The sequence below is a fragment of the Nocardioides sp. Z43_10 genome, from assembly GCF_059766615.1.
Genome location: NZ_JCBAJY010000010.1, coordinates 1 through 54,119, shown reverse-complemented (window position 1 = coordinate 54,119; position 54,119 = coordinate 1). Strand labels below are relative to the sequence as shown.

Here is a 54,119-nt window from a genome sequence, read left to right as displayed (position 1 = left end):
ACCGCGGCGTCCTCGACCGACCCCCGCCCCTTGAGGCGGACCCCGCCGGCGCCGTCGTCGACCAGGGACAGGAACCGGTCCAGGTGCGCGGCCCGCTCCGCACGGTCCAGCGCCTTCTCCAGATCCCGCTCGGTCCGCTCGGGGTCGACGACATGAACCAGGTGGCGCGCGGCCTTGGTCAGCTCGGAGGCATCAAGGCGCTCGGCCTCACCCAGCAACAGCGCCTCGGCCTCCTCGCGCAGGCGCGGGTTGCGGGGCAGTTGCTCGACCGCATCCACGATCACCCCGGCCTGCTCGGGCGAGACCCGGCCCGCGCGCAGTGCCGCCAACGTCGCCTGCCGGTCGCTGCACAGCAACCCGGCGTGGTCGACCGCCCGTTTGCCCTGCGCGCGGCGCAGCCCACCCAGGTGGGTGAGCCAGTCCCCGGTCGAGGCCCACGCACGTTCGGTCTTGGCGGCGGCGCGGGCGTGGATCTCGGCCAGCATCTCGACCTCGACCGCCGCCAGGTGCGCCCGCAAACCCTCCAGGGCACCGACCCCGTCCAACAGCTCCTCGGAGGACCGCGCCGCCCACAGCACCGAGTCCAACCCGGCCAGGGCCTCCTCGGCGCGGGAGACCACCGCGACCGCACCACCGGCACCGTCACCGGTGCCGTCGGGGTCGAGTGTGATCTCCATAACACTCACTCAAGCAGGCGCCACCGACAGTCCCCTCCCCGCTGACCTGCCTCGATCCGAATCTGTGGACAACAATCGAAACGGGACTTCCCAGCCCAGAGACTCTCCACAGCTGTGGCACCGCCAGCACCAGCGGCTTCTTCTGCCCCACCGGTGCCACGCCCCGTCGGGACGTTTGCCCCTGCCCGGGTGGGTACCGTGCGCCGGATACTGGGCAGTAGGACCCCACCTGGAGGCGACATGGCGAACAGGCACAACGGACTCGTGGTCGCCCTCAACGGCCGACCAGCGCTCCTCGAGGCCCGGCACCGACTCGCGATGGTCTACGGCGGGGGTGGCGTCTTCGGGATCGCCTTCACCGCCGGCGTCGCAGCGGGCCTCGCCGCGACCGGCGTACCGGTGCGGACCGCTCCCGCGCTCGGCACCTCCGCAGGGTCGTGGACCGCGTCGGCGATCGCGCTGGGGATGACCTACGAGGAGATGGGCCGTGCCCCGGTCACGCCGGTGCCGAACACTCGCTCGCGGGTCCTGGCGGATGCTGCCCGGATGCTGTTCGGCGAGGCCACCCATCCGCTCGTCTCCGTCTCCGCGGTGGCGCTGCGCAGCGGCCGGCGGCACATCCTGGACGGGGGACGCTATCCGCTCGCCGACCTGGTGGCGGCCTCGTCCGCCGTACCCGGGCTGCTGCCGCCGCACCGGGTCGACGGACGGCTCTACATCGACGGCGGGATGTGGTCGGCGACCTCGGTCGACGCGGCGGCGCAGGCAGACCACGTGATCGTGGTGGCGCCGCTCGCCGGGACCGTGATGGGGCCGATGGGGCGCACCGCCGGGTTCCTGCTCCAGCGTGAGCTGAGCCGGTGGCGGGCGCGGCACCCGGACAGCACGGTCACCCTCATCCGTCCCACCCGCGCGATGGCCGAGATCGCCGGTGTCCGCCCGCTCGCGCTCTTCGACGGTGAGCGGGCCCGCGCGGTCTACCCGCTGGCAGTGAAGCTGGGGCGCCGGCGCGGCGAGCAGCTGCGGGCGCAGCTCGAGGCCGGCCCGGCGGCCTGACGCACGGGGTTTGACGCGCCCCCTTCGTGGCAACCTGCACCGGCATGGTGCGGTTGCGCAGAACCTCGCCCGACCAGCCGGGCTGGACCCGGCGACGGGCGGGGCGCGGGTTCGTCTATCTCGACCAGTCCGGGGACCGGCTTCCGGACGAGGCCGTCGAGCGCATCCGGGGCCTGGTCATCCCGCCGGCGTGGCGCGAGGTGTGGATCACTCCGTACGCCAACGGGCACCTCCAGGCCGTCGGCACCGACGACGCCGGAAGGCGTCAGTACCTCTATCACGACGACTGGCGAACCCGGCGCGACGCGGAGAAGTTCGAGCGCGTGCAGGCCTTCGGCGAGGCCCTCAGCAAGGCGCGAGAGCTGGTCGTGACCGACCTCGGCCGCCAGGGGATGCCCCTCGAGCGCGCCTGCGCGGCCGCGGTCCGGCTGCTCGACCTCGGCTACTTCCGGATCGGCAACGACGTCTACGCCGACACCAACGGCAGCTTCGGGCTGACCACGCTCGAGCGACGCCACGTGCGCCGCCGCGACGGGAGGCTGGTCTTCATGTTCACCGGCAAGTCCGGTGTCGAGCACCGCATCGAGATCGACGACGAGGTGGTGGCCGAGGCGATCCAGGTGATGCGGCGCCGGCGCCACGAGGACCCGCGGCTGCTCGCCTACAAGAACGGCCGCTCCTGGCGTGGGGTGCTGCCGGTGCTGGTCAACGACTACGTGCGCGAGACCACCGGCCTGGACGGGTCGGCCAAGGACTTCCGCACCTGGCACGCGACCGTGCTGGCGGCCGCGGCCCTGGCCGAGACCCAGGAGCACGGCGAGAACGCGGCCTCGCGCAAGCGGGCGGTCTCGGGGGCGATGAAGGAGGTGTCGTCGTTCCTCGGCAACACCCCGACGCTGGCCCGCTCCTCGTACGTCGATCCGCGGGTGATCGAGGCCTACGAGCACGGGCGGACCATCGACCTGAGCACGGCGCACGTCGCCGAGGGCGCCGACGCGCGGCAGGTCGCAATGGAGCGAGCGGTTCTCGACCTACTGAGTGAGGAGTGAGCCGGTGCGGATCAGCGTGGTGGAGGGCGACATCACCCGCCAGGACGTCGACGCGGTGGTGAACGCCGCCAGCCGGGCGGTGCGCGGGGGCGGGGGAGTCGACGGCGCGATCCACGCCGCGGGCGGCCCGGCGATCCTCGAGGACTGCCGGCGTCGGCTGCCGGACGGGCTGGCGACCGGCCGGGCCGGCTGGACCACGGCCGGGGAGCTGCCCGCGCGCTGGGTCATCCACGTCGTCGGACCGAACTACCGCGCGGGGGAGACCGACCGCTCGCTGCTCACCTCCTGCTACGCCGAGGCGCTGCGGGTCGCCGACGAGCTCGGGGCGCGCACGGTGGCGTTCCCGCTGGTCAGCGCCGGGATCTACGGCTGGCCCCGGGACGACGCGATCGCCGCCGCGCTGGAGACGCTGCGCGACACACCCACCCAGGTCGAAGAGGCCCGCATCGTCGCCTTCGGGCGGGCGGCGTACGACGAGCTGGTGGCGGCCCTGCGCGCCGCGGGTCTCGGCTAGGAGATCAGCCCAGCCGCTCCACCACGTAGTCGATCGACGCGGTGAGCGCCTCGACGTCGGCGGGGTCGACGGCGGGGTACATCGCGATCCGCAGCTGGTTGCGCCCCAGCTTGCGGTACGGCTCGGTGTCGACGATGCCGTTGGCGCGCAGCACCGCGGCCAGGGCGGCGGCGTCGACGGAGTCGTCGAAGTCGATGGTGGCGATCACCAGCGAGCGGTGCGCGGGGTCGGTGACGTACGGCGTCGCGACGGCGCTGCGCTCGGCCCAGCCGTAGAGCGCGCTGGAGGAGGCCGTGGTCCGCTCGACCATCCCGGCCAGCCCGCCGCGAGCGTTCATCCAGTCCAGCTGCTCGGCCATCAGGAACAGGGTGGCGACCGACGGGGTGTTGTAGGTCTGGTTCTTGGCGGAGTTGTCGATCGCGGTGGGCAGGTCGAAGAAGGCCGGGATGAACCGGTCCGACGCGGCGATCTCGGCGGCCCGGTCCAGGGCGCGCGGAGACATCGTCGCCAGCCACAGGCCGCCGTCGGAGGCGAAGCACTTCTGCGGGGCGAAGTAGTAGACGTCGGTCTCGGCGAGGTCGACGGGCAGCCCGCCCGCCCCCGAGGTGGCGTCGATCAGCACCAGCGCGTCGTCGTCGGCGCCCGCGGGACGTGCCACCGGCGCCATCACCGCGGTGGACGTCTCGTTCTGCGCCCAGGCGTAGGCGTCCACGCCCGGCTCGCCGACCGGGTCGGGCCGGGAGCCCGGGGCGGCGGCGATCACCGACGGCTCGTCGAGCCACGGCGCCCGCCGGGCGGCCTGGGCGAACTTCGAGGTGAACTCGCCGAACGTGAGGTGCTGGCTGCGGCGCCGGATCAGGCCGTAGGTCGCGATGTCCCAGAACGCCGTGGCCCCGCCGTTGCCGAGCACGACCTGGTAGCCCTCGGGCAGCGAGAACAGCTCGGCGAGCCCTTCGCGGACCCGGCCGACGACCTCGCGCACCGGGGCCTGCCGGTGCGACGTCCCCATCAGCGCGGTGCCGGTGGCGGCGAGCGCGTCGAGCGCGGCGGTGCTGACCTTCGACGGGCCGGCGCCGAAGCGCCCGTCCACCGGCCTCAGCTCGGCGGGAATCGTGATCGCGTCCGTCACCTTGTCGCTCACGGGCAACCTTTCGGGGGTCGAGGTGGTCGTGGGTGACGACGCTGTCAGCCACCCCTATTGTGACAGCCGGCGCGAGCGCGGGCACAGCCGACGCCGCGCCGGCGCAGGCACAGGCGCACGCATGGACGCACGCACGGGAACACACGCGGGAAAGAGAAGGGACCAGGATGGCGGACAGGCTCGCCGGGGAGCTGGAGATCCGACGGGTGGGCTTCGGCCACCCCGACGCGCTGCGGCTCGTGGACGAGGTCCAGGCCGAGTACGTCACCCGCTACGGCGGCCCGGACGACACCCCGCTGGAGCCGGCCATGTTCGAGCCGCCGACCGGGTCCTTCTTCGTCGGCTACCTCGACGGTCGGGCCGTCGCCACCGGCGCCTGGCGCCGCCGCAGCGACCTCGAGGTCCTCGGAGCCCGCGAGAGCGCCGAGATCAAGCGGATGTACGTCGCGCCCGAGGCGCGCGGGCGCGGCCACGCACGGCGGATGCTCGCCCACCTCGAGCAGACGGCCGCCGAGGCCGGGGCGGGCGTGCTGGTGCTGGAGACCGGGATCCGCCAGCCGGAGGCGATCGCGCTCTACGTCAGCTCCGGCTACGTCGAGGTGGAGAAGTTCGGCTACTACGCGGACTCGCCGATCTCGCGGTGCTTCGGCAAGGCCCTGGCCGCAGATGCCGGCTCCGCACATGCCGGCTCCGCGCAGGAAGCGCGGACGGGGCGCGACTGAACCTCCTAGCGTCGGCGGGGTGATCTCCTCTGCGCCCTCCCGGCCCCGCTCCGCGCTGTCCGCCGCCCCGTCGCCCGCCGCCCTCGGTCGGGCGCTGGTGAGCGTGCTGGCGCTGGTCCTGCTGGTCCCGGCGCTCGCGGCCGGGCCCGCGCACGCGGCGATCGAGGACTACGCGTCGTACCAGCCTCAGCAGCGCTGTGCGCCGCACGCCAAGCCCGGCACCCGGGTGCTCGCCGGCTGGCTGGTGCGCAGCTTCGGCGGAGCCAGCGGCCCGCTGTCGCGCAGCTGCGCGGGCGGGGGCGTCTCGGAGCACAAGGAGGGGCGGGCCGTGGACTGGACCCTGGACGCCACCGACCCCGCCGACGCGGCCCGGGCCCAGCGCTTCCTGGCCCGTGCCTTCGCCACCAACGCCTGGGGCAAGGAGCACGCACTGGCCCGGCGGATGGGGATCATGTACGTCATCTTCGACGACCGGATCTACTCCAGCTACGACCGGTTCGCCGGGCGGCCCTACCTCAACTCCTCGTGCAAGCGCCGGGCCCGCTGCTCGGTGACGCTGCGCCACCGCGACCACATGCACATCTCGCTGAGCCGGGCCGGGGCGCGCGGGACGACCAGCTGGTACCGCAACCGGCTGCCCCGCTGACACGCTGAGACGCTGCCCCGCTGACACGCCTCAAACGCATCGGGCCGGCACGGACGAGGTCCGTGCCGGCCCGATGCCGGGGGCGTGAGCGGGCTACTCGCTCCAGGCCTCGTTCCAGCCGTCGATCGAGTCGGCCGGTCGCGAGGAGGGGCCGGTGTAGATCGCGGAGGGCCGGATCAGCCGTCCGGTGCGCTTCTGCTCCAGGATGTGCGCCGACCAGCCGGCCGTGCGCGCGCAGGTGAACATCGAGGTGAACATGTGCGGGGGCACCTCGGCGAAGTCGAGCACGATCGCGGCCCAGAATTCGACGTTGGTCTCCAGCACGCGGTCGGGACGACGCTCGCGCAGCTCGGCGAGGGCCGCCTTCTCGAGCGCCTCGGCGACCTCGTAGCGGGGCGCGTCGAGCTCCTTGGCCGTGCGGCGCAGCACGCGGGCACGGGGGTCTTCGGCGCGGTAGACGCGGTGGCCGAAGCCCATCAGCCGCTCGCCGTTGTCGAGCAGCTGCTTGACGTAGGCCTCCGCGTCGCCGCTCTCCTCCACGTCGCGGATCATCCCGAGCACCCGGGACGGGGCGCCCCCGTGCAGCGGACCGCTCATCGCGCCGATCGCGCCGGAGAACGCCGCGGCCACGTCGGCCCCGGTGGAGGTGATCACCCGGGCGGTGAACGTCGAGGCGTTCATCCCGTGCTCGGCGGCCGAGCTCCAGTAGGCGTCGATCGCCTTGACGTGCTTGGGGTCGGCCTCACCCTTCCAGCGGATCATGAACCGCTCGGCGAGCGTGGCGCCCTTGTCGACCTCGCGCTGGGAGACGACCGGCTGGTCGAGCCCGCGGGCGGCCTGAGCGGCGTACGAGAGCACCATCACGGCGACCCGGCTGAGGTCCTCGCGGGCCTGCTCGTCGGAGATGTCGTAGGTCTGGCGCATCCCGAAGGCGGGGGCCAGCATCGCCACGGCGGCCTGGACGTCGACGCGGATGTCACCGGTGTGCACCGGGATGTTGTACGGCTCGGCGGGGGGCAGCCCGGGCTCGTAGGCCCCGTCGATGAGCAGGCCCCAGACCTTCTCGAACGGGACGCGGCCGACGATCTCTTCGATGTCGACGCCGCGATAGCGCAGCGCGGAGCCCTCCTTGTCGGGCTCGGCGATCTCGGTCTCGAAGGCGACGACGCCCTCCAACCCGTGGTGCACCTCGGTCATGAGGCTCCTCTGCTGTGAATTGCTGCCTGAATGCTGTGGGGGTGGTGCCGATCGGCGAGGGCCGGGCGCGTGTGCGCGCCGCGGTCGCCCCACGCATTCTGCACCCCGGTGGCCTGTGGTGAAACACGCGAGCGCCCCGGGGCCCGGCTGGCTAGGCTCGGGACATGACCGACGGCGCCCGTTCCCCGAGGCCGGCGCCCGGCCTCACCCCCGCTCTGGCCGCGCTGCGCGAGGAGTACACGCGCGGCGGTCTCGAGGAGGGCGACCTCGCCGAGGGCCCGGTCACGATGTTCGCGCGGTGGTTCGCCGACGCCCGATCCGCAGGGCTCTACGAGCCCAACGCGATGGTGCTCTCCACGGTCTCCGCGCAGAGCAGAGCCTCCTCGCGGATGGTGCTGCTCAAGGGCGTCGACGCCGAGGGGTTCGTCTTCTTCTCCCATCGCGGCTCGCACAAGGGGCGGGACCTCGTCGCGAACCCCTCCTGCGCGCTGCTCTTCCCCTGGCACCCGCTCGAGCGCCAGATCCGCGTCGAGGGGACCGCGAGCGAGCTGTCGCGCGACGCGGTGCAGGACTACTTCGCCCAGCGCCCGCGCGGCTCCCAGTTGGGTGCCTGGGCCTCGCCGCAGTCGCGCGAGGTGGCCGGCCGCGCCGCCCTCGCCGCGTCGTACGACGAGGTCGCGGCGCGCTTCCCCGACGACGAGCCGGTGCCGGCGCCCCCCGAGTGGGGCGGCTGGCGGGTCTCCCCGGAGTCCGTCGAGTTCTGGCAGGGCCGGCCCGGCCGGATGCACGACCGGCTCGTCTACGAGCGGGCCGGCGCGGGCTGGCGCACGTTCAGGCTGGCGCCGTGAGTCTCCTGTCGGTTTCCCCGGTCGACCGGGGAAGCCTGAACTTGTCGGCCGAAATTTCGCCGGACAACATCAGCGATACCCGGCCGGCCGGGGAAACCACCACCCCCAGGAGTGCCCCCTGATGCTGCTGAGACTCCTGCGCCTGCACCTGGCGCCGTACCGCTCCTGGCTGGGCGCGGTCCTGGTACTGCAGTTCGTCGGGGTGGTGGCGATGCTCTACCTGCCGAGCCTGAACGCCGACATCATCGACGACGGCATCGCCCAGGGGGACACCGGCTACATCCTGCGCGCCGGTGGGCTGATGCTCGCCGTCTCGCTGGTGCAGATCGCCTGCTCGGTGGGGGCGGTGTGGTTCGGCGCGCGCAGCGCGATGGCCTTCGGTCGCGACGTGCGCGCCGCGCTGTTCCACCGGGTCACCACGTTCTCGGCGCGTGAGGTGGCCGAGTTCGGCTCCGCGTCGCTGATCACCCGCGGGACCAACGACGTCCAGCAGGTGCAGATGCTGGTGCTGATGACCTGCACGGTGGCGATCTCCGCGCCGATCATGATGGTCGGCGGCGTGGTGATGGCGCTGCGCGAGGACGTCGGTCTCGGCTGGATCCTGGCCGTGGTGGTGCCCGCGCTGTTCCTCGCGGTCGGGCTGGTGGTGAGCCGGATGGTGCCCAGCTTCCGGCTGATGCAGGAGCGCATCGACGCGGTCAACCGGGTGCTGCGCGAGCAGATCACCGGGATCCGGGTGGTGCGAGCCTTCGTGCGCGAGCCGGAGGAGGTACGGCGCTTCGCGGATGCCAACGCCGAGCTGACCGAGGTCGCCGTCCGCGCGGGGCGGTGGATGGCGACGCTCTTCCCGCTGGTGATGCTGGTCGTCAACGTCTCCAGCGTCGCGGTGATCTGGTTCGGCGGGCATCGCGTCGACTCCGGCGAGATGGAGGTGGGGGCGCTGACCGCGTTCCTGTCCTACCTGATGCAGATCCTGATGTCGGTGATGATGGGCACCTTCATGCTGATGATGCTGCCGCGCTCCGCGGTCTGCGGCGAGCGGGTGCTGGAGGTGCTGCAGACGCCCTCGTCGGTGGTGAGCGCCGCCGACCCGGTCACCCCGGACCCGGGCAGGCGCGGCTGGCTCGACCTGGACGGCGTCGCCTTCGCCTACCCCCGCGCGGAGGCGCCGGTGCTCTGCGACGTCACGTTCTCGGCGCGGCCGGGCCAGACGCTGGCCGTGGTGGGCTCGACCGGTGCCGGCAAGACCACGCTGGTCAACCTGGTGCCGCGGCTCTTCGACGCCACCGCGGGCGTGGTGCGTGTGGCGGGCGTCGACGTGCGCGACCTCGACCCCGAGGCGCTGTGGAGCCAGATCGGGCTGGTGCCGCAGAAGGCGTACCTGTTCAGCGGCACCGTCGCCAGCAACCTGCGCCACGGCCGACCCGAGGCCACCGACGAGGAGCTCTGGGCCGCGCTCGAGGTGGCGCAGGCGGCCGACTTCGTCCGGGCGCTGCCCGACGGGCTCGACGGTCCCGTCAGCCAGGGCGGCACGAACTTCTCCGGCGGCCAGCGCCAACGGCTGGCGATCGCCCGGGCGGTGGTGCGCCGACCGGGGATCTACCTGTTCGACGACTCCTTCTCCGCGCTCGACCTGGCGACCGACGCCCGGCTGCGCGCCGCGCTGCGACCGGTCACCCGCGACGCCACCGTGGTGATCGTGGCCCAGCGGATCGCGACGATCCGCGACGCCGACCTGGTGCTGGTCCTGGAGGGCGGGCGCATCGTGGGACGGGGCACCCACGACGAGCTGCTGCGCGACTGCGCGACGTACCAGGAGATCGTCAGCTCCCAGCTCGCCACCGAGGACGTCGCATGAGCACCCGCGACGCCCAAGCCCCCGGCAGCCAGCCCGCCGGCGACCAGCCCGCCAACGGAGGCAGCCAGCCCGCCAAGGGCAAGGCGTTCCAGGCCACCGAGCGCATCGACGCCGGCCCCGGCGGCCCCGGCGGCCCGGGCCGCGGACCGCACGGCGCGATGGTCGCGCAGAAGGCGATGACCTTCGGCCCCTCGGCCAAGCGCCTGGCAGCGCGGATGCGCCCCGAGCGGCTCAAGGTCGCCGCGGTGGTGCTCCTCGGCGTGCTCAGCGTCGCGCTGATGTCGATCGCGCCGCGCATCCTGGGCCACGCCACCGACCTGGTCTTCGCCGGGTTCATCGGCCGCAGCCTGCCCGCCGGCACCACCCGCGAGGAGGTCGTCGACGGGCTGCGCGCGCGTGGTGACGACACCCGCGCCGACATGATCGCCGCGATGTCCGACCTGGTCCCCGGGCAGGGGGTCGACTTCGACGCGGTGGGCCGGGTGCTGATGCTCGTGCTGGCCGTCTACGTCGTCGCGTCGCTGCTGGCCTGGCTGCAGGGCTACATCCTCAACGAGGTCGTGCAGCGCACCGTCTACCGGATGCGCGAGGACGTCGAGACGAAGATCAACCGGCTGCCGCTGGGTTACTTCGACCGCTCGCCGCGCGGAGAGCTGCTCAGCCGCGTCACCAACGACATCGACAACGTCAGCCAGACCCTGCAGCAGACGATGAGCCAGCTGCTGACGTCGCTGATGACGGTGCTGGCGGTGCTGGGGATGATGTTCTGGATCTCCCCGCTGCTGGCGCTCGTCGCGCTGGTCTCGGTGCCGGTGTCGCTGCTGGTGACCCGCGCGATCATGCGGCGCTCCCAGGGGCTGTTCGTCGCCCAGTGGCGCGGCACCGGCCGGCTCAACGGCCACGTCGAGGAGGCCTTCTCCGGGCACGCGCTGGTCAAGGTGTTCAACCGCCGCGAAGAGGTCGAGCGGACCTTCGCCGAGCACAACGACGAGCTGTTCGAGGCCAGCTTCGGAGCCCAGTTCGTCTCCGGGCTGATCATGCCGGCGATGATGTTCATCGGGAACGTCAACTACGTCCTGATCGCGGTCATCGGCGGTCTGCGGGTGGCCAGCGGCTCGCTGTCGCTGGGCGAGGTGCAGGCGTTCGTGCAGTACACCCGCCAGTTCACCCAGCCGCTGACCACGCTCGCCTCGATGATGAACCTGCTGCAGTCCGGCGTCGCCTCGGCGGAGCGGGTCTTCGAGCTGCTCGACGCTGATGAGGAGCCGGCCGACCCGCCACCCCTTCCCACGCCCGCCGTACGGCGCGGCGAGGTGGCCTTCGAGCACGTCTCGTTCCGCTACGAGCCGGACACCCCGCTGATCGAGGACCTGTCGCTGGTGGCGCGGCCCGGCCAGACGGTGGCGATCGTCGGACCGACCGGGGCGGGCAAGACGACGCTGGTCAACCTGGTGATGCGCTTCTACGACATCGACGCCGGGCGGATCACCCTGGACGGCGTGGACATCACCACGATGCCGCGCGGGGAGCTGCGCGGCCAGGTGGGGATGGTGCTGCAGGACACCTGGCTGTTCGCCGGCACGATCCGCGACAACATCGCCTACGGGCGTCCCGGCGCCAGCGAGGAGGAGATCCTGGCCGCGGCGCGCGCGACGTACGTCGACCGCTTCGTGCACGCGCTGCCCGACGGTTACGACACGCTCCTCGACGAGGAGTCCGGCAGCCTCAGCGCGGGCGAGCGGCAGCTGGTCACCATCGCGCGCGCGTTCCTGGCCGATCCGGCGCTGCTGATCCTCGACGAGGCGACCAGCTCGGTGGACACCCGCACCGAGCTGCTGGTCCAGCACGCGATGGCCGCGCTGCGCCGCGACCGCACCTCGTTCGTGATCGCCCACCGGCTCTCGACCATCCGCGACGCCGACCTGATCCTGGTGATGGAGGACGGCGCGATCGTCGAGCAGGGCACCCACGAGGAGCTCCTGGTGCGCGACGGCGCGTACGCCGCGCTGCACCGCTGGCAGTTCGCCGCCGCGGTCGACTAATCGCTTGTCGGCTCCCGGCGCCGGGCGTAATTTGGAAGGACACGGGAAAGGAGGTGGTCCGAAAGATGAAGTCTTCGAGGACGCGTGAGGTGGCTGCTCGCTAGCAGCTCCACCGCCGACGGCAGTGTCGATGCCGCTGGCAATTCCAGGGCAGTCACCCGGCCCGCAGGCGAACCGGTCAGTCCTCCGGTTCGGGCGATACGTCGCCGAGCCTGCGGGCCGTTCCCGTCTCCGGTGCCGTCCTGGGCGCCCACCGCGACATCCGGGCGGCCAGGCTGAGCACCGCCCAGAGCGCCAGCAGGCACAGCAGCCAGCGCTGCACCGCCACGTCGGCCGACAGCGTCCGGTCCACGTGCACCGCCCACCAGGCCGGGGCGGTGAGCAGGGACCCGGTGACGACGGCGACCGCGAAGGGGTTCACGCCAGCACCGCCAGCCGGTCCTCAGCGCTGACGACGCCCTCGGAGTGGATCTGCTCGGCGCCGGTGAGCTCCTGGTAGGAGAGCACCGGCAGCTTGGGCAGCATCGTCTCCACCAGCCGGCGCACCGCCGGACGGACCTGCGGCGCGCAGACCAGCACCGGCGGCAGGTTGCGGTTCTCGGCCTCGGTGACGAGCTGCGCCAGGTGGGTCAGCATGGCCTGACCGATGTCGGGGGAGATGGCGATGGTCGCCCCGGTGTCGGTGACGCGCAGCGACTCCAGGAGCTGCTGCTCGAGGCGCGGCTCGAAGGTGATCACGTGCAGCGACTTCTCGACCAGGTACGGCGCGACGATGCCGGGCCCGAGCGCGGCGCGCGCGGCCTCGACCAGGGCGTCGGCGTCCTTGGTGCGCGCGGCCCGCAGGGAGAGGGCCTCGAAGATCCGGACCAGGTCGCGGATCGCGACACCCTCGCTCAGCAGGGCCTGCAGCACCCGCTGGACCTCGCCGAGGCTGAGTTGCGCCGGGGTGAGCTCCTCGACCACCACCGGGTGCGAGCGCTTGACCACCTCGGTGAGCATCTTGACGTCCTCGCGGCCCAGCATGCTCGCCGCGTGCTGGGTGATCACCTCGGCCAGGTGGGTGGTGATCACCGAGGCGCGGTCCACGACGGTGGCGCCGCTGAGCTCGGCCTGGCTGCGCAGCTCGGCGGGGATCCACTTCGCCTCCAGCCCGAAGACCGGCTCACGGGTGGGCTTGCCGGGCAGCGAGCCCAGGAAGTCGCCGATCGCGAGCACGGTGCCCGAGGGTGCCTCGCCGCGGGCCACCTCGGTGCCGAAGAGCATGATCGCGTAGGTGTGTGGTGGCAGGTCCAGGCTGTCGCGGGTGCGCACCGGGGGAGCGACCACCCCGAGCTCGCCGGCGATCTTGCGGCGCAGCGCCTTGACCCGGTCCAGCAGGTCGCCGCCGACGCTGGGATCGACCAGGTCGATCAGGTCGACGGCCAGCTCGAGACCGAGCGGGTCCACCTGGATCTCGGCCACCAGCTGCTCGGGCGACTCCGCGGTGGGCAGCGCCTCGGGGGCGGTCTTCGCCATCTCGACCGGGACGCTCTCGCGGGGGATCCGCGAGGAGGCCAGCAGCATGATCCCGCCGGCGAAGAGGAAGGGGATCTTGGGCAGCCCGGGGATCAGGCACAGCCCGAACGCCGCGAAGCCGGCCACCCGCAGCGGCGTCCGGTTGGCGGTGATCTGCCGGACGATGTCGGAGCCCATGTCCTCGTCGGCGGTGGAGCGGGTCACGATCAGGCCGGTGGCCACTGACAGCAGCAGGGCGGGGATCTGCGAGACCAGCCCGTCGCCGACGGTGAGCAGGCTGTAGGTCTGCACCGCCTCGCCGAAGGGCATGCCCAGCTGGGCCACCCCGACGGCGAAGCCGCCGAGCAGGTTCACGATCGTGATGATGATGGCGGCGATCGCGTCGCCCTTGACGAACTTGGACGCGCCGTCCATGGCGCCGTAGAAGTCGGCCTCGCCGTGCACCTCGGCGCGCCGGCGGCGCGCCTCCTCCTCGTCGATGAGCCCGGAGTTGAGGTCGGCGTCGATGGCCATCTGCTTGCCGGGCATCGCGTCGAGGGTGAACCGGGCGCCGACCTCGGCGACCCGGCCGGCGCCGTTGGTGATGACCACGAACTGGATGACGAGCAGGATCACGAAGACGATCAGACCGACGATCAGCGAGCCGCCGACGACGAAGTGGCCGAAGGTGTCGATCACCTTGCCGGCGTAGCCGTCGAGCAGCACCAGGCGGGTGGCGCTCACGTTGAGCGCCAGCCGGAACAGCGTCATCACCAGGATCACCGCGGGGAAGGCGGCGAAGTCCAGCGGCTTGTGGACGAACATCGCGACCATCAGCACCAGCAGCGCGCCGGTGATGTTCAGCGCGATCAGCATGTCCAGCACCACCGCGGGCAGCGGGACGACCAGCATGACCACGATCATCACGATGCCGACGGGCACGCCGAGCTGGGTCAGACGCTTCATGGGGACCTTTCGGAGGGTCGCTGCAGCCAGTGCCCTCCGTGGCACCTCACCGGCGCCATCCTGGCGTCCGCCTGCTCATCGGCTCGCCCGCGCGACAACTGAAGGGCTCGCCGTCGCGGCGGTCGGCCGGCGGCGCCGGATCGGGCTGGTCTCGGGCAGCGTCTCGAGGCCGCGGGGGGTGTCGTGGCTGCCCCCGCGCTGACCGCGGGTGCGCCGGCTGATCACGAAGGCCAGCACCTGGGCCACGGCGCCGAAGAGCTCGGTGGGGATCTCCTGGCCGACCCGGGTGGAGGTGTAGAGGGCGCGGGCCAGCGGCACGTCGCGCACCAGCGGCACCTCGGCCTCGCCGGCGGCCTCGCGGATCCGGGCGGCCACCACCCCGGCGCCCCGGGCCACGACCCGCGGCGCGCCGTTCTCCGGGTCGTAGCGCAGCGCCACGGCGACGTGGGTGGGGTTGACCAGCACCACGTCCGCCGTCGGCACGTCGGTCATCATCCGGTTGCGGGCAGCGGCCAGCTGACGCGAGCGGATCGCGCTCTTCACCAGCGGATCGCCCTCGCTCTGCTTGTGCTCGCGCTTGACCTCGTCCTTGGTCATCCGCGCCGACTTGCCGACCTTGCGGCGCTGGAAGGCGTAGTCGGCCACCGCCAGCACCACGCCGGCCACCGACACGTTGATGACCAGCGACCTGGCGTCGTCGGCGACCGTCTCCAGCACCATCGGCACCGGCGCCAGCGTGCCGACCATGGGCATCAGGCCCTTGATCGAGAGGTAGCCGAGGTAGGTGACCACGCTGGCCTTGAGCAGCATCTTGGCGCCCTCCCAGAGCGCCTGGAGACCGAAGACGCGCTTGGCGCCCTTGATCGGGTCGAGCTTGGACAGCTTGGGCTTCAGGGACTTGGTGGCGAGGTAGAAGCCGCCCTGGGAGAGCGCGCCGGCGACCCCGACGACCATCACCGCGACGCCGAGCAGCAGCAGCGCCAGCGCGATGTGCTTGGCGCCGCCGGCGGCGAGCTGCAGGGCGAGCGCGGGGCTGGCGCTCTCACCCGCCCGGAGGCTGGCGATCATCAGCTCGCGCAGGCTCTCCAGCTCCAGGCCCAGGAGCTTGGGCAGGAACGCCCCGACCAGCAGCATCGAGGCCCAGGCGCCGAGCTCCTGGGTGCGGGGGACCTGGCCCTCCTTGCGGTTCTCCTTGTTCTTCTTCGGTGTCGGCTTCTCGGTCTTCTCCTCGCTCATGACACCCCCGCCAGCGTGGCCATCGCCTCGTTGGCCAGATCGACCAGCCGGGAGAGCACCTCGGGCAGCACCGGGAAGGAGAGGCCGAGCAGGAGCAGGGTGAGCGCGATCTTGACCGGGAACATCACGTTGATCGCGTTGAGCTGGGGCGCCACCTTGGTCAGCAGGGCGAGGGCCAGGTCGGAGACGAACAGCACCGCGATCAGCGGCAGCGCGATCTGGACCGCGGTCACGAAGAACATGCTGAACGCGGTGGTGACCACGACGTGGATCCGGTCGAAGTCCGGGCTCGCGCCGAGGGGGAGGAAGTCGAAGGTCTTCAGCAGCCCGCCGATCACCAGCAGGTGGCCGCCGGTCACGAAGAGCAGCGTGGTGGCCAGCAGCTGGTGGACCTTGCCCATCACGGTGCTCGAGTTCATCGACAGCGGGTCGAAGCCCTGGGCCAGCGAGAAGCCGCCGAAGACGTCGATCAGGGCGCCGGCGGCCGCGATCGCCGCGAAGAGCAGGTGGGTGACGAAGCCCATCGAGAGCCCGATCATCACCTGGGTGGCGATGCCGACGGTCAGGTCCACCGCCCCGGTGGAGATCCCGGCGGCCGACGGCGTCGCCGCCAGCCCCAGGCCCAGCGCGATCACCATCTTGGCCATGCCGGGCACCGAGCGGCCCGCGAACGGCGGGACCACGGCCAGCCAGGCGAGGATCCGCACGGAGGCCAGCAGGTAGGCGATGAGCGGCTCGCCGGCGATCGTCAGCGTCATGGCGGGCGCCTAGCCGAGCAGAGCCGGGAGGCGCTCGAAGAGATCGACGGTGAAGTTGATCATCGTGGCCAGCATCCAGTTGCCGCAGACCAGCAGCGCGACGCCGACGGCGAGCAGCTTGGGCACGAAGGCCAGGGTGAACTCCTGGATCTGCGTCATCGACTGGAACAGCGAGATGACGAAGCCGACCACCAGCGAGGTCAGCAGGATCGGCGCGGAGAGCTTGAGCGCGACCATCATGGTCTGCATGGCGATCTCGATGATCGCGGTGTCGGTCATCTTCGCGCGCCCTATCCGTAGCTCGCGACGAGGGACTTGATGACCAGCGCCCAGCCGTCCACCAGGACGAAGAGCAGCAGCTTGAACGGCAGCGAGACCATCACCGGCGGCATCATCATCATGCCCAGCGCCATCAGCGCTCCGGCCACGACGATGTCGATGACCAGGAACGGGATGAAGATGATGAAGCCGATGATGAAGGCCTGCTTGATCTCGCTGAGCACGAAGGCCGGGGCCAGGGTGGTGAGGCCGACCTCGTCGCGGTTGGCCGGGAGCTCGCGGTCGGCGACGTTGGTGAGCAGCCGCAGCTCCTCGTCGCCGGTGTTGTCGAGCATGAACTCGCGCAGCGGCTCCACGCCCTCGGTGAACGCCTGGCTCGAGGTCTTGTCGCCGTCGAGGTAGGGCTGCACACCGAGGTCGTTGATGTCGGAGAGCACCGGTCCCATGATGAAGAGGCTGAGGAACAGCGCGAGCCCGGCGAGCACCTGGTTGGGCGGCGTCTGCTGCAGCCCCAGCGCGTTGCGGGTCAGGCCGAGCACGATCAGGATCTTGGTGAAGCTGGTGCAGGTCAGCACGATCGCCGGGAGCAGCGAGAGCAGCGTGAGGCCGATCAGCGCGGTCACCGACGTGCCGGGGTCGTCGGTCAGCCCGTCGAGCTCGATCGTGACGCTGGAGCCCCCGCTGGGACCGCCCGGTCCGCTCGGCCCGTCGGGAGCGGCGTACGCCGTGCCGACGGCCGTGAGCAACCAGAGTGAGACGACGAGCAGGACCAGGGCCAGAGCCCGGCGCCCGGTGCCAGACAGGGTCACGGGGTCCGCCTGCTGGCGGCGGTGAAGGCCTGGCGCCAGGTCTGCGGGCTGAGCACCGACCCGACCAGCGGGCCGGTGCCCGCGGAGGTGGGCACGGACGCCCGGGCGCGATCGGAGCCGGCGCGGTCGGAGCCCGCGCGGTCGGATCCGGGACCGCCGAGCAGCGCCAGCGCGGCCACGTCGGCCTCGGTGTCGACGTCCTCGATCTCCTCGGGCTCGAGCTCGGCGAGCACCCGGACCTGCTGCTCGGTCACGCCCAGCACCAGCACCCGGGACCCGACCGTGACCACCGACACCGAGGACGAGCGGCTCAGCGCCTGGCGCTGGACGACCCGGATCAATGCGTCCCGGTTGCCCCGGAAGCGCCGCGAGGTGAAGCGCGCCAGCAGCATCAGCAGGCCGATGACCGCCGCCAGTGAGAAGGCCAGGCGGAGGCTGAGCTCAAGCAAGCCTCAGCCCGCCGAGGAGTCGGTGACGATCTCGGTGACGCGCAGGCCGAAGTCCTCGTCGACGACGACGACCTCGCCCCGGGCGATCAGCCGGCCGTTGACCAGCAGATCCGCCGGGCTGCCGGCCGCGCGGTCGAGCTCGAGCACGGCGCCGGGGGAGAGCGCGAGCAGGTCGCGCACGGTCATCCGGGTGCGGCCCAGCTCGACGGTGACCTCCATGTCGACGCCGTGCAGCATCTCGATGCCGCGACGCGGGACCGAGGCGCTGCCGCTCTGGGGGGTGCTGCCGGTCATCGGGAGCGCGTCGTAGGCGGCCGGGCTCACCTGCTGCGTCTGCGCGGAGGCAGGCGAGGCGGTGGCGGTGGGCTCCGCGCCGGTCCGCTCGGCGGCGGCCAGCGCGTCCTGCAGGGTGGCGTCCTGGAGCAGGACGGCGGCCGCGAAGCCGCTGCCGAGCAGCGGCACGACCGTGAAGTGGGGCCCGAGATCGCCGATCACCAGGGTCAGGTCGACCGCCCGAGCCGGGCCCACCTGGGTGCCCAGTGCTCCGGCGACCACGTCGAGCGTCGGCTGCACCGCGGCGGCCAGGTCGAGCCCGCCCAGCGGGCTGGACTCCAGCGCGGACACCAGGTCCTGGGCCACCAGGAGTCCCAGGCGACCGGTAACCGGTCCCTGCAGATCGGCCGTCACCGCGGCGGCGAAGGCGGCGGTGACGTGCGCGGTGCCGGGCTGGGCGCCCATGGCGACCAGCGGGTCGGCGGACGGCAGCACCTCGGCCGCGGCGGTGGCCGCGGCGGTCGCCAGCTCGGTCAGCCGGTCGGCGAGGGGGGCGGTGGTCATTGGTTCTCCTTCGGGGTGCCCACGATGAGGGCGGCGAGGCGGGGGCCACGGGCCCCGGCGGTGGCGTGGGCGAAGGTGGTGCCGTCGACCACGACGTCGAGGGGGGCGGAGGCGGGATGTCCCAGGCGCAGCACATCGCCCTGGCGGAGGTCGCCGAAGTCGTCGGGGGACAGCCGGGTGGGACGGAAGCGGACCGCGATGTCGACCGGGACGCTCTGGAACTGGGTGGCGAGCTCCTCGGCGGCACGGGCGCGGTGCTGACGCTCGCGCTCGGAGACCGGCGAGGGAGCCGCCGCCCGCACCAGGTGGGGGAGCAGCTCCTGAAACGGCAGGCACACCGTGAGGGGGTGGCTCTGCTCATTGATCTTCAGCTCGAGCGAGGCCACCACCATCACGTCGGAGGCGCCGGCGACCTGGGCGAACTGCGGGCTGTACTCCACCCGGCTGACGCTGGGCTCCAGGGTGAGGATGCCGGCCAGCGAGTAGCGCATCTCTCCGAGCAGCCGCTCGACGAGCCCGGCGACGACGCTGGCCTCGATCTCGCTGAGCGGGCGCCGCGGCTGCTGGGGGCCGCCGTGCCCGCCGAGCATGTGGTCGACGCACGACATGGTGGCCAGCAGCGGCAGGTTGAACACGCACTGGGAGCTCAGCGGGTCCGCGCTGAAGATCGTCAGGTACGACGAGGCGTCCAGCGAGTCGATGTACTCGGCGTAGCTGCGCTGGTCGATCGAGGTGAGGTAGACCGACGAGACCATCCGCAGCGACGAGGTGAACACCGTCGTGGCCTGGCGCGCGAAGCCGTCGAAGGCCAGCTGCAGCATCCGCGAGTGCTCGCGCGAGAGCTGGATGGGGCGGCGGAAGTCGTAGGGCACCGGCTCGCTGCGGGTACGCCGACGCGCACGACCGGACTGCGGGGCCGATCGGGGTGGCAGATTCGTTGCCGCGGAGGGGAGCACGATCCATGCATCGGCCCTACCCCAGGGGATCTGAAGGGGTCGCCGAAGATCGTTCCCGCTCGGGGCGAGCGCTGCGCTATGTCACCGCCTGCGGAGGCTCACGTCACTGCGTGACGAAGTCGGTGAAGTACACCCCCATCACGTCGCCGTGGTAGCTCTCGTGCAGCTTCTGGACCAGCTTCTCCTTCAGCTGCGCACGCTGTGCCGGGTCGCCCAGCCGCTCGACGTCCTGACCGCTGAACAGGGCGATCGTGGCGTCCAGGGCCTTGCTCCCGTCGGCCTCGTGCGCGTCGGCGGTGAGCTGCAGCGCGATCCCGACCTTGAGGTAGTGCCCGCCGGTCAGGTTGACCTGGATCGGCTCCATCGAGATCACCTCGCCCGGCTCGGGCGGTGCGTCGGCGGCGTTGCTGGGGCGCAGCAGGACCCACCAGGCCGCGGCGGCGACGAGCACCACGACGACCAGGGCCAGCAGCAGCTTCCTCCTCCTGCCGCCGGCGGCGGGCTCCTCGCCCGCGGAGCCGGGGGAGGACCCCTTCCGGTTGGCACCGGCGGAGCTCGGGGCCCCGGGGTTGATGGCTGACACGATCATCCCTCTTCTCCCTGGTGGGCGCGTTGCTGGGCGACGACGTCGTCCAGCAGGTTCCGGCTCTCGGCGGGGATGCCGGAGAGCACCACGATGTCGACGCGCTTGTTGATCGCCTGGGACCCGGGCGTGGCGGGGTCCCGCAGCGGCTTGGTGTTGCCGAAGGCCGAGGCCGAGAGACGGTCCATCGAGACCCGCCCGACCTCGCTGAGCCGGCGCAGCACGGTGATGGAGCGGGCGGCCGAGAGGTCCCAGTCGGTGGCGTAGTACTTGGGACGCACCGGCACCTGGTTGGTGTGCCCGTCGACCCGCAGCGGGTCGGAGATCTCGCGCAGCACCGGTGCCAGCACGTCCACGACCCGCGTGCCGCGCGGGCTGAGCGTGGCCAGGTCGGCGTTGAACACGACGTGCTGGGAGACCAGGCTGACGACGAGACCGCGGTCGTCGATGGAGGTGAGCACGTCGTCGGCCAGGCCGGCGCGGGCCAGCGCGGCGCGGACCCGGCGGGCCACGGCCTGCAGCCGGCGCACCTCGGCGGCGGCGGCGTCGTACTGCGCCTGCACCCGGGCCCGGTCGTGCTGGGTGATCGCGTCCTTGACCTGCTGGCGCTCCTCGGCCGGGAGCCCCTCCACCGACTGCGCGGTGACCAGCTCAGGCGTCAGGTTGCTGCCGGCCTGCTCGAGCACCGTGTCGGCGCCCTCCATGAAGGAGTTCGTCTGGCCGCCGAACCCGACGGCGAGGCCGGACCTGAGCGCGTTGTACTTCTCCTGGTCGACCTGGCTCATCGCGAACATGACGATGAACAGCACCATCAGCAGGGTGACCATGTCGGCGTAGGTCACCATCCAGCGCTCGTGGTTGTCGTGCTCCTCCTCGGGCTGCCGCTTGCTCCGGCCTCGCCCGGGGCCCCCGCCGGACATCAGGCAGCCTCGTCCTGGTGCTGCGAGGCGGGCAGCAGCGACTTCAGCTTCTGGGCGATGATCCGGGGGTTGGCGCCGGCCTGCAGGGCGGCGATGCCCTCGATGGCGAGCTCCATGCGCGCCACCTCGAGATCGCTGAGCCGCCGCAGCCGGCTGGCGATGGGCAGGAAGACGACGTTGGCCGACATCACGCCCCACAGCGTCGCGACGAACGCGCCGGCGATGAGGTGACCGAGCTCCTCGGGGGCGCCGAGGTTCTCGAGGACGTGGACGAGCCCCATCACGGTGCCGACGATGCCGATGGTCGGCGCGTAGGCGCCCGCGTCGGCGAAGAACTTGGCCGCCTGCTTGTCGGCGAGCTTCTTGGCGTACACCTCCGACTCCAGGATGTCGCGCAGCTCCTCGGGGTCGGTGCCGTCGATGGCCATCGTCACGCCCCGGACCAGGAACGGGTCGTCGATCTCGGCGAGCGAGTCCTCCAGCGACAGCAGCCCCTCGCGGCGCGCCTTGTCGGCCAGGGTGACGATGGACGGGACGAGGTCGCCGGCCGTCTGGGCCTTGCCCAGGAAGGCACGCTTGAGCGCCTTCATCGAGGACTTGAAGTCCTCGATGGTGCCGCCCGCGATGCTGATGCAGATCGTGCCGCCGAGGACGAGCAGCATCGGCGGGAAGAGCAGCAGGCTCATCGGGCTGCCGCCCTCGAGGATGTTCGCGATGATGATGACGACGAAGGCCAGGCCGATGCCGAGCAGGGTTGCCGGATCCATCAGGACTCCCGGAGGTCCGCGTTGAGCGCCGGGTGCGCGCTGACGGTGCCCAGCGGCCGGGGCCACTCGGGCGGGGAGGGGGCGAGGTCGAGGCGGGTGCTGATCGCGATCACCTCGCCGCGGTGCTCGCGGATGCTGTCGACCACGTCCTGGAGGGGCTCGGTCACGACGTACTTCTTGCCGTCGACCAGCGTGACGACCGTGTCCGGGGTCGCGTCGATCCGCTCGATCAGGTCGGAGTTCAGCGCGAACACCGAGCCCGAGAGGCGTGTCAGATAGATCATCGCGCACCGTCCTTGTGCTCACTGAGAGCGGCCGTCCGTGGCCGCTCCATGGATAGGTTCGGCAGCGCCGAGTCGGACCTGAGTGGTTGCCGCGGCGAAGTGCCGCGCAGCCGGCCCGGCGCCGGGTGGCGGGCCCGGGGTCGCCGGCACCGGAGGCCGGCGACCCGCGAGCTCAGCGCTTGATGTTGACGAGCTCCTCGAGCACCTGGTCGGAGGTGGTGATCACCCGCGAGCTGGCCTGGAACCCGCGCTGGGCCAGGATCAGGTTGGTGAACTCGGCGGCCAGGTCGACGTTGGACATCTCCAGGGCGCCGCTGACCAGGGTGCCGAGACGGCCCTCGCCGGAGACGCCGAGGATCGCCTCGCCGGAGTTGGCCGAGACGCGGTAGCTGGTGCCGCCCACCTTCTCCAGGCCCAGCACGTTGTTGAAGTCGGCCATCGCCACCTGGGCGATGTCACGCTGCACCCCGTCGGAGAAGAGGCCCCGGATCTTGCCGTCGGAGCCGATGTTGTACGACGTGAGCTTGCCGTCCGCGGGGACCGGCGGGGTGAGCCCGGTGGTGGTCAGGGTGATGTCGACCAGGCCGCCGGTGCGGACTCCGGCGGCGTCGACGGCGTAGCCCTGGACGCGGTTGCCCTCGGGGTTCACCAGCGTGCCGCTCTCGTCGAAGTTGAACGCGCCGGCGCGGGTGTACAGCGCCTCATTGCCCTTGCGCACGACGAACATGCCGTCGCCCTGGATCATCAGGTCGGTGACCTTGCCGGTGGTCTGGTTGGCGCCCTGGCCGAAGTTGGTGCTGGTGGCCCCCACCTGCACGCCCAGGCCGACCTGGATCGCGTTGGTGCCGCCTCGGGCCGCGTTCTGGCCGGAGGAGGCGGTGAGCATCTGGCTCAGGGTGTCGGAGAAGACGGTGGTGCTGGACTTGAAGCCGGTGGTGTTGGCGTTGGCGATGTTGTTGCCGGTGACGTCGAGCATGGTCTGGTTGACACGAAGGCCGCTGATGCCGGCGAAGAGTGAGCGAAGCATGGTGGGTTCCTCTCGGGAGGGTCAGGCAGTGGGGTCGGGAGTGGGGGTCGCGGGCGGGGTGGTCCCGACCGGCGGGGTGGCGGGGAGGGTGGCGAGCACGGCCTGGACCTGGCCCAGGCCGACCCGCACGCCGCCGACGTCGAGCATCGGGCCGTCGGCGCCGAAGGAGACCGAGCCGACCAGGCCGGAGACGGCCACCCCCTTCTCGTCGAGGTAGGTGACGTTCTTGCCGACCAGGCCGCTGGCCCCGAAGGTGACCTGCGCGTTGACGAGCGCGGCGGTCTGGTCGGCCACCTCCTGCATCTTCTCCAGCGCCGTGAACTGCGCCGACTGGGCCAGGAACTCCCCGGAGTCGGCCGGGTTGAGCGGGTCCTGGTAGCGCAGCTGCGCGACCAGGAGCTCGAGGAACATCTGCTTGTCCTCGCCGTTGGCCGCGGTGGACGCCGACGAGCCGGCGACGTACATGCCCGGGGTGACGGCCTCGGTTGGGGTGACTGACACTTCTTCTCCTCAGACGGTCACGTCGAGGCCCGCGCCGCGGGCTCCGGTGACCGTGTCGACTCGATGGGGCGAGATCGCCGCACCGCGGGTGCCGTCCGTGGCCGTGCTGCTCCCACGCGTCCCTGCGTGCTCGCTGGTGTCCGGGTCCCGCTCGGGGTGGCCGCTGCCCGAGGCCGACGCGTCGGCCCCGAGATCGCTGGTCGGGAGGGCCGAGCCGGGTTGCTGGCTGCTGGCCGGCTGTCCGACCTGCGTGCCGGTGCCGGCCAGGTCGCGGACCACGATCCGGGCGTCGCCGTTGCCGACGACCTCGAGCAGGCGGCGCAGCTCGGAGCTGCCGTGCAGCAGCGACTCCTGCGCCTGCGCGCCGGCGGCCAGGCTGATCACCAGCTGTTCGCCGGGCCGCGAGATCAGCACCACCCGCACCTCGCCGAGGTTCTCCGGCTGCAGGCGCAGCGTCAGCCGCTGCAGGCCGTGGCCGTTGCCGGCCAGCCGGACCACCTCGGGGAAGACCTGCTCGACCACCCGGACCGGGACGGGCTGTCCGGTGTCGCCGACCGGGGCGCCGGCGCCGGGAGCGCCGGGGCCGGTGAGCCCGGTGAGCCCGGCGAGGCCGGCGGGACCTGCCAGGCCGCTGGGGGCGGGACTGGTCCCGGACGGCGCGGCGGGAGCGTTCGCGCCGGTGGCGGCCGCGTCCGGCCCAGCAGCCGGGGTCGCGTCGAGCGCCTCGCCCGTCCCGGTCGCGGGCAGCGCGACCGGCGCGGGTACTGCCGCCCGGGACTCGCTACTCGCGCCTGCCGGCGGGGCGCTCGGGTCCCCGGCGCCGGGGGCAGTCGCCGTGTCGGCCCCGCTCGGCTCGGTGTGGTCGACCGCGGCAGCGGCGGGCGGCGTGGGCAGAGCGAGGGCCAGGGTGAGTGGCGCCGGGGCCCAGGGGGAGGCGGAGCCGGTCTGCGCCGACGGGTCGGCGTGCTGCTGCTCGTCCCCGAGCACCTGCGCCTCCTCGCCGGTGCCGGGGAGCACCGCTCCGTCGAGCAGTTGCTGGACCAGCGCGAGGAACTCCTCGCCGGCCGGCGGCGAGGACGCGGTGGACTCGCTGCTCGCGCCGGCTCCCGGTGCCGGCGCCACCGGCGTCGGGCCGACGGGCAGTGCGGTCGAGGTCATGACTGTCTCACCATCGCTAGCACGGAACGGACGTAGTTCTGGGTCTCGGCGTAGGGCGGGATGCCGTCGTAGCGGATGACCGCGCCGGGCCCTGCGTTGTACGCCGCGAGGGCCAGGTCGGTGCGCCCGAAGCGGTCGAGCAGCGTGTCGAGGAGCCGGGCCGCGCCGTCGACGGCCTGGGCGGGGTCGAAGGAGTTGCGTACCCCCAGGCCCGCGGCCGTCGCCGGCATCAGCTGCATCAGGCCGCGGGCACCGGCCGGGCTGACCGCGCTCGGGTCGTAGCCGGACTCCTGCTTGGCGACCGCGGCGAGCAGCGTGGCGTCCACGCCGTAGGTGGCCGAGGCGCGGTTGAAGAGGTCGGCGTACGGCGTGGAGGCCGGGACCCGGGACCCGCCGGCCGGTGCTCCGGCGGTGCCCGCGACCGGCGCGGAGGGGTCGCTGACGATGCGGCGGATCGCGGTCGGGGTCTCGTAGACCGGGGAGATCTGGACGTTCTTGCCCGGGCGCGGCGCCTCGATCATCTGGTTGTCGCCGAGGTAGATCGCCACATGGTTGACCGGGGACTTGAAGGCCAGGATGTCGCCGGGCTGGGCCTGGGCCAGGCTCGGCACGGCGGTGCCCGCGGTCGCCTGCTGGTAGGAGACCCGGGGCAGCTCGTGGCCGAGGTTGCGGTAGACCAGTTGGACCAGCCCCGAGCAGTCGAGCCCCTTGTCGGGGTCGGTGCCACCCCAGACGTAAGGGACGCCGAGGTACTTCTTCGCCTCGGCGACCACCTGCTCGCCCTTCGTGGTCCCGCCCGTCGCGCCGCCCCCGGAGAGGGCGTCGGTGCTGGCCTGCAGAGCGGTGGCGAACTGGGCCCCGCCCGTGGCCGTCGTCGCCGGCGCCAGCGCCGCGAGCTGCGCCTGGATCTGACCGATCCGGGACGTCACGTCCACCACGCTCATCGCAGCGCCTCCATCCGGGCCAGCCGCTGGGCGCGACCGCGGCGCCAGACGTCGATGGCCGTCTCGTCGAGGGCGTGGTCCTCACGCCGCTGGCGCTCGGCACGGCGCTCGGCGGCCCGGCGCTCGAGCAGGGTCTCCACGGCGGCGAGCCGGGTCTTGTCGCCGGTCCACCGCTCCCGCGCCGAGAGCGTGAGCAGCTCGGCGGACTCCAGGGCCGCCCGCGTCTGCAGGGCAGTCTGCGACCAGGCGACGACGTCGCGCTGGCGCTGCTGGAACCCAGCCCGGTCTCCGGTGGTGTACGGCGCGAGCGAGGTGAGGTGGTCGTGGATCGCGCAGAGCCGGTCGGCCAGGACCCGCTCCTCGGCGAGGGCCTGGACCAGGCCGATCCGGCTGTCCCGCTCACGCACCGAGCGAACCCGGCCGACCGCGTGCAGGCCGGCGTCGTGGACGGCGCTCATCGGGCCACCAGCTCGGCCAGGCGCCGCCAGGTCTCCTGGGTGGGCGTCGCGTCGTCCATGTCCTGGCGCAGGAAGGCGTTGATCTGCGGCAGCAGCGCCAGCGCGGTGTCGGCGTCGGCGTCGGCACCGGCCACGTAGGCGCCGATCTCGACGAGCTCGCGCACGTTGCGGTGGGCGGCCATCAGCTGACGCAGGCGAATCGCAGCGGCCTTCTGCTCGGGGGAGCAGATCGCCGAGGCGACGCGGGAGATGGACTCCAGCACGTCGATGCTCGGGAAGTGGCCCGAGGTCGCCAGCGACCGGGACAGCACGACGTGGCCGTCGAGGATCGAGCGGGCCGCGTCGCCGATCGGGTCCTGCATGTCGTCGCCCTCGACCAGCACCGTGTAGAGGCCGGTGATGCTGCCGGACGGCGAGGTGCCGGCGCGCTCGAGGATCTGGGGCAGCAGCGTGAAGACGCTCGGCGGGTAGCCGCGGGTCGCGGGAGGCTCCCCGGCGGAGAGGCCGATCTCGCGCTGGGCCATCGCCACCCGGGTGAGGCTGTCCATCATCAGCACGACCTCACGGCCGCTGTCGCGGAACCACTCGGCGATGCGGGTGGCCACCAGCGCGGCGCGCAGCCGGACCACCGGCGGCTCGTCGGAGGTGGCGACCACGACCACGGAGCGGGCCAGGCCCTCGGGGCCGAGGTCGTTGTCGAGGAACTCGCGGACCTCGCGGCCGCGCTCGCCGACCAGGGCGATCACCGAGACCTCGGCGTCGGTGCCGCGCGCGATCATCGACAGCAGGCTCGACTTGCCGACGCCGGAGCCGGCCATGATGCCCAGGCGCTGGCCGCGCCCGCAGGCGGTCAGGGCGTCCATGGCCCGGACCCCGAGCCCGAGCTGGGTGTCGATGCGCGGACGGCTCATCGCCGCCGGCGGGGTGTTGTCGACGCACACGCTGGCCAGGCCCAGCAGCGGCGGACCGCCGTCGAGGGGGCGGCCCAGGCCGTCGAGCACCCGGCCGCGCAGCGCGTCGCCGACGGCGATGCGCAAGGGGCCGCCAGTGGGCCGGACGTGGTCGCCGATGCGCAGCCCCGTGGTCGAGGCGAGCGGGAGGCAGACCAGGCCGGTGGGGCCGCTGGCAACCACCTCGACCGGCACGGTGGTGGGACCGACGACCTCGAGCAGGTCGCCGACGGCGGCCGGCACCCCGGTGATCCGCACGGAGAGACCCAGCAGCTCCGCGACCCGGCCGAGGGTGCGCGGACGCACCGCCTCCAGGGCGCGCCGCCGCAGGTCGCGCGGGTCGGGGCCGGCGGACCGGCGGCGCACGGACAGTGGGGAGGCCGTCATCGCAGCACCTCCGCGAGCCGCTCCAGCGCGGTGCTGATCCGCAGGTCGATCACGGACTCGTCGGTCTCGACCAGCGCCTCGCCGGCCGACAGCGCGTGGTCGGCGACGACCTCGACGCCGCGAGCGGCCAGGTCCGCGACGGTGGTCGAGCCCAGCGCCTCGGCGGGCAGACGGACCCGCACCGGGCAGCCGGTCGGCAGCACGCCCAGCGCTCGCCGTACGGCGTCGGCGCCGGGGTCGGCGGCCAGCACCAGCTCGCGTCCGAGCACCTCGTGGGTGACGCTGAGCGCCAGGTCGGTGGCGTCGTCGGCCAGCTGGGCGCAGACCTCGGCGGCCGCGTCGCGCAGCTGCTCGGCGGCGAGCGCCAGTGCCGCCAGCGCGGTGCGGTGCTCGGTCTCGCGGCGCTCGGCGTCCTGGCGGTGTCGCAGGGCGGTCTGCTCGGCCTGGAGGGTCGCCTCCTCCTGTGCCTCGCGTCGTCCCTGCGCCCAGCCCACCGCGTAGCCCTGAGCGCGCGCGGCGGTGCGGGTCTGCTCGGCCAGGCCGTTGAGGAAGTGCTCGGTCACGTCGTCCCCGAGGACGGTGGACTGGCCGAGCCGGGTCCAGGTGCCGGTGCGCAGGTCCGGGCTGGGCGTCGGCGTCACCACCCGAGCGGCCTGGTCACCGCGCAGCACGGCGTCAGAGGACGAGCTCATCGTCGTTGCCCCTTCGAACCATGATCTGGCCCTGCTCCTCGAGCAGGCGGATCGTGCGGATGATGGCCTGCTGGGCCTCCTCGACCTGGGCCAGGCGGACCGGGCCGAGCAGGTCGATCTCCTCGAGCAGCGTCTCGGAGGCGCGCTCGGAGATGTTGCTGGTGATCTTGTTGCGCACGATCTCGGTGACGCCCTTGAGCGCCAGCGCCAGCGAGGCGCCGTCCACCTGACGCAGCACCAGCTGCACGGAACGGTCGTCGAGGTTGACGATGTCCTCGAACATGAACATCTTGTTGCGGACCTCTTCGGCCAGCGTCGCGTCGAGTGCCTCGAGACCTTCCACGATCTGCCGCTCGGTGGAGCGGTCGGAGCGGTTGATGATGTCCACCAGCGGGTCGACGCCTCCCACCCGCGACAGCTCGGCCGGCTGGAGCACCGAGGACAGCTTGCGCTCGAGCACCGTCTCGACCGAGCGGATGACCTCGGGGGAGGTCCGCTCCATCACCGCGATCCGGTGCGCCACCGCGGCCTGCTGGCCGGCGGGCAGCCCGGAGAGCACCAGCGAGGCCTTGTCGGGCGGCATGTGCGCCAGCACCAGCGCGATCACCTGTGGGTGCTCGTCGACGATGAAGGAGCGCAGCTGCGCCGGGTCGGCGCGGTGCAGGAACTGGAACGGCATCTTCACCGCGGCGGCTTGGAGCCGGGCCATGATCTCGGCGGCCTTCTCGGCGCCGAGGGACTGCTCGAGCATGTTGCGCGCGAAGGTCAGACCGCCCTGGGTCATGTTGACCCGGGCCTTGGCCATCTCGGTGAACTCGGTCAGCACGGCGTCGGTCTCGATGGCGCTGACGGCGTCGAGCTGGGCGATCTCCGCGGAGATCGCCTCGACCTCGGCGTCGGAGAGGTGGCTGAGGACGGCGGCGGCCCGGTCCTTGCCGAGCTGGATCAGCACGATGGCGGCCTTGCGGACGCCGAGGGTGGCGAGGGAGCCCATCATGGCCGCTCCACCAGCCATCCGCGCAGCAGCGCCGCGACGTCCTCGGGCTGACGCTCGACCAGTGCGGCGAGCTCGTCGCGCACGTCGTTGCCGGCCTTGTCCTCGGCCTGCTCCAGGGCGGCCAGGGCCGGGATCGGCTCGGCCAGCTCGGCACGCGCGGCCGACTCCTGGCGCAGCTGCTCCACGACGTACGACGTCGCCTCGGCGCGGGCCTTGGCCCGCTTGCGGGACTTGAGCCAGGCGAGCAGCAGGGCGAGCAGGACGACGACCACGATGGCGAGGTTGCGCAGCATCTCGCGCTGCTCGGCCTTGGCCTTGGCGGCGGCGGCGGCCGCGAGCTCCTCGGCGGCAGCCTCGTCGGCGGTGCGGTCGAAGGGCATCGCCGCGACTCGGATGGTGTCACCGCGGGTGGCGTCGATGCCGATTCCGGCGGCGAGCAGGTTGCGGATCTCGGCCGGGTCCACGGCCACCGCGGACTCGGAGTCGAGGGTGACGGCCACGTGCTGGGAGTTGACGCTGCCCGGTGCCGCCTCGCGGGTCTCCTTGACGGTGTCGAAGGGGTTGTCCTCGGTCACCGACTCCTTGTCGTACTGGGAGTCGCCGCCGGTGACGCCGAGGTCGTCCATCTGGCCGTCCGGGCCGACGACGCCCTGGGCGGCGCCGGCACCGGCCGGGCCGGTGTAGGTCTCGGTGGTGCGCGAGGACGACAGCGGCGGGTCGTCGGGGTCGGCCTCGAAGGTGGTGGACTCCGAGACGGACTTGTCGAAGTCGAGGTCCGCGGTCACCTGGACGGTGGAGTTGCCGGGGCCGACGACCTTGTCGAGGGTCGCCTGGATCCGGGCGCTCATGTCCTTCTGGTACTCCTCGACCTGCTGGGCGCGGGTGCTGGCCGCCGCTCCGCTGGTCCCGTCGTTGCTGGAGAGCACCCGGCCCTCGGCGTCGGCGACGGTCACCTTGTCGGGGTCGAGGCCGTCGATGCTGGAGGCGATCAGGTGGACGACGGCCTGGACCTGCTCGGGGCCGAGGTCGGTGCCGGGGGCGGTCTCGAGGAGGACCGAGGCGGTGGCCGGCTCCTGCTCGTCGGCGAAGACCTGCTTGGCCGGCAGCGCCAGGTGCACGATGGCGGTGTTCACGCCGGAGATGGCCTCGACGGTGTTGGCCAGCTCGGCCTCCATGGCGCGCTTGAAGTCGGTCTGCTCCTTGAACTGCGAGGTGCCCAGTCCCTGGTCGTCGAGGATCGAGTAGCCCTCGTCGCTGCTGCCCGGCAGGCCCTCGCCGCTGAGCGCGATGCGGGTCTCGTAGACCTGCTCGCGCGGCACCATGATCGTGGCGCCGCCGTTGGTGAGCTTGTGCGGCACACCCTGGGCGTCGAGCTCCTCGATGACCGCCGAGGCGTCCTCGGAGGCGAGGTCGCTGAAGAGCGGGGTGTAGTTGGGCGTCGAGACCCAGCGCACCACCAGGAAGCCGCCCAGCAGCACGGCCACGACGCCGATGACCGCGATCGTGCGCTGGCCGACTGTGAACGACGCGACGCTGTTGCGCAGGCGGTCCAGCGTGCGCGTGAGGTTGTCCTTCATCCGATCGGGATCCGCATGATCTCGTTGAACGCCTCGAGCGCGCGGTTGCGCACGGCGACGGTCAGCTGGGTGGTCACGGCGGCCTCGGTGGCGGCGGTCGTGTAGTCGTGGATGTTGTCGAGATCGCCGGTGGCGGCCTGGACCGCGAGCTTGTCACTGCGGTCCTGCACCGACTCCAGGCGCTCGATGCCGTCGAGCAGCAGCTCCCCGAACTCGCCGTTCACCTTCGAGGCGCCGCTCGCCCCGGCGACGCCGCCGCCGGCGGTGAGCCCGTCGAGGCGGTCGGTGGCGCCGACCTGCGGGGGGACGTACGGCGTGAAGCCGACGGCCTCGATGCCGGAGACGCTCATCAGGCACGCCCGATCTGCAGGGCGCTGCCGTAGATCTCTTGGGCGTTCTTGGTGACCTGGACCGAGGCCTGGTAGCCGCGCTGGGCCATCACCAGCTGGGTCATCTGGCTCGACATGTCCATCTCGGGGAGCCGGATGTAGCCCTCCTCGTCGGCGAGCGGGTGGTCCGGGCTGTGCACCATCCGGCCCTCGGGGTCGCTCAGCGCCATCCCGCTGACGGCGACGCCGCCGCCGTCGGCCTCGGCCCGCACCATCAGCATCTGGGCCTGGAAGGCGTCCTGGTCGGTGCTGGTGGCGGTGTTGGCGTTGGCGATGTTGTGGGCCAGCGCGTCGAGCCAGGTCTGGTGCACGCCCAGCGAGGAGCCGGCGATGTTGAGCAGGTTGAAGGCACTCATCACTGGCCCCCGGCCACGGTCTTGAGGAGCGCGAAGCGATCGGAGACCGCGCGGCTGATCACCTGGTACTGGTACTGCGACTGCACGGCCGCGAGCGTCTCCTTGCGGAGGTCGACGTTGTTGCCGTTGGCGCCGACGGGGGTCTGCGTGGCGGTCGTCGCGACGCCGGGCTCGGAGCCGAGGCTGTCGTTGTCGATCGCGCTGCGCAGGGAGCTCTCGAAGTCGACGCTGGTCGCGCGGAAGCCGGGGGTGTCGACGTTGGCGATGTTGTCCGCGATCACCTGCTGACGGGTGGAGAGCCCGTCCAGGGCGTAGTTGAGGACGGCACCGACGGAGTCGGGGATGGCAAGAGACACGCTTTGCTCGCCCTTCCAGGAGGAATGCGAAGTCGATGCCAGTCCGTGGCGAGATGCGAGCGATCCGTGCTCGCCTCTTCCTTCGGCCCTGCCGGGAGGCTTCTTGAGGGCTGGCCCGAAAGACACGAAGAACCCGCCCCGTGTGGGGCGGGTCCTTGGCTGGTGCCCAGCGTGGAGGTGGGGCTCGCAGATCCTTCAGCTGAGGATCACCGAGAGCCGGCCCGTGCCGTAGCCGGGGATGTCGAGCACCGCGTCCTCGCGGCGTCCCAGCGTGAGGGCGCGCACGAGGAGGTCCTGGGGGAGGGGGGCCCCGGCCGGGTGCATGCCGTAGAGGCGGACGTGGACGGCGCCGTCGACGTTGAAGATGGAGGCCGCGATGTTGAGCGCCTCGGAGAGGTTCTCGGCGAGAACCTCGTCGAGGGCGCCACCGGCGATCACCTCCTCGGCCTCGCGTGCCGGCGCCAGACCGAGCGCCGCGCCCAGGTAGGCCGAGAGGGGCAGGTCGCAGACGAGGACGCCGGTGACGCGGAGCATGTCGTCGACGTACGTCGCGATGCTGGCCGGGGTCGCCGGGCCGGGGACGAGCGGCGCTCCGGGGCTGAGGGTGACCGGCTTGTCCAGGAGATCGGTGAGCAGCTCGCGGATCTGCTTGGGGGTGGGCAGGTGCGTGGTCGCGGTCACTGGTGAGCCCCCACGGCGGTGCTCAGCACCTCGTCGAGCGCCTCGGGGGTGAACGGCTTGGCGATCAGGAACGAGGCGCCGGTGGCGGTGGCCCGGGCGCGCATCTCCGCGGAGCCCTCCGAGGTGACGAAGCCGAACGGCACGGTGGAGCCGGCCGCGCGCAGCGCCGCGAGGCAGTCGATGCCGGTCATCTCCGGCATGTTCCAGTCCGAGAGGATCAGGTCGGGCGCTGCGGCCAGCGCCTGCTCGAGGCACTCCCTGCCGTTGGTGGCCTCGACGATCTCGTGTCCGCCCCATCCGGCCTGGCGCAGGGTGCGGACGACGATCTGGCGCATCACGCGGCTGTCGTCGGCGACGATGATCTTCACAGGGGTGTTCCTTCGGTTGTGGTCGTCCGGCTGCCCTGCGGGGGCGGGCAGCGCCCGGGTCAGGCCTGGACGTCGAGGTAGAGCGCGGGTCCCGTGCCGCGTCCGGTGGCGCGGTCGACCCGGTCGGCGAAGGCATGCTGCTGGCGCGCGGCGTCCAGCCGGTGGCGCAGCGCGTCCTCGGCGCGGCGCTGGCGATCGAGCAGGGCCAGCGCACGGTCGACGAGGTCGTCGGGGATGGGGCCGTCGAGCTCGGGCTCGTCCCAGGGCGCCGGGGCGACGACGGGCGACTCGTCGAGCAGCATCCGCTCGGCGCGCAGCGCGTCGAGCTCGAGACGGTCCAGCGCCGTCTCCCAGACCAGGTGACGCCGCGTCTCGGGGGAGAGTCGGCGGTTCATGCGCTTGCGGAGACCGTGGCCATCGCCGCGTCCCGCCAGGCGTCGCGCAGCTGGCTGACCAGGTGCAGGCAGAACGTGGCGATCTCGAGGTCCTTGGTCATGTTGGCGCGGACCAGCTCGGTGTGCAGGTAGTCGTAGAGCGCGCCGAGCGCCGGGCCGCCGGACCACTGTTCGGGCTTCAGGCTCGCGCGCAGCTCGAGGACGATGTCCTGGGCGTGCAGGAGCTGCTCGTGGGCCACCGACACGGAGCCGTCCTCCAGCGCCTTGCCGGCGCGCTGGAGGTCCAGGACCAGGCGCTCGTAGAGCATCACGAGCAGTGAGGCGGAGCTGGCGGTGGACACCGACGCGTTGAGGTAGGTGCTGCGTGCGTTCGGGATCATCATGGGCCTTCCGTGATCTGACTCTGGGGGCGGCGTGGCGGTCAGGAGTTGTTGTAGTTCGGCAGGGAGGCGATCTGGCCGCTGAGCCAGGAGCTCTGGCTGTTCATGTCGTTCAGGGCGACCTCGAGGGCGTTGAACTGGCGCGACAGCGTGGAACGGCGAAGCTCCAGGCGCATGTTCCAGGCCTCGATGCTGTCGTCGAGGCGGTCGATCTGGTCCTTGCGCCCGGTGATGGCGGCCGTGATGCGTCCGTCGCGGGTGTGGCTCGCGTCCTCGGCCGCGCTCTGCAGCCGCGCCGCCCACCCGTTGCCCTCACCGGAGGTGAAGCGGGTGGCGACAGCGGCCGGGTCGGCGGCGTACGCCTTCTCGAACGTCGGCTGGTCGAAGACGACCTTGCCGTAGCGGTCGGTCTGGATGCCGAGGTCGGCCATCGTGGTGTTGCCGCTGCCGAAGACGGACTCGAGCAGTGAGGCGCGCACCCCGCGGATGGCGCTGTCGCCGACCAGCGCGCCGCCCTTGCCGTCGGCTCCGACCGCGGTCTGGGCGTCGAAGGCGCTGAGTGCGGTGTTGAGCTGGTCGACCAGGGACTTCACCTTGCCGGCGATGTCGACGGAGTCCTGCCGCACGGTGACGTCGCTGACCGTGGCGGAGGTGCCGGCCGGAGCGGTGAGCGAGCCCACCGCCGCGGGGGAGAGGGTGAGCGAGACACCGGGCACGAGGTCGGTGAACGTGTTGCTCGCCGAGGTCGCGGTGATGCCGAGGCCCAGGCTGATCTGGGCGTCGGCGCCGGTCCGGGCGACCGCGCCGCCGAGCAGATCGGTGCCGTCGGTGTTGGTGAGGGTGAAGTCGGAGGCCGCCCCGGTCGCGTCCGAGGTCACCAGGAGGCGGTAGGCGCCGTCGCTCGTGCGGACCGCGGTGGCTGTCAGGCCGGTCTTCGCGGCCGGGTCGTTGATCGCGTCGATCAGGCCCTCGAGGGTGCCGTCGCCGGTGTCCAGGTCGACCGTGGTGCCGTCCAACCTGTCGAGTCGGACCACATGGGAGGCGGAGGTGACCGTGTCGGTCAGGGCGGCCGGGCTCGCGAAACCGAGCTGGTGCGCCACCGCGACCCGGTCCACGGTGACGGAGAAGCTGGAGGGACCCGCCGCGGCGCCGGTGCTCACGGTGACCAGCGGGCTGCTGGAGGAGCCCTTGAGGGTCTGCCAGGTGGCCGGGTCGGCGAGGCTCTTGGCGGCGGTCGCCAGCGAGGCGACCTGGGTGTTCAGCTTCTGCAGCGCGGTGACCACCGACTCGTGCGTGGTGCGCTGGGTCTTGAGGCGGTTCTGCGAGAAGGCCTCGACCTGCATCAGCTGGTCGACGATCGAGGCGCCGTCGAAGCCGGTGAGCCCGCTGATGCTGGCCATCTGAGGTTCTCCTGGTTCGGGACGGCAGAGTCGGAGCCCCGGGGCCCGGTGGGATGCGGGTGGCGCATCCCACCGGGGCCGGGACTGCTGGTGGCTCAGCCGTCAGCCGGCGGAGCCAGGCGGATCAGCGCAGCAGGGACAGGACGCCCTGGGGGGCCTGGTTGGCCTGCGCGAGCATGGCGGTACCGGCCTGGGAGAGGATCTGCGAACGGGTGAAGTTCATCATCTCGGAGGCCATGTCGGTGTCGCGGATGCGGCTCTCGGCGGCGGTGAGGTTCTCGGAGGCCACGTTGAGGTTGTTGATCTTGTGCTCGAGGCGGTTCTGGGTGGCACCGAGGGCGGAGCGCTGCTCGGAGACCGTCGCGATGGCCGAGTCGACGTTGGTCAGCGCGGTCTGCGCGTTGGCCCTCGACGTCAGGTCGCCGACACCGCCGGTGATGGTGGCGGCAGACATGTCATCGATGGTCACCGTGAGGACTTCGGCGGTGTTGGCGCCGACCTGGAAGTTCTTGTTGGCGTAGCTGCCGTCGAGCAGGTTGGTGCCGTTGAAGGTGGTCTTGCCGGCGATGTCGTCGAGCTCCTTGGCGAGCTCCTGGTACTCGGCGTCGGCCTTGGCCTGGTCGGTGCCCTTCATCGCGCCCTCGTTGGAGGACTGGACGGCGAGGTCACGCATCCGCTGGAGGATGGAGTGGGTCTCGGTCAGGGCGCCTTCGGCGGTCTGGACGACGGAGATGCCGTCCTGGGCGTTGCGGACGGCGACCTTGAGGCCCCCGGTCTGTGCGCGCAGGCCCTCGGAGATGGCCAGGCCGGCGGCGTCGTCGGCGGCGCGGTTGATGCGGAAGCCGCTGGAGAGCTTCTCCAGGGACTTCGACATCTGGCCCTGGGTCACCGACAGGTTGCGGTAGGAGTTGATCGCGTCGATGTTCTGGTTGATGCGCAGGCTCATGATGGGTTCCTTCCCAAGGTGGCTGATCGTTCGTCGGGAGTCCGTCCGTGGGCTCCGTCGAGAGACCTATCGGCCCTCGTCCGCGCGACCTGAAGAGAAAAGCCAGAAAAAGTCGGACACGGGTGGAGTGGCCGGAAATGCCGACGGCACCGGCGTCGCCGACGCCGGTGCCGTGGCTTGCCCGTCCACGCGAGGTGGCCGAGCGGGGTGGATCAGCGCAGCAGGGACAGGACGCCCTGGGGGGCCTGGTTGGCCTGCGCGAGCATGGCGGTACCGGCCTGGGAGAGGATCTGCGAACGGGTGAAGTTCATCATCTCGGAGGCCATGTCGGTGTCGCGGATGCGGCTCTCGGCGGCGGTGAGGTTCTCGGAGGCCACGTTGAGGTTGTTGATCTTGTGCTCGAGGCGGTTCTGGGTGGCACCGAGGGCGGAGCGCTGCTCGGAGACCGTCGCGATGGCCGAGTCGACGTTGGTCAGCGCGGTCTGCGCGTTGGCCCTCGACGTCAGGTCGCCGACACCGCCGGTGATGGTGGCGGCAGACATGTCATCGATGGTCACCGTGAGGACTTCGGCGGTGTTGGCGCCGACCTGGAAGTTCTTGTTGGCGTAGCTGCCGTCGAGCAGGTTGGTGCCGTTGAAGGTGGTCTTGCCGGCGATGTCGTCGAGCTCCTTGGCGAGCTCCTGGTACTCGGCGTCGGCCTTGGCCTGGTCGGTGCCCTTCATCGCGCCCTCGTTGGAGGACTGGACGGCGAGGTCACGCATCCGCTGGAGGATGGAGTGGGTCTCGGTCAGGGCGCCTTCGGCGGTCTGGACGACGGAGATGCCGTCCTGGGCGTTGCGGACGGCGACCTTGAGGCCCCCGGTCTGTGCGCGCAGGCCCTCGGAGATGGCCAGGCCGGCGGCGTCGTCGGCGGCGCGGTTGATGCGGAAGCCGCTGGAGAGCTTCTCCAGGGACTTCGACATCTGGCCCTGGGTCACCGACAGGTTGCGGTAGGAGTTGATCGCGTCGATGTTCTGGTTGATGCGCAGGCTCATGATGGGTTCCTTCCCAAAGTGACTGATCGTTCGTCGGGAGTCCGTCCGTGGGCTCCGTCGAGTTGCCTATCGGCGCCGAGCACCCGGGCTGAAGGAAAGCCTGGGTAAAATCCTGGCGGCTGGCTGTGGCGCTCAGGCGCTCGCGTCCAGCGCGTCCCGCAGCGGGCGGCGCAGACCGGCCGCGTGCCGGGCGGCGACGGCGGCGAAGTAGGACTCGCGGCGCTTGGTGGCGCACCCCGCGGGACGTGCGGCCTCGGCGACCAGGTCGGGGTCCAACTCACGGTTGAGGGCGTCGCGCAGCAGCACCAGCGCCTCGGCGCGCATCTGCGAGATCCGCGACTCCGAGACACCCAGGGTGGCGGCGATCTCGGCCATCGGCCGCTCGGCGAGGAAGTACTGCTCCACCACGAGCCGCAGCCGCTCGGGTAGCTCGGCGACCGCCTCGGTGAGGTAGATCAGGCGCTCGCGGTGCTCGGCCGCCTCCTCCGGGCTCGGTGCGGAGCTCACCAGCAGCTCGGCCATCGGCGTGTCCTGCGAGGCCTGCAGTGAGAGGACCTGGGCGCGGGTGACGTCCTCGTCGTTGCCGGCGATCTCCGCCAGGCTCAACCCGGTCGCCGTGGCCACCTCCTGCTCCGTCGCCGGCCGGCCGTACGTCGTGGCCAGGGCGGTGCGGGTGTCGGAGAGGTCGCGGGCCCGGCGCCGTACCGAGCGGGAGGCCCAGTCGATGCTGCGCAGCTCGTCGACGATCGCCCCCCGCACGCGGGTGGCGGCGTACCGGGCGAAGGGGACCCCGCGGGCGGCGTCGTAGGCGTGACCGGCCTGGACAAGCGCTGCGAGACCGGCCGAGGTCAGGTCGTCGCGGTTGACGTGGGCGGGCACCCGGCTCATCGTCTCGCGGACGATGTGTCCCACGAGCGCCACGTGGGAGCAGATGAGGTCGTCGGCGGAGCTGCTGGCCAGGTGCTGGTCGGTCACGTGGAGGATCTTGGTCAACGGTCGCCGGCTTGTCCGAAGTTCAGGCGGAAGTGCCCGCGTCCCCGCGGCCGACCAGCGGTGAACCTGGAGCGCGCAGCCCATTTCCGACACGCCGCCGGGGCCGGCGGCCTCGCCGGATTCGGTCAAGAAAACACTCAGGTCTCCCATGCCCCCCGCCGATGCTCTCTCTCGACAGGCTTCGCAGCGGAGCCTGCGCACCAACGTGAGGAGCCGAGCGGATGGAGAAGCTGTCGCTCATCCTGTGGCGCGAGCGGGAGCTGCTCGAGACCCTGCACTACAAGCTCGAGGTCGAGCAGCTCGTGATGTCCGCAGGAGAGACGCGCTGGCTGGCCAGGGCTGCCCGCGAGGTGGAGGAGCTGCTGGAGGTGATCCGCGAGACCGAGATGCTGCGTGCCATCGAGGCCGACGCCGTCGCCGCCGCGATCGGGCTCGAGCCCAACCCCAGCCTGAGCGAGCTGATCGCCGCCGCCACCGAGCCGTGGTCGGGCATCCTCACCGAGCACCGGGAGGCATTCGCCCGTGTCACCGAGAGCATCATCCGCGCCGCTGAGCTCAACCGCACCCTGATCGCCGCGGGCTTCCGCTCCGCGCGAGAGACCCTGCTCAACCTCGGCGGCGGCATCGCGACGTACACCCCCGACGGGGCCGCGGTCACCGAGCCGCTGCGCGCCGCCCGCCTGGACCGGAGCCTGTGAGATGAGCGGATCCTTCTCCTCCATCAACACCGCGCTGAGCGCGATGCGCTTCCAGCAGATCGCGCTGGACGTGGCCGGCAGCAACACCGCCAACGTCAACACCGACGGCTACGTGCGCCGCCGGGTCGTCGGCGAGACGATGGGCGCCGCCGCCCAGCCGGCGATGTGGTCGCGTGCGGGGGAGACCGGCACCGGCGTCCGCTCCACCGGCGTCGAGCGGATGGTCGACCCGTTCCTCGACGCGCGCTCCCGCGTCGAGCACGGCAACCAGTCCTACCTCGACCTGCGCGCCAGTACCCTGGCCCGCGTCGAGACCGGGCTCGCCGAGCCCGGCGACAAGGGCGTCGCGGCCGCCCTGGCGGACTTCAAGAAGACCCTCGGCGACCTGGCCAACGCTCCGGGTAGCGACGCCGCGCGCGTCCAGATGCTGGCCGGGGCGGACACCGTGGCCGACGCCATCCGGTTGCAGGCCCGCAACATCACCACCGAGCAGAGCGACCAGCGCCAGCAGCTGCTCACGGTCCGCGACGAGGTCAACACGCTCGCCGCCGACCTCGCCGACACCAACCGGGCCATCGTCGCCGCCTCGAACGCCGGGCTGGACGCCAACGTCCTCCTCGACTCCCGCGACGCGATGTCGCTGCGATTGGCCGAGCTCACCGGCGCCACCGGCGCCATCCAGGGCGACGGGACCATGAAGGTCACCGTGAACGGCGTCGACCTGGTCAACGGCAGCTCCGCCGGCCGCCTGCAGGTCAGCGGCGGGGTGGACGCCGACGGGGGCCCGCTGGCCGGCGACATCACGTTCGCCGTCCAGAGCAGCGGCGGCGCCACCACCGCGGTGAGCGGGGGCCTGACCGGTTCGGCGGGCGCCATCCAGAGTCTGCTCAACGACACGCTCCCGGACTACCTGGCCGAGCTGAACGAGGTCGCCACGACGTTCGCGAACGCCGTCAACGCCCAGCACGCGCTGGGCTTCGACGCCGACGGCAACGCCGGCGGCAGGCTGTTCGACATCGGCGACGGCACCCGGGTGGCCGAGGTGCTCAAGGTGCACGCGGACATGTCCGGGCCCGGCAAGGTGGCGGCCTCGAGCACCGCGGGCACCCGCGACTCCGGCAACACCGAGGCGATGATCGAGGCGATCGGCACCGCCCGCGTCGAGGACAGCTACCAGCGGCTGGTCAACGGGTTCGGCAGCGAGGTGGCCTCGATCAAGCGGCTGGCCGCCAACCAGAGCACGCTGACCCGCCAGGTCGACAACTCGCGCGAGCAGATGGCCGGGGTCAGCCTCGACGAGGAGATGGTCAACATGCTCACCGCGCAACGCGCCTACGAGGCGGCCGCGCGGGTGATGACCACGATGGACTCGGTCCTGGACACGCTGATCAACCGGACGGGGCTGCGCTGATGAGCATGGGACGCATCACCCAGCGGATGATGTCGGAGGGGTCGATGTCCGGGCTGCAGGCGAGCCTCGCCCGCTCGGCCAAGATCCAGGAGCAGCTCTCCACCGGCCGCACCATCAACCGGCCCTCGGACTCCCCGACCGACACCACCTCGTCGATGCGGATCCGCTCCGCCCTGGCCGAGCAGAGCCAGTACGTCCGCAACGCCGACGACGGAATCGCCTGGCTCAACCAGGCCGACGGGACGCTGGCCTCGATCGGCGACCGGGTGCGGCGCGCGCGCGAGCTGGCCCTGCAGGGCGCCAGCACCGGCTCCGTGGGGCCGCAGGCACGCCAGGCGCTGGCCACCGAGGTGGACCAGATCCGCGAGGGCCTGGTCTCGCTGGGCAACGCCACCTACCTCGACCGCCCGATCTTCGGGGGCGTCACCGCGGGAGCGAAGGCCTACGGCCCCGACGGTGTCCTGCTGGATCCCGCCTCGGCGAGCGGCAAGGTCGAGCGGACCGTGGCCGACGGGGTGCGGGTGCAGGTGAACATCAGCGGCGCCGCCGTGTTCCGCGAGGGCGCCACCTCGCTGTTCCAGCAGCTGAGCGACCTCGCCGCGGACCTGCGCGCCGGTGACGGGGACGGCATCCAGGCCGGGATCCAGGCGCTCAAGGACGCCGGGGACCGGATCGCCACCGCCCAGGCGGAGATCGGCACGCGTACGACGCGCGTCGAGGCCGCCCGTCAGGCAGCCGACGACACCACGATCACGATGACGTCGTCGATCTCGGAGCTGGAGAACGCCGACCTGGCCGAGACCGTGATGGCGATGCAGATGCAGGAGGTGGCCTACCAGGCCGCCCTGGCCTCCACGGCGCGGGTCATGCAGCCCAGCCTGCTGGACTTCCTGCGATGAGCGCCACCTTGCTGGCCTGCGATGATGACGTCGTGTCCCGACCCACAGGAGAAGCCGTGAGCCCCCAGCCGGTGACCGACCAGGCGGTGGAGCTCCCGGTGATCGAGCTGGTGCGCCCGATGCCGGGCTTCCCCGAGCACCGCCAGTTCGCGCTGGTGCGGATGGACGAGCAGAGCATGCTGGCCAGCCTGCGCTCGCTGGAGGACCCCGCGCTGCGGTTCCTGGTGGTCCCGCCGGGACGGTTCTTCCCCGACTACGCCCCCGAGGTCGGCCTCGACGTGGCCGCCGAGCTGGGCGTCACGTCGGCCGACGACGTGCTGCTGCTGGTCGTGCTCACCGCCGGGGCGTCGCTGGCCGAGACCACCGCGAATCTCGCGGCCCCGATCCTGGTCAACACCGTCACCCGGCGCGCCGCGCAGGTCATCCTGGACGCCGCCCAGCTGCCGGTCGCCGCGCCGCTGCTCGGCTGACCCGACCCCGCCGCATCCCAGGACAGGTAGCCTTCCCCCATGCTGGTACTGAGTCGTCGCGCTGGCGAGAGCATCGTCATCGGTGACGACGTCACCCTCACCATCCTCGACGTCCGCGGCGACGTGGTCCGGGTGGGCATCGAGGCCCCGCGCTCGGTCAAGGTGCACCGCGCGGAGCTGCTGCGCGCGCTGGAGGCGAGCAACCGTCAGGCCGCCTCGCCCAGCGAGGACGCCGTCGCCTCGCTGAGCCGCGCGCTGCGTGAGCGCACGGACTGAGCGGGTTCTTGGCGTAGCGGCGGCGGCCCGGACGGCGCCGTTTGGTCCCCAACGGCGTCCGGGGACGCCATTTCGTCGCCGTTAGTGACCAAACGGCGGCCCTTGTCGCTGTCCTGATCGCGGCGGCGCTGGTGAGCGCGCCGATTGGGCGGAGACGGCATGCGCTGAGGTGATTTCGCGCCCGTTGGGGACCAAACGGCGACGCCTCCGGACGCGGGGCACGTCACACCGACACTTAGTTGTTTAAAGCAACCAATCGAGCGTATCGTGGGGGAGAACCCCGACTCCACGAACCGAAGGTCATCCCTTGGCAGACTCCACCCGCTCCGACAGCGTGACCCGCGCTGAGGCGACGCCGCCCACTGACAGCGCGCCGGTCGACACCGCCGCTGCTCCCGCGATGACCCACCGCGAGGTGCTCGAGGCGCTCTCCGGCCTCCTGCTCGCGATGTTCGTCGCGATGCTCTCCTCGACGGTCGTCTCCAACGCGCTGCCACGCATCGTCACCGAGCTCGAGGGCACGGAGTCGGGCTACACGTGGGTCGTCGTAGCCACGCTGCTGACGATGACCGCCTCGACCCCGGTGTGGGGCAAGCTCGCGGACCTCTTCAACAAGAAGATGCTGGTGCAGGCCGGCCTGGTCATCTTCACCGCCGGATCGCTGTGGGCCGGACTCGCCGGCAGCATGAGCGAGCTGATCGCGGCCCGCGCGGTCCAGGGTCTCGGCGTGGGCGGTCTGACCGCCCTCGTCCAGGTGGTCATCGCCTCGATCGTCTCGCCGCGCGAGCGCGGTCGCTACTCCGGCTACATCGGCGCGGTCTTCGCCGTGGCCACGGTCTCCGGGCCGCTGATCGGCGGCGTCATCGTCGACACGTCCTTCCTGGGCTGGCGCTGGTGCTTCTTCGTCGGCATTCCCGTCGCGGTGGTGGCCTTCCTGGTGCTGCAGAAGACGCTGCGCCTGCCCACGATCAAGCGTGAGGTCAAGGTCGACTACCTCGGCGCACTGCTGATCGCCGGCGGTGTCTCCCTGCTGCTGGCCTGGGTCTCCCTGGCCGGCCACGAGTTCGAGTGGGTCTCGAAGGAGACCGCGGCACTGGTCGGCGGCGGCCTGCTGTTGATCGCGCTCGCCGGTCTGGTGGAGGCCAAGGTCGCGGAGCCGATCATCCCGCTGCGACTCTTCCGTGACCGCACGGTCGCGCTCGCCACCCTCGCCTCGGTGATGATCGGCATCGCGATGTTCGGCTCCACGGTCTACCTCTCGCAGTACTTCCAGACCGCGCGGGGGATGACCCCGACCGAGGCCGGCCTGATGACGATCGCGATGGTCGGGGGTCTGCTCCTCTCGAGCATCGCCACCGGCCGGCTCATCTCGAGCTCCGGGCTGTGGAAGCGCTACCTGATCGGCGGGATGGTCTTCGTCATCGGCGGTCTCTCCCTGCTCGCGACCATCGACGCGACGACCTCGCTCGTCGCGGTGGGCATCTACATGGCCCTGCTGGGGGTCGGCATCGGTGCCACCCAGCAGAACCTCGTCCTCGCCGTGCAGAACACCGCCGCGCAGAGCGAGATGGGCGCGGTCAGCTCCCTGGTCGCGTTCTTCCGCTCGCTGGGCGGCTCCGCGGGTGTCGCCGCGCTGGGTGCCGCACTGAGCCACCAGGTGGTCGACGGCGTGCAGAGTGGCCTGGCCGAGCTGGCTCGGCGCACCGGCAAGCCGATCGAGTTGGAGGGAAGCGCGAACACGGTCCCGGACATGGACACGCTGCCGCCCGCCGTACGGGCGGTCTTCGAGGCGGCGTACGCCGACGGTACGGCGCACCTGTTCCTCATCGCGGTGCCCTTCGCCGTGGCCGGCCTGGTGTGCGTGCTCTTCCTCAAGGAGGTTCCGTTGCGCACCACCATCCACCGCGAGGACGAGCTGAAGAAGAGCCCGTGAGCGGCCTCGAGGCGGAGCCGATCGAGGAGGAGTCGGTGACGCCCACCGACGCGCAGACACGCGATCGGCGCAACGAGGAGCTCCGCGCCGTCGAGACGCAGATGTGGCTGCTCGGGCGGCGACTGCGTCGCAAGGTCGCCCAGCAGGCCCATGACATCTCGCCCGGACTGGGAGTGGTCAGCTACGCCGTGCTGGAGGCGCTGGGGTACGGCGGCGAGCTTAGGCAGGGTGAGATCGGCCAGCGGATCGGCTGTGAGAAGGGGGCGCTGAGCCGGGCGGTCAACGAGGTCATCGAGCTCGGCCTGGTGTCCCGGCACCCCGACCCCGACGACGGTCGGGCCTACCTCGTCGGCCTCACCCCGGAGGGCCGGGAGCGGATGAACGAGCTGCGCCACGCGCGTCACGACCGGTTCCGCGACCGGATGGACGAGTGGTCGCTGGAGGAGCTGCGGGACCTCTCCTCGGCGCTGGCCCGCTACAACGCCACCTGGGGCGTCTGACCCTCGCCCCGGCGCCGTACTCACCCTCGCCGTTTGGTCCCCAACGGAGGGAAATCGGCGCCGGGGCTTGCCGTCTGTGACCAATCGACGTCCCTGACGCCCCCCGACGCCAGCCCCCCGCTCAGCGCTGAGCGGTGCGCAACCAGACGGCCGTGTCCGGGGCGCCGGGGGTCTCGCCGCTGCACAGCAGGAGCTCGCCGGGGGGCAGATCGAGGGGCTCGGTGCCGCAGTTGACCACGCAGAGCAGGTCGCCTCGCGCGAAGGCCAGCACGTCCTCACCCAGGTCGAGGAGGGCGACGTCGTCGCCCGCGCTGGTGGCGAAGGTCCGGCGTACGGCGAGGGCGCGACGGTAGAACTCCAGCGTGGAGGTCTCGTCGCCGCGCTGGGCCTCCACGCTCAGCGCGGACCAGTCGTCGGGCTGGGGGATCCACGGCTGCTCGGTGCCGGGGGAGAAGCCGTACGGCGGGCGCTCGCCCGACCACGGGATCGGCACCCGGCAGCCGTCGCGGCCGACCTCTCCGGTGCGCAGCCAGCTGGGGTCCTGGCGGTGATCGGGCGCGACGTCGACCTGCTCCAGGCCGAGCTCCTCACCCTGGTAGACGTAGGCAGAGCCGGGCAGCGCCAGCATCGCCATCGTCGCGGCCCGGGCGCGGGCCCGCCCGGCCCGGCCCCCGCCGTACCGGGTGGCGTGCCGGACCACGTCGTGGTTGCTCAGCACCCAGGTGGGCGAGGCGCCCACGGCGGCGGTCTCGGCGAGCGTGGCGCGGATGACGTCGGCGAACGCGGCGGCCGACCACGGCGCCAGCAGCCAGTGGAAGTTGAACGTCTGGTGCAGCTCGTCGGGCCGCACGAACCGGGCCATCGACTCCGAGGTGGCCGTCCACGCCTCGCCGACCGCCATCCGGTCCCCGTCGTACTCCTCGAGCACGCGCCGCCAGCGCCGGTACACCTCGTGCACCTCCGGCTGGTCCCACATCGGCTCGTCGCTCACCACGCGCTCGACCATCGACTCCGGCAGCGCGGTGCCGGGGACCTCGACGTCGGCGGGCACGACCTGGTCGCGCAGGCTCTCCTCCTTGAACAATCCGTGCGCCACGTCGATGCGGAAGCCGTCGACGCCCCGGTCGAGCCAGAAGCGCAGTACCTGCTCGAACATGTCGCCGACCTCGGGGTTGCGCCAGTCGAGGTCGGGCTGGCTGGAGTCGAAGAGGTGCAGGTACCACTGCCCGTCCGCGGCCCGGGTCCACGCGGAGCCGCCGAAGACCGACTGCCAGTTGTTGGGCGGCTCGTCGCCGTCGGGGCCCCGGCCCTCGCGGAAGACGTAGCGCGCACGTTCGGGGCTGCCGGGCTCCGCGGCCAGCGCCGCGCGGAACCACGGGTGCTCGGCCGAGGTGTGGTTGGGGACCAGGTCGATGATCGCGCGCAGGCCCAGCTCGTGGGCGCGCTCGACCAGGGCGTCGAGGTCGGCCAGCGTCCCGAAGCGCGGGTCGACATCGGTGTAGTCGGCGACGTCGTAGCCGTGGTCGAGCTGCGGCGAGGGGTAGAACGGCGTGATCCACAGCGCGTCGACACCCAGGTCGGCCAGGTGGGGCAACCGCGCCGTGATCCCCGGCAGGTCGCCCAGGCCGTCGCCGTCGGAGTCGGCGAAGCTGCGCACGTAGATCTGGTAGCAGACCGCGTGCTTCCACCACGGAGCGGTTGGATCGTTCAAATCAGCCATGCCGCCCAGTCTCCCAAACCGCGTCAACCCCACCGCACCCGGTCAGCGTGCGGCGAACACTGCCGCGTCCACCTCGATCCACACCTGCTCGGCCCGCGCCACCACCCGCCCATCGGGGTCGTAGAGGGTGCTCGCCGTCGCGGTACGGCGCCCCTCGGTGCCCCGGGCCTCGCCGACCACGACGTGCGGCTCGCCCAGCACCGGCAGCGCGTCCACCTCGGCGGTCATCCGGCCGAGCACCATCACCCGTTCGGCGATGCCCCCGGCCCAGCCGCTCACGCAGTCCAGCGCGGCCCAGGTGACGGCCAGCGAGGAACGGGGATGCTCGTCGGGGTGGGCGTGCTGGTCCTGGGCCGCGCCACCCAACGGGCGCCAGAGCGCCGCCCACCGGATGCCGCCCTCGACCTGCCGGGCACCGGCGTGACTCGCCACCGGGCCGGGGAAGATCCGCAGCCCATCGCCCTCGGCCCGCTCCGGACCGCACGAGAAGCAGCCCGGGAAGGGGTGCCGGGTGAACCCGGGGAAGCCGGCCTGCGCGGCCCGCGCCTCCTCGGGCGTGACCGGCTCCACCGGGAGCGGGTCGTGACCGGCGAGCCGGGCCTCCGCGACCAGCTGTCCGCCGTCGGAGGCGAGCGTGGGCTCGTCCTCAGCGCCTGCCGGCCCGCCGCCTGCCGCCCCGCCGCGCGTCGTCACCGTCATCGCCACGTCCAGCGGCGGCGGCCGGCGCAGCGTCACCTCGACCGCCGGCCAGGCGTCGCCCCGGCGCCGTGCCCGGGCCGCGGCCGGCACCAGCGCGGCCAGCGCGCCCGACGTCCAGCCACCGTTGCCCGAGCCGGGCGGGCCGCAGAAGCGGCCGGGGACGACCAGGGTGCTCTCCTGGGGTGGGTGCTCACTCACGTGCGGATCCTCTCCCATCGCCTCAGCGCCTCGCGCCGCTCCTCGGCATGGTCCACCAGCGGAGCCGGATATCCCGGCACCCCGGCCGGGGCGTGCGGGTCGGCGGCCTCGCGCAGCTCGGGCACCCACCGCCGCACGTAGCGGGCGTCGGGGTCGAACGCCCGCGCCTGGGTCGTCGGGTTGAACACCCGGAAGAACGGCGACGCGTCGGTCCCGGAGCCGGCCACCCACTGCCAGTTGTGCTGGTTCGAGGCGAGGTCGGCATCCACGAGCCACTGCATGAAGTGGCGCGCTCCGTGACGCCAGTGCAGGTGCAGGTCCTTGACCAGGAAGCTCGCCACGATCATCCGGACCCGGTTGTGCATCCAGCCCGTGGCCCGCAGCTGACGCATCCCGGCGTCGACGATCGGGAAGCCCGTACGCCCCTCGCGCCACGCGTCCAGGTCACCGGCCGGCTCGTCCCACTGCATCCGGGCGAACTCCGCGCGCAACGGCTCGCGGGCGGTCTCGGGGCGGGCGTGCAGGACGTCGGCGTAGAACTCGCGCCAGGCCAGCTCCCGGCGGTACGTCGCCGCCGCCGCCCCACCGCCGCCGGGCAGCCCGGCCAGATCGGCGAGCATGGTCCGGGGGTGGATCTCGCCCCACTTCAGGTGCACCGACATCCGTGAGCTGCCGTCGTGGCCGGGGACGTCGCGCGCGGTGTCGTAGCCGGTGACCGCCTCGTCGAGGAAGTCGCGCCAGCGCTGCTGGGCGGCCGCCTCCCCGGCGCGGGGGAGCGTCAGGCCCGCCGGCACCGGCGGATCGGGGATCGGCTCGCCCTCCAACGACAGCCAGCCGACGTCGGCGGGTGCCTGGACGGGGGCCCGCCAGCCGTGCGCGGCCCACGCCCTGGCGAACGGCGTGTAGACCCGGAACGGCGTCCCCGCGCCCGAGCGCAGCCGCCCGGGCGCCACCGCGTACGGCGAGCCGGTGCGGACCAGCTCGACGTCGTCGGCCGCCAGCGCCCGCGCGACCGCGGCGTCGCGCGCCGCGCCGTACGGACCGAAGTCGGCGGCGACGTGGACCCGCCCCGCGCCTACCGCACGCGCCGCCGCGGGCACCTCGCGCACCGGGTCGCCGCGCCGCACGCACAGGGCCCCGCCTCGGGCGCGCAGGTCGGCGTCCAGGGCCCGCAGCGAGGCCGCCAGATAGGCGCGCCGGGGAGCTCCGGCGGCCTCCCAGAGCACCGGGTCCAGCACGAACAGCGCCAGCGCGCCCTCGCCGACCAGGGCGTCGAGCAGGGCCGGATTGTCGGCGAGACGAAGGTCTCGTCGAAACCATGCCACCCCCCGCGCAGCCGCGCCGTGACCACGCTCCTCAGGCGGGGACGGGGCGTTCTCGGGGGCCTCAGCGGAGGGTGTCATCGACTTCCACGATGCCAGCCTGCACGCGAAGTGCGTAAGAATGGAGGAGTGAGCGACCTGATCGACACCACAGAGATGTACCTCCGGACCGTCTACGAGCTGGTCGAGGAGGGGATCGTTCCGCTGCGAGCGCGGATCGCCGAGCGGCTGCACCAGTCCGGTCCCACCGTCTCCCAGACCGTGGCGCGGATGGAGCGCGACGGCCTGCTGACGGTCGAGGGCGACCGTCACATCGAGCTCACCGACGAGGGCCTGCGGCTCGCCACGCGGGTGATGCGCAAGCACCGGCTCGCCGAGCGCCTGCTCACCGACGTGATCGGCCTGGACTGGGAGCTGGTCCACGCCGAGGCCTGCCGCTGGGAGCACGTGATGTCCGAGACCGTCGAGCGCCGGCTGATCGAGCTGCTCGACCACCCCACGTCCTCGCCCTACGGGAACCCGATCCCGGGCCTGGACGAGCTCGGCCAGTCCGGCGTGGGCGAGGACTTCATGACCGGCGTCGAGCCGCTCTCGAAGGCCGCCACCGGCGAGGACTCCCGGGTGCTGATCCGCCGCATCTCCGAGGAGATGCAGAAGGACGAGGTGCTGATGGCTGCGCTTCGCCGCGTCGGTGCGGTGCCCGACCAGACCGTGTCGATCGTCGCCACCCCGGACGGGGTGCTGCTCGGCTCCGGCGGCGAGAGCGCCGAGATCGTGCTCGAGGCGGCCGACCACATCTTCGTGCGTCGCCTCTGAGGCACACCCCATGGAGCTCATCGACGTGCCGCACCGGCTCACGCGCGGCCGAGGCGAGGTCATCGTCAGCCACGTCGCCACGACCCTGACCCGCGGGCTGGAGCTCGGCGAGGTCGTCGTCCTGCGCGACGAGGACGGCCGGTGCCGTGCGGCCGAGGTGGCTGAGCTGGAGTTCACCGCGACCGACACCCGCTACCGGATGGTGCTCGGCGCGCCGCTGGCAGAGCCCGGCGCCGAGCAGGAGGCCGACGACCGCCCGGCCGGCCGGGTCGAGGTGGACGACGTAGTCGACCTGCTCGAGGAGCTGCGCCGGCTGCGCCGTACCGACGAGGGGCGGCTCGACCCGCTCGCCCGCATCCTGATGGGCGCCTGAGCCCGACCGTGCGCTAGCCGCGCCGGGCCATCAGCTCGGCGAGGAACTCGCTGCACCCCGTCTCCACGGCGTACGTCGCGAGCTCGTCGCCGCGGGTGGCGCCACGGTTGGCGATCACCACCGGCACATCCGCCTTGGCCGCGCGCCGGACGAACCGCAGGCCGCTCATCACGCTCAGCGACGTGCCCACGCAGACCAGCGCCCCGCCGGCGACGGTGAGCGCGTCGACGGCGTCGAAGCAGCGTTGCACGCGGGGTGCCGGGACGTTCTCGCCGAAGAAGACCACATCGGGCTTGAGCAACCCTCCGCAGGCGCAGTCCGGCACCACGAAGCCGGCGGTGTCGTCGAGGTCGACGTCCCCGTCGGGGCGCACCTCGACCGCCGCGTGCTGCTCGGCGTAGCCCGGGTTGAGCACGGCGAGCCGCTCCTGCAGCGCCGCGCGGGCGGTGACCGCCCGGCAGCTCAGGCAGACGACGTCGCCGATGCGCCCGTGCAGCGCCACCAGCCGCGGCGTGCCGGCGCGCTCGTGCAGGCCGTCGACGTTCTGGGTGATCAGCAGCTCGGGCGCCAGCCGGGCGGCCGCGTGGTGTCCGGGGTTGGGCTCGGCGCGGCGCATCCGGGTCCAGCCGACGTGGCTGCGGGCCCAGTAGCGTCGCCGCGCGTCGGGACCCGAGACGAACTCCTGGTAGGTCATCGGGCGCCGGGCCGGGGCCTGGGGCCCGCGGTAGTCGGGGATCCCGGAGTCGGTGCTGAGCCCGGCTCCGGTGAGCAGCACCAGGGGCCGCTCGGCGAGCAGGTCCAGGGCGGGCTCGAGGACGTCGGCGCGCCGTTCGGTGGGGGTGAGGGTCATCGTCCGTAGCGCAGGGCGGCCCGAGCCCGGGCCTTCTCGGCCTCGACGGCCCGGTCCTTGGGGGGCGCGGCGCTGACCAGCTGCTCCAGCATCCGGTGGGTGGCCGCGGTGACGTCGGCGACGGCGGCGTCGAACGCCGCCTGGTTGGCCTGGGACGGCTTGGTCGTGCCGCTCACCTTGCGCACGTACTGCAGGGCGGCGGCCGCGACCTCGTCGTGGGTCGCGGGCGGCTCGAAGTTGTGGAGCGTGCGGATGTTTCGGCACATGCGCTCGAGCGTACGCCGCGCTCAGGCCTCGAAGAAGCGTGCGTCGTCGCCGGTGACCAGCAGCACCCGCCCGTCGGGCAGCGGCAGCAGCCGGACCCGCGCGACGTCGTGGCCGTGCTCCACCTCGACCATCCGGTGGCCCAGCGACCCCTGGCGCGGGCGCAGCACCGAGACCCACCCGGTCGGGTTGGCCCAGCCCCGGGCCACCACGGTCAGCGCGGTGCGGCTCTCGGGGAGCCAGACGAACTGGCGCGGGTCCTCGCCGGCCAGGGCTCGCGACCGCGCGCCGTACTCCACCTGCGAGACGCGGCGCGGGCTGCTCAGGTCGGTGAGGTTGAACAGCGCCGCCTGGGCGCCCCGGGTCCGGCCGGTGGCGTCCCCGGCGACGCCCATCCCGATCATCCGGTGCGGGCCGAGCGGGTGCAGGTAGTCGGAGAAGCCGGGCATCTTCAGCTCGCCCAGCGTGCGCGGCTGCGCGACGTCGCTCAGGTCGACCGCGTAGAGCGGGTCGATCTGGCGGTAGGTGACCAGCACGGCCAGGTCGGCGAACCAGCGCACGGACTGGATGTCCTCGTCCACGCCGAGCCGGTCCAGCCGGCCGGCCTCGACCAGCTCGCCGTCGCGCTCGGTGAGCGTGACGACGGAGTTGAAGTTCCCGGTCGCGGCGCTGCGTCCCAGCGCCAGGCGCAGGGTGCCGTCGTGGAAGTCCATCGCCCACCGGTCGGCGACGGCCCCGTCCACCTCGCCGGAGGCGACGTACGACGTGCGGACGCCGTCGAGGGTGAACGCGTGCACGTGGGTCACGCCCTCGTCCTCGTCGCGGTGGCGGCGCACGACGCTGTCCCAGCCGAACCACGGCCACTGCCCGGTGGCCACGAAGATCCGGTCCGCGGCCACGTAGGCCACCGAGCTGTCGGTGGCGAGCGCGGTGGCCGAGCCCGGCGCGTCGGGGGACTCGGCGAGGTCGACCGCGACCACCGCCAGCGTGCCCAGCCCGCCGTCGGTGGGCAGCCCGATGTCCGGGCACTGCGCCAACAGCTCGGTGCGGGCCGCGCCCTGGCCCTCCTCGACGGTCACCGTGGGCAGCCAGTCGTCGATCGTGGTGGAGCGCACCACCTGCTGGTTGCGGCGCAGGGCCTGCAGCCGGGTGCGCGCGCGCCCGGGCCCGACGAAGTCGAGCTGCGGCAGGCCGCTCTGCAGCACCAGCCGGACCACCTCGCCGTGCTGACGGGCCTCGACCAGGGCGCTGGCGTAGAGCCGCTCGTCGACGATCGCCGGCGCGGCCGGGTCCGAGAGGTCCACCCGCAGGGTGCGGGTCCGCGGCACGTCCCAGGGGCTGCCCTCGTCGGCGCCGACGACCAGCGCCTCGTCGCCGACCAGCAGCACCTCGGCGCCCTGCACGTCGCGCAGCGCCAGCCGGGCGAGCGGACGGACGCTTTCGCCGGAGACGTCGTAGGTCACCAACCGGTCGTCCTCGACACGGACCAGCAGCTCGCCGTCGGTCTTGGCCAGGTCGGGCTCGTCGACGCCCTGCTCCTGGACGTTGGTGCCGGTGGCGCTGGAGGTGCTCTTCTGCATCGTCGGGGCGGGCGCGGCGGCGCGGGAGCTGAGCGCGGTGTCGGCGGCCCAGCCCTGCTCGAGGTAGCCGCTGGACTGCTCCCAGCCCCACGGGCCGACCAGGTCCACCGCACGCTCCACGTACGCCGTCAGCACGTCGTCGCACGAGCGCGCCGCGGTGAGCGCGCCGCTCGGCTGCGCGCGCCAGCCGGCGCCCGCGTCGTAGGCGGCCGGCGACGGGTCGCCCGCGCCCGCCGCGCCCGGGTCGCGGCCGGCCGGGCCGTCGGCTCCGCCGGTGGGACCGACGATCGCCCCGGCGGCGAAGGCGCCGCCGAGGCCCAGCGCGACGAGGCCGACGAGGCGCACGCGTCCACGTCCGCGTCCGCGGGGACGCCGGGGGAGGGGGTCGCGCTCGTGGTCCATGGGGCGCTCCTGGTCGCAGGGGTCTCGGGTCGTGGGGTGGGACGCGCGCCGAGACACCTCGGTTCCGCTGGTGGTGGCCTGTCACGATGGGGCGCATGGCTGACGAGCGCGACTTCGACATCGTCCTTCTCGGGGCGACCGGCTTCACCGGTGCCCTGACCGCCGCCTACCTGGCCCGCCACGCCCCGGACGGGCTGCGCTGGGCGCTGGCCGGACGCAACCCGGACAAGCTGGAGGGGGTCCGGCGTGACCTGGCCGAGCTCGACCCCCGGCTCGCCGAGCTGCCGCTGCTGCCCGCCGACGTGACCGACGCGGCGTCGCTGGCCGACCTGGCGCGGCGTACCCGGGTGGTGGCCACGACCGTGGGGCCCTACCTGACCCACGGCGAGCCGCTGGTCGCCGCCTGCGCGGAGGCCGGCACCGACTACGTCGACCTGACCGGCGAGCCGGAGTTCGTGGACCGGATGTGGCTGGCCCACCACGCGACCGCCGAGCGCAGCGGCGCGCGGATCGTGCACGCCTGCGGCTTCGACTCCATCCCGCACGACCTGGGCGCTTACTTCACCGTGCAGCAGCTGCCCGAGGACGTGCCGATCACGGTGCGCGGCGTGGTCCGTGCCGGCGCGACGTTCTCGGGTGGGACCTTCCACTCGGCGATGACGGCGATGTCGCGGCCGCGGGAGATGAAGGCGGCCGCCTCGGCCCGGCGCCGGGCCGAGCAGGGTCCTGCCGGGCGCTCCTCGCGGGCCGTGGCCGGCAAGCCCCAGCGTGACCGGGAGCTGGGCTTCTGGCTGCTGCCGCTGCCCACCATCGACCCGCTCGTGGTGGCCCGCAGCGGCGCCGCGCTTGCGGCGTACGGCCCGCGGTTCCGCTACTCCCACTACGTCGGCACCAAGACGCTGCCGTTCGCGGCGGGTGGGGCGCTGGGGGTGGGCGCGCTCGGGCTCGCGGCGCAGGTCAAGCCGCTGCGCAACCTGCTGCTGGACCGGATGAAGCAGGGCGAGGGCCCCGACGCCGAGCGCCGCGCGAAGTCGTGGTTCAGCGTCGACTTCGTCGGCGAGGGCGGCGGCAAGACCGTGCACACCCGGGTCAGTGGCGGCGACCCCGGCTACGACGAGACCGCGAAGATGCTGGCCGAGTCGGCGCTGTGCCTGGCCCTGGACGACAACCCGCCGAGCGCGGGCCAGGTGACGCCCGCGCAGGCGATGGGCGACAACCTCACCGCGCGCCTGGAGCGCGCGGGGATGCGCTTCGAGATCCTCTGAGGTCGAGGTGTCCGGGTGGTGCCCCAGGCCAGAGTCGAACTGGCGACCTTTCGCTTAGGAGGCGGCTGCTCTATCCACTGAGCTACTGGGGCGAGCCAGGTGGACATTCGTGCGGTCGACCGTCCGCTGGCGGTGCACATTCTGTCAGCGGATGGCGGACGTGACGAATGCGGCCCCGCCCTTCCGGACACCCCACCCGTCCGGACGCCTCCCCGCGGTCGCCGCACCGCGGTCGCCGCCCCGCCCCCGCCCCCGGCTGTAACGCGGGGTTATGCCCACTACCTCAGCGCGCGGACTCCATCGGTCGTAGCAACGCTGACTGATGGTGGTGTTGTGGATGGCGAAGCGGTACGTGCCTTACGAGGA

The 54,119-nt window shown here is 72.4% G+C and carries 60 protein-coding genes and 1 tRNA gene (1 of these 61 running past the window's edge); 18 read left to right on the top strand and 43 right to left on the bottom strand.

Features of this window, described 5'->3' with window-relative positions; translation table 11 throughout:
- A protein-coding gene (locus AC6EI4_RS17125; protein ID WP_498452204.1) for an HNH endonuclease signature motif containing protein crosses the window boundary here: on the bottom strand, positions 1-677 show its start. The gene continues 820 nt to the left of window position 1, outside the view; 677 of the gene's 1,497 nt are visible here — the first part of the coding sequence; its start codon is at positions 675-677; its stop codon lies beyond the left edge, outside the window.
- Positions 678-917: 240 nt separating this feature from the next.
- Between AC6EI4_RS17125 and AC6EI4_RS17120 the strand changes: the two genes are divergently transcribed.
- Genes AC6EI4_RS17120 through AC6EI4_RS17110 form a run of 3 tightly spaced genes read left to right on the top strand, consistent with a single transcriptional unit; the run spans position 918 to position 3,296 of the window.
- Complete coding sequence (locus AC6EI4_RS17120; protein WP_498452203.1) at positions 918-1,733, top strand: patatin-like phospholipase family protein; 816 nt, start codon at positions 918-920, stop codon at positions 1,731-1,733.
- 26 nt (positions 1,734-1,759) lie between these two features.
- Positions 1,760-2,782: a DNA topoisomerase IB gene (locus AC6EI4_RS17115; protein ID WP_498452202.1), complete on the top strand. Its 1,023-nt coding sequence runs from the start codon at positions 1,760-1,762 to the stop codon at positions 2,780-2,782.
- A 4-nt stretch (positions 2,783-2,786) separates the two neighbouring features.
- A complete protein-coding gene (locus tag AC6EI4_RS17110; protein WP_498452201.1) occupies positions 2,787-3,296 on the top strand; it encodes an O-acetyl-ADP-ribose deacetylase in 510 nt (169 codons plus the stop codon).
- A gap of 4 nt (positions 3,297-3,300) precedes the next feature.
- Here AC6EI4_RS17110 and serC read toward each other — a convergent pair whose 3' ends face one another.
- Positions 3,301-4,437, bottom strand: coding sequence for a phosphoserine transaminase (gene serC / locus AC6EI4_RS17105; RefSeq protein ID WP_498452200.1), 1,137 nt, complete (start codon positions 4,435-4,437; stop codon positions 3,301-3,303).
- A 167-nt stretch (positions 4,438-4,604) separates the two neighbouring features.
- Between serC and AC6EI4_RS17100 the strand changes: the two genes are divergently transcribed.
- A complete protein-coding gene (locus tag AC6EI4_RS17100) occupies positions 4,605-5,159 on the top strand; it encodes a GNAT family N-acetyltransferase (protein ID WP_498420807.1) in 555 nt (184 codons plus the stop codon).
- 19 nt (positions 5,160-5,178) lie between these two features.
- Positions 5,179-5,805, top strand: coding sequence for a VldE C-terminal domain-containing protein (locus tag AC6EI4_RS17095; RefSeq protein WP_498452199.1), 627 nt, complete (start codon positions 5,179-5,181; stop codon positions 5,803-5,805).
- 93 nt (positions 5,806-5,898) lie between these two features.
- Here the strand turns inward: AC6EI4_RS17095 and AC6EI4_RS17090 are convergent, their stop codons facing one another.
- Entirely contained in the window at positions 5,899-7,002 is a 1,104-nt protein-coding gene (locus AC6EI4_RS17090; RefSeq protein WP_498452198.1) for a citrate synthase 2, read from the bottom strand.
- A gap of 164 nt (positions 7,003-7,166) precedes the next feature.
- Here AC6EI4_RS17090 and pdxH point away from each other — a divergent pair, with 164 nt between their 5' ends.
- The 3 genes from pdxH to AC6EI4_RS17075 all read left to right on the top strand — a co-directional run bounded on the left by pdxH (position 7,167) and on the right by AC6EI4_RS17075 (position 11,750).
- Positions 7,167-7,850: a pyridoxamine 5'-phosphate oxidase gene (gene pdxH / locus AC6EI4_RS17085; RefSeq protein ID WP_498452197.1), complete on the top strand. Its 684-nt coding sequence runs from the start codon at positions 7,167-7,169 to the stop codon at positions 7,848-7,850.
- A 121-nt stretch (positions 7,851-7,971) separates the two neighbouring features.
- Entirely contained in the window at positions 7,972-9,708 is a 1,737-nt protein-coding gene (locus AC6EI4_RS17080; protein ID WP_498452196.1) for an ABC transporter ATP-binding protein, read from the top strand.
- Positions 9,705-11,750, top strand: coding sequence for an ABC transporter ATP-binding protein (locus tag AC6EI4_RS17075; protein ID WP_498452195.1), 2,046 nt, complete (start codon positions 9,705-9,707; stop codon positions 11,748-11,750). Before AC6EI4_RS17080 ends, AC6EI4_RS17075 begins: the two co-directional genes overlap by 4 nt.
- A 178-nt stretch (positions 11,751-11,928) precedes the next feature.
- Here the strand turns inward: AC6EI4_RS17075 and AC6EI4_RS17070 are convergent, their stop codons facing one another.
- The 33 genes from AC6EI4_RS17070 to AC6EI4_RS16910 all read right to left on the bottom strand — a co-directional run bounded on the left by AC6EI4_RS17070 (position 11,929) and on the right by AC6EI4_RS16910 (position 38,059).
- Entirely contained in the window at positions 11,929-12,171 is a 243-nt protein-coding gene (locus tag AC6EI4_RS17070; protein ID WP_498452194.1) for a hypothetical protein, read from the bottom strand.
- Entirely contained in the window at positions 12,168-14,210 is a 2,043-nt protein-coding gene (gene flhA / locus AC6EI4_RS17065) for a flagellar biosynthesis protein FlhA (RefSeq protein WP_498420823.1), read from the bottom strand. The genes AC6EI4_RS17070 and flhA overlap by 4 nt, the downstream gene beginning before the upstream one ends.
- A gap of 75 nt (positions 14,211-14,285) precedes the next feature.
- A complete protein-coding gene (locus AC6EI4_RS17060; protein WP_498452193.1) occupies positions 14,286-15,446 on the bottom strand; it encodes an EscU/YscU/HrcU family type III secretion system export apparatus switch protein in 1,161 nt (386 codons plus the stop codon).
- Positions 15,443-16,204, bottom strand: a complete 762-nt coding sequence (locus tag AC6EI4_RS17055; protein ID WP_498452192.1) for a flagellar biosynthetic protein FliR — start codon at positions 16,202-16,204, stop codon at positions 15,443-15,445. Before AC6EI4_RS17055 ends, AC6EI4_RS17060 begins: the two co-directional genes overlap by 4 nt.
- Positions 16,205-16,213: 9 nt before the next feature.
- A complete protein-coding gene (gene fliQ / locus AC6EI4_RS17050; RefSeq protein WP_498420830.1) occupies positions 16,214-16,483 on the bottom strand; it encodes a flagellar biosynthesis protein FliQ in 270 nt (89 codons plus the stop codon).
- Between the two features lie 11 nt (positions 16,484-16,494).
- Complete coding sequence (gene fliP / locus AC6EI4_RS17045) at positions 16,495-17,292, bottom strand: flagellar type III secretion system pore protein FliP (RefSeq protein WP_498452191.1); 798 nt, start codon at positions 17,290-17,292, stop codon at positions 16,495-16,497.
- Positions 17,289-17,741 carry a flagellar biosynthetic protein FliO gene (gene fliO / locus AC6EI4_RS17040; RefSeq protein ID WP_498452190.1) on the bottom strand — a complete coding sequence of 151 codons (453 nt, stop codon included), beginning with the start codon at positions 17,739-17,741 and terminating at the stop codon, positions 17,289-17,291. Before fliO ends, fliP begins: the two co-directional genes overlap by 4 nt.
- A 3-nt stretch (positions 17,742-17,744) precedes the next feature.
- Positions 17,745-18,578: a flagellar motor switch protein FliN gene (gene fliN, locus AC6EI4_RS17035; protein WP_498452189.1), complete on the bottom strand. Its 834-nt coding sequence runs from the start codon at positions 18,576-18,578 to the stop codon at positions 17,745-17,747.
- Positions 18,575-19,450 (bottom strand): flagellar motor switch protein FliM, encoded by an 876-nt coding sequence (locus AC6EI4_RS17030; protein WP_498420839.1) that lies wholly within the window; start codon positions 19,448-19,450, stop codon positions 18,575-18,577. Before AC6EI4_RS17030 ends, fliN begins: the two co-directional genes overlap by 4 nt.
- Before the next feature lie 187 nt (positions 19,451-19,637).
- A complete protein-coding gene (locus AC6EI4_RS17025) occupies positions 19,638-20,123 on the bottom strand; it encodes a flagellar basal body-associated FliL family protein (protein ID WP_498420840.1) in 486 nt (161 codons plus the stop codon).
- Positions 20,120-21,037: an OmpA/MotB family protein gene (locus AC6EI4_RS17020; RefSeq protein WP_498452188.1), complete on the bottom strand. Its 918-nt coding sequence runs from the start codon at positions 21,035-21,037 to the stop codon at positions 20,120-20,122. The genes AC6EI4_RS17025 and AC6EI4_RS17020 overlap by 4 nt, the downstream gene beginning before the upstream one ends.
- Positions 21,037-21,804 carry a flagellar motor protein gene (locus AC6EI4_RS17015; protein WP_498420843.1) on the bottom strand — a complete coding sequence of 256 codons (768 nt, stop codon included), beginning with the start codon at positions 21,802-21,804 and terminating at the stop codon, positions 21,037-21,039. The genes AC6EI4_RS17020 and AC6EI4_RS17015 overlap by 1 nt, the downstream gene beginning before the upstream one ends.
- Positions 21,804-22,088, bottom strand: coding sequence for a flagellar FlbD family protein (locus AC6EI4_RS17010; RefSeq protein ID WP_498420844.1), 285 nt, complete (start codon positions 22,086-22,088; stop codon positions 21,804-21,806). The genes AC6EI4_RS17015 and AC6EI4_RS17010 overlap by 1 nt, the downstream gene beginning before the upstream one ends.
- 172 nt (positions 22,089-22,260) lie before the next feature.
- Positions 22,261-23,115, bottom strand: coding sequence for a flagellar hook-basal body complex protein (locus AC6EI4_RS17005; protein ID WP_498420845.1), 855 nt, complete (start codon positions 23,113-23,115; stop codon positions 22,261-22,263).
- A gap of 21 nt (positions 23,116-23,136) precedes the next feature.
- Positions 23,137-23,616, bottom strand: a complete 480-nt coding sequence (locus AC6EI4_RS17000; RefSeq protein ID WP_498452187.1) for a flagellar hook capping FlgD N-terminal domain-containing protein — start codon at positions 23,614-23,616, stop codon at positions 23,137-23,139.
- A 9-nt stretch (positions 23,617-23,625) separates the two neighbouring features.
- Positions 23,626-24,774, bottom strand: coding sequence for a flagellar hook-length control protein FliK (locus AC6EI4_RS16995; protein WP_498452186.1), 1,149 nt, complete (start codon positions 24,772-24,774; stop codon positions 23,626-23,628).
- Entirely contained in the window at positions 24,771-25,718 is a 948-nt protein-coding gene (locus AC6EI4_RS16990) for a transglycosylase SLT domain-containing protein (RefSeq protein ID WP_498452185.1), read from the bottom strand. The genes AC6EI4_RS16995 and AC6EI4_RS16990 overlap by 4 nt, the downstream gene beginning before the upstream one ends.
- Positions 25,715-26,176 (bottom strand): flagellar FliJ family protein, encoded by a 462-nt coding sequence (locus AC6EI4_RS16985; RefSeq protein ID WP_498452184.1) that lies wholly within the window; start codon positions 26,174-26,176, stop codon positions 25,715-25,717. Before AC6EI4_RS16985 ends, AC6EI4_RS16990 begins: the two co-directional genes overlap by 4 nt.
- Positions 26,173-27,513: a FliI/YscN family ATPase gene (locus AC6EI4_RS16980; RefSeq protein ID WP_498420853.1), complete on the bottom strand. Its 1,341-nt coding sequence runs from the start codon at positions 27,511-27,513 to the stop codon at positions 26,173-26,175. Before AC6EI4_RS16980 ends, AC6EI4_RS16985 begins: the two co-directional genes overlap by 4 nt.
- Positions 27,510-28,205: a FliH/SctL family protein gene (locus tag AC6EI4_RS16975; RefSeq protein ID WP_498452183.1), complete on the bottom strand. Its 696-nt coding sequence runs from the start codon at positions 28,203-28,205 to the stop codon at positions 27,510-27,512. The genes AC6EI4_RS16980 and AC6EI4_RS16975 overlap by 4 nt, the downstream gene beginning before the upstream one ends.
- A complete protein-coding gene (gene fliG / locus AC6EI4_RS16970) occupies positions 28,189-29,202 on the bottom strand; it encodes a flagellar motor switch protein FliG (protein ID WP_498420856.1) in 1,014 nt (337 codons plus the stop codon). Before fliG ends, AC6EI4_RS16975 begins: the two co-directional genes overlap by 17 nt.
- On the bottom strand, positions 29,199-30,779 hold the full coding sequence (fliF, locus tag AC6EI4_RS16965; RefSeq protein ID WP_498452182.1) for a flagellar basal-body MS-ring/collar protein FliF: 1,581 nt from the start codon (positions 30,777-30,779) through the stop codon (positions 29,199-29,201). The genes fliG and fliF overlap by 4 nt, the downstream gene beginning before the upstream one ends.
- The gene (fliE, locus tag AC6EI4_RS16960; protein ID WP_498420859.1) at positions 30,776-31,129 is read right to left on the bottom strand and encodes a flagellar hook-basal body complex protein FliE; all 354 of its coding nucleotides are present in this window, start codon (positions 31,127-31,129) and stop codon (positions 30,776-30,778) included. Before fliE ends, fliF begins: the two co-directional genes overlap by 4 nt.
- On the bottom strand, positions 31,129-31,524 hold the full coding sequence (locus AC6EI4_RS16955) for a flagellar basal body rod protein FlgC (protein ID WP_498420861.1): 396 nt from the start codon (positions 31,522-31,524) through the stop codon (positions 31,129-31,131). Before AC6EI4_RS16955 ends, fliE begins: the two co-directional genes overlap by 1 nt.
- Positions 31,524-31,880, bottom strand: a complete 357-nt coding sequence (locus tag AC6EI4_RS16950; protein ID WP_498420862.1) for a flagellar basal body rod protein FlgB — start codon at positions 31,878-31,880, stop codon at positions 31,524-31,526. The genes AC6EI4_RS16955 and AC6EI4_RS16950 overlap by 1 nt, the downstream gene beginning before the upstream one ends.
- Before the next feature lie 195 nt (positions 31,881-32,075).
- Positions 32,076-32,561 (bottom strand): hypothetical protein, encoded by a 486-nt coding sequence (locus AC6EI4_RS16945; protein WP_498452181.1) that lies wholly within the window; start codon positions 32,559-32,561, stop codon positions 32,076-32,078.
- A complete protein-coding gene (locus tag AC6EI4_RS16940; protein WP_498420865.1) occupies positions 32,558-32,929 on the bottom strand; it encodes a response regulator in 372 nt (123 codons plus the stop codon). Before AC6EI4_RS16940 ends, AC6EI4_RS16945 begins: the two co-directional genes overlap by 4 nt.
- A 59-nt stretch (positions 32,930-32,988) precedes the next feature.
- On the bottom strand, positions 32,989-33,324 hold the full coding sequence (locus AC6EI4_RS16935) for a hypothetical protein (protein WP_498420866.1): 336 nt from the start codon (positions 33,322-33,324) through the stop codon (positions 32,989-32,991).
- A complete protein-coding gene (fliS, locus tag AC6EI4_RS16930) occupies positions 33,321-33,707 on the bottom strand; it encodes a flagellar export chaperone FliS (protein WP_498452180.1) in 387 nt (128 codons plus the stop codon). Before fliS ends, AC6EI4_RS16935 begins: the two co-directional genes overlap by 4 nt.
- Positions 33,708-33,745: 38 nt before the next feature.
- Entirely contained in the window at positions 33,746-35,104 is a 1,359-nt protein-coding gene (fliD, locus tag AC6EI4_RS16925; protein WP_498452179.1) for a flagellar filament capping protein FliD, read from the bottom strand.
- Positions 35,105-35,228: 124 nt separating this feature from the next.
- Complete coding sequence (locus AC6EI4_RS16920; protein ID WP_498420872.1) at positions 35,229-36,050, bottom strand: flagellin N-terminal helical domain-containing protein; 822 nt, start codon at positions 36,048-36,050, stop codon at positions 35,229-35,231.
- Between the two features lie 212 nt (positions 36,051-36,262).
- Positions 36,263-37,084, bottom strand: a complete 822-nt coding sequence (locus tag AC6EI4_RS16915; protein WP_498420872.1) for a flagellin N-terminal helical domain-containing protein — start codon at positions 37,082-37,084, stop codon at positions 36,263-36,265.
- Positions 37,085-37,216: 132 nt separating this feature from the next.
- A complete protein-coding gene (locus AC6EI4_RS16910; RefSeq protein WP_498420874.1) occupies positions 37,217-38,059 on the bottom strand; it encodes a sigma-70 family RNA polymerase sigma factor in 843 nt (280 codons plus the stop codon).
- A gap of 239 nt (positions 38,060-38,298) precedes the next feature.
- Here AC6EI4_RS16910 and flgN point away from each other — a divergent pair, with 239 nt between their 5' ends.
- From flgN to AC6EI4_RS16875, 7 genes are all read left to right on the top strand, one after another.
- Complete coding sequence (flgN, locus tag AC6EI4_RS16905; protein ID WP_498420876.1) at positions 38,299-38,775, top strand: flagellar export chaperone FlgN; 477 nt, start codon at positions 38,299-38,301, stop codon at positions 38,773-38,775.
- A 1-nt stretch (position 38,776) separates the two neighbouring features.
- On the top strand, positions 38,777-40,186 hold the full coding sequence (gene flgK / locus AC6EI4_RS16900) for a flagellar hook-associated protein FlgK (protein WP_498452178.1): 1,410 nt from the start codon (positions 38,777-38,779) through the stop codon (positions 40,184-40,186).
- A complete protein-coding gene (gene flgL / locus AC6EI4_RS16895) occupies positions 40,186-41,085 on the top strand; it encodes a flagellar hook-associated protein FlgL (protein WP_498452177.1) in 900 nt (299 codons plus the stop codon). The genes flgK and flgL overlap by 1 nt, the downstream gene beginning before the upstream one ends.
- A gap of 56 nt (positions 41,086-41,141) precedes the next feature.
- Positions 41,142-41,555 (top strand): flagellar assembly protein FliW, encoded by a 414-nt coding sequence (gene fliW, locus AC6EI4_RS16890; RefSeq protein WP_498452176.1) that lies wholly within the window; start codon positions 41,142-41,144, stop codon positions 41,553-41,555.
- A gap of 39 nt (positions 41,556-41,594) precedes the next feature.
- Positions 41,595-41,831, top strand: coding sequence for a carbon storage regulator CsrA (csrA, locus tag AC6EI4_RS16885; RefSeq protein ID WP_498420884.1), 237 nt, complete (start codon positions 41,595-41,597; stop codon positions 41,829-41,831).
- Positions 41,832-42,138: 307 nt separating this feature from the next.
- The gene (locus tag AC6EI4_RS16880; protein ID WP_498420886.1) at positions 42,139-43,764 is read left to right on the top strand and encodes an MDR family MFS transporter; all 1,626 of its coding nucleotides are present in this window, start codon (positions 42,139-42,141) and stop codon (positions 43,762-43,764) included.
- On the top strand, positions 43,761-44,264 hold the full coding sequence (locus AC6EI4_RS16875; RefSeq protein WP_498452175.1) for a MarR family winged helix-turn-helix transcriptional regulator: 504 nt from the start codon (positions 43,761-43,763) through the stop codon (positions 44,262-44,264). The genes AC6EI4_RS16880 and AC6EI4_RS16875 overlap by 4 nt, the downstream gene beginning before the upstream one ends.
- A gap of 121 nt (positions 44,265-44,385) precedes the next feature.
- Here AC6EI4_RS16875 and AC6EI4_RS16870 read toward each other — a convergent pair whose 3' ends face one another.
- Genes AC6EI4_RS16870 through AC6EI4_RS16860 form a run of 3 tightly spaced genes read right to left on the bottom strand, consistent with a single transcriptional unit; the run spans position 44,386 to position 48,206 of the window.
- Positions 44,386-45,984, bottom strand: coding sequence for a glycoside hydrolase family 13 protein (locus tag AC6EI4_RS16870; RefSeq protein WP_498452174.1), 1,599 nt, complete (start codon positions 45,982-45,984; stop codon positions 44,386-44,388).
- A gap of 42 nt (positions 45,985-46,026) precedes the next feature.
- Positions 46,027-46,881, bottom strand: coding sequence for a hypothetical protein (locus tag AC6EI4_RS16865; protein ID WP_498452173.1), 855 nt, complete (start codon positions 46,879-46,881; stop codon positions 46,027-46,029).
- Positions 46,878-48,206, bottom strand: a complete 1,329-nt coding sequence (locus AC6EI4_RS16860) for a cryptochrome/photolyase family protein (RefSeq protein ID WP_498452172.1) — start codon at positions 48,204-48,206, stop codon at positions 46,878-46,880. The genes AC6EI4_RS16865 and AC6EI4_RS16860 overlap by 4 nt, the downstream gene beginning before the upstream one ends.
- Positions 48,207-48,332: 126 nt before the next feature.
- Between AC6EI4_RS16860 and AC6EI4_RS16855 the strand changes: the two genes are divergently transcribed.
- On the top strand, positions 48,333-49,019 hold the full coding sequence (locus AC6EI4_RS16855; RefSeq protein ID WP_498420896.1) for an iron-dependent transcriptional repressor DtxR: 687 nt from the start codon (positions 48,333-48,335) through the stop codon (positions 49,017-49,019).
- Between the two features lie 10 nt (positions 49,020-49,029).
- A complete protein-coding gene (locus AC6EI4_RS16850; protein WP_498420898.1) occupies positions 49,030-49,392 on the top strand; it encodes a hypothetical protein in 363 nt (120 codons plus the stop codon).
- A 13-nt stretch (positions 49,393-49,405) separates the two neighbouring features.
- Here the strand turns inward: AC6EI4_RS16850 and AC6EI4_RS16845 are convergent, their stop codons facing one another.
- From AC6EI4_RS16845 to AC6EI4_RS16835, 3 genes are read right to left on the bottom strand one after another with little or no spacing between them, the layout of a single operon-like run.
- Positions 49,406-50,242, bottom strand: coding sequence for a Sir2 family NAD-dependent protein deacetylase (locus AC6EI4_RS16845; RefSeq protein WP_498420901.1), 837 nt, complete (start codon positions 50,240-50,242; stop codon positions 49,406-49,408).
- The gene (locus tag AC6EI4_RS16840) at positions 50,239-50,508 is read right to left on the bottom strand and encodes a DUF2277 domain-containing protein (RefSeq protein ID WP_498420904.1); all 270 of its coding nucleotides are present in this window, start codon (positions 50,506-50,508) and stop codon (positions 50,239-50,241) included. Before AC6EI4_RS16840 ends, AC6EI4_RS16845 begins: the two co-directional genes overlap by 4 nt.
- A 21-nt stretch (positions 50,509-50,529) precedes the next feature.
- Positions 50,530-52,488, bottom strand: a complete 1,959-nt coding sequence (locus tag AC6EI4_RS16835) for a beta-propeller domain-containing protein (protein WP_498420905.1) — start codon at positions 52,486-52,488, stop codon at positions 50,530-50,532.
- 95 nt (positions 52,489-52,583) lie between these two features.
- Here AC6EI4_RS16835 and AC6EI4_RS16830 point away from each other — a divergent pair, with 95 nt between their 5' ends.
- Positions 52,584-53,753 (top strand): saccharopine dehydrogenase family protein, encoded by a 1,170-nt coding sequence (locus AC6EI4_RS16830; RefSeq protein ID WP_498420907.1) that lies wholly within the window; start codon positions 52,584-52,586, stop codon positions 53,751-53,753.
- Between the two features lie 16 nt (positions 53,754-53,769).
- On the opposite strand, the gene AC6EI4_RS16825 is transcribed toward AC6EI4_RS16830, so the two are convergent.
- A tRNA-Arg gene (locus AC6EI4_RS16825) sits at positions 53,770-53,845 on the bottom strand.
- Between the last annotated feature and the right edge of the window lie 274 nt (positions 53,846-54,119).

Bases quoted from the DNA above. Each gene is read 5' to 3' on its own strand.
- AC6EI4_RS17120 (WP_498452203.1), top strand. From the start codon at position 918: ATGGCGAACAGGCACAACGGACTCGTGGTCGCCCTCAACGGCCGACCA.
- AC6EI4_RS17100 (WP_498420807.1), top strand. From the start codon at position 4,605: ATGGCGGACAGGCTCGCCGGGGAGCTGGAGATCCGACGGGTGGGCTTC.
- AC6EI4_RS17090 (WP_498452198.1), bottom strand. From the start codon at position 7,002: ATGACCGAGGTGCACCACGGGTTGGAGGGCGTCGTCGCCTTCGAGACC.
- pdxH (WP_498452197.1), top strand. From the start codon at position 7,167: ATGACCGACGGCGCCCGTTCCCCGAGGCCGGCGCCCGGCCTCACCCCC.
- AC6EI4_RS17080 (WP_498452196.1), top strand. From the start codon at position 7,972: ATGCTGCTGAGACTCCTGCGCCTGCACCTGGCGCCGTACCGCTCCTGG.
- AC6EI4_RS17075 (WP_498452195.1), top strand. From the start codon at position 9,705: ATGAGCACCCGCGACGCCCAAGCCCCCGGCAGCCAGCCCGCCGGCGAC.
- flhA (WP_498420823.1), bottom strand. From the start codon at position 14,210: ATGAAGCGTCTGACCCAGCTCGGCGTGCCCGTCGGCATCGTGATGATC.
- AC6EI4_RS17060 (WP_498452193.1), bottom strand. From the start codon at position 15,446: ATGAGCGAGGAGAAGACCGAGAAGCCGACACCGAAGAAGAACAAGGAG.
- AC6EI4_RS17055 (WP_498452192.1), bottom strand. From the start codon at position 16,204: ATGACGCTGACGATCGCCGGCGAGCCGCTCATCGCCTACCTGCTGGCC.
- fliQ (WP_498420830.1), bottom strand. From the start codon at position 16,483: ATGACCGACACCGCGATCATCGAGATCGCCATGCAGACCATGATGGTC.
- fliN (WP_498452189.1), bottom strand. From the start codon at position 18,578: ATGACCACCGCCCCCCTCGCCGACCGGCTGACCGAGCTGGCGACCGCC.
- AC6EI4_RS17025 (WP_498420840.1), bottom strand. From the start codon at position 20,123: ATGATCGTGTCAGCCATCAACCCCGGGGCCCCGAGCTCCGCCGGTGCC.
- AC6EI4_RS17020 (WP_498452188.1), bottom strand. From the start codon at position 21,037: ATGTCCGGCGGGGGCCCCGGGCGAGGCCGGAGCAAGCGGCAGCCCGAG.
- AC6EI4_RS17015 (WP_498420843.1), bottom strand. From the start codon at position 21,804: ATGGATCCGGCAACCCTGCTCGGCATCGGCCTGGCCTTCGTCGTCATC.
- AC6EI4_RS17010 (WP_498420844.1), bottom strand. From the start codon at position 22,088: ATGATCTATCTGACACGCCTCTCGGGCTCGGTGTTCGCGCTGAACTCC.
- AC6EI4_RS17005 (WP_498420845.1), bottom strand. From the start codon at position 23,115: ATGCTTCGCTCACTCTTCGCCGGCATCAGCGGCCTTCGTGTCAACCAG.
- AC6EI4_RS16995 (WP_498452186.1), bottom strand. From the start codon at position 24,774: ATGACCTCGACCGCACTGCCCGTCGGCCCGACGCCGGTGGCGCCGGCA.
- AC6EI4_RS16990 (WP_498452185.1), bottom strand. From the start codon at position 25,718: ATGAGCGTGGTGGACGTGACGTCCCGGATCGGTCAGATCCAGGCGCAG.
- AC6EI4_RS16985 (WP_498452184.1), bottom strand. From the start codon at position 26,176: ATGAGCGCCGTCCACGACGCCGGCCTGCACGCGGTCGGCCGGGTTCGC.
- AC6EI4_RS16980 (WP_498420853.1), bottom strand. From the start codon at position 27,513: ATGACGGCCTCCCCACTGTCCGTGCGCCGCCGGTCCGCCGGCCCCGAC.
- AC6EI4_RS16975 (WP_498452183.1), bottom strand. From the start codon at position 28,205: ATGAGCTCGTCCTCTGACGCCGTGCTGCGCGGTGACCAGGCCGCTCGG.
- fliG (WP_498420856.1), bottom strand. From the start codon at position 29,202: ATGATGGGCTCCCTCGCCACCCTCGGCGTCCGCAAGGCCGCCATCGTG.
- fliF (WP_498452182.1), bottom strand. From the start codon at position 30,779: ATGAAGGACAACCTCACGCGCACGCTGGACCGCCTGCGCAACAGCGTC.
- fliE (WP_498420859.1), bottom strand. From the start codon at position 31,129: ATGAGCGTCTCCGGCATCGAGGCCGTCGGCTTCACGCCGTACGTCCCC.
- AC6EI4_RS16955 (WP_498420861.1), bottom strand. From the start codon at position 31,524: ATGAGTGCCTTCAACCTGCTCAACATCGCCGGCTCCTCGCTGGGCGTG.
- AC6EI4_RS16935 (WP_498420866.1), bottom strand. From the start codon at position 33,324: ATGAACCGCCGACTCTCCCCCGAGACGCGGCGTCACCTGGTCTGGGAG.
- fliS (WP_498452180.1), bottom strand. From the start codon at position 33,707: ATGATGATCCCGAACGCACGCAGCACCTACCTCAACGCGTCGGTGTCC.
- fliD (WP_498452179.1), bottom strand. From the start codon at position 35,104: ATGGCCAGCATCAGCGGGCTCACCGGCTTCGACGGCGCCTCGATCGTC.
- AC6EI4_RS16920 (WP_498420872.1), bottom strand. From the start codon at position 36,050: ATGAGCCTGCGCATCAACCAGAACATCGACGCGATCAACTCCTACCGC.
- AC6EI4_RS16915 (WP_498420872.1), bottom strand. From the start codon at position 37,084: ATGAGCCTGCGCATCAACCAGAACATCGACGCGATCAACTCCTACCGC.
- flgN (WP_498420876.1), top strand. From the start codon at position 38,299: ATGGAGAAGCTGTCGCTCATCCTGTGGCGCGAGCGGGAGCTGCTCGAG.
- flgK (WP_498452178.1), top strand. From the start codon at position 38,777: ATGAGCGGATCCTTCTCCTCCATCAACACCGCGCTGAGCGCGATGCGC.
- flgL (WP_498452177.1), top strand. From the start codon at position 40,186: ATGAGCATGGGACGCATCACCCAGCGGATGATGTCGGAGGGGTCGATG.
- csrA (WP_498420884.1), top strand. From the start codon at position 41,595: ATGCTGGTACTGAGTCGTCGCGCTGGCGAGAGCATCGTCATCGGTGAC.
- AC6EI4_RS16870 (WP_498452174.1), bottom strand. From the start codon at position 45,984: ATGGCTGATTTGAACGATCCAACCGCTCCGTGGTGGAAGCACGCGGTC.
- AC6EI4_RS16850 (WP_498420898.1), top strand. From the start codon at position 49,030: ATGGAGCTCATCGACGTGCCGCACCGGCTCACGCGCGGCCGAGGCGAG.
- AC6EI4_RS16845 (WP_498420901.1), bottom strand. From the start codon at position 50,242: ATGACCCTCACCCCCACCGAACGGCGCGCCGACGTCCTCGAGCCCGCC.
- AC6EI4_RS16840 (WP_498420904.1), bottom strand. From the start codon at position 50,508: ATGTGCCGAAACATCCGCACGCTCCACAACTTCGAGCCGCCCGCGACC.
- AC6EI4_RS16835 (WP_498420905.1), bottom strand. From the start codon at position 52,488: ATGGACCACGAGCGCGACCCCCTCCCCCGGCGTCCCCGCGGACGCGGA.
- AC6EI4_RS16830 (WP_498420907.1), top strand. From the start codon at position 52,584: ATGGCTGACGAGCGCGACTTCGACATCGTCCTTCTCGGGGCGACCGGC.